This is a genomic window from Providencia sp. PROV189, assembly GCF_028480065.1.
Lineage (GTDB): Bacteria > Pseudomonadota > Gammaproteobacteria > Enterobacterales > Enterobacteriaceae > Providencia > Providencia stuartii.
Window position 1 is genome coordinate 1 of record NZ_JAMPOG010000022.1, and the last position, 57,671, is coordinate 57,671.

The following is a 57,671-nucleotide window of genomic DNA, read 5'->3' on the forward strand; positions in this document are numbered from 1 at the left end:
ATGGGCGCGGTCATAGTGGAATGACCGGTGCACATCGGTACAGACCGGAGGCAGATGCGGCGCTTCTTGCATGGCACGTAAGAAGTTCTCGGAGCCGCGTCCAGCGCGTTGGTGTGCTAATAAACCGGCTGCATTGTAGTGACTGGAGTTCACAAAGCCGGCGTCACTGCGGCGTAAATATTCTTGCCCCACGGCATTGTAGCTAAAGCGTAAGGGGGCATGCTGACCCACTTGTAGGGAAGTTAATTCCCCCAATTGACCGAAAGCGTAATGGAGTTCACGTTCACCAAAGCGCGTTTGGGTGAGGGTATGTGTAGCTTCATCCCATTGATGGTGTACCTCACGGCCATTAATGCGTTCGCAGGTTAACTGGCCGTGGGCATTGTATTCGAACTCGACCACCGAATCGGGGTTAGTGGCTTTAACGAGGCGTAAATGGGTATCGTATTCATAGGTGGTGGTGGAGAGGCATTGCGTGTTAATGCCATCGTCGACCCATTCACTTTGTTCAATGATGACTCCCGAGGAGGCATAGCGCCAGCGAAGCTCGTGGTTATCGGGGTAACGAGTGGCAATGCGTCGGCCTAAGCGGTCGTAACGATATTCAAGTACGCGTCCAGTAAAATCGGTTTCTCGAATGATTTGCCCAGCCGCATCACGCTCATAGGTATATGTTTCACCGAGTGAGCTTATCACTTTTTTCAGACGAGTTAATGCGTCATATTCAAAATGAATTTCGCTGCCATCGGGGCGTACCATTGCCATGAGCAAATCAAACGGGCCATACCGATAGCGGGTAGTGCGACCTTCACCGTCGGTGACCGCAACAACGCGGCGCTCGCTGTCATATTCAATGTGTTGATGGGTGCCATCAGGTAATAATACATCGCTGACACTGCCGTTAACGCCGTCATGCTCTTGACTATAACGGTAGCGGGTAGTGTGCTTGAGTGCATCGGTATAAGCTTGTAAGCGACCGAGTTCATCAAACTGATATTCAGTGCTATTTTGGTATGGGTTAGTGCTCTTAATCAGTTGATGTGCGGCGTTGTATTCATATTGCCACTGTGCACCATCGGGAGAAATGGCTTTGAGCAGTTCGCCGTGTTGGCTATATTCGTAAGTTTGTATTTGGCCTTGTGGGTCGATGATGGCTATTAGGTTTCCTTGCGTATCATAGCTTAGCTGCCATTCGTCGCCTGTTGGGGCAATGTAACGAGTGAGTTGTCCATTATCATTATATTCATAACCCACTTTACGTTTATCTGGTAGGTGAATCTGTGCCAGTAACCCATCGACATGGTAGATATAGTGTGTAGTCTCACCAGTATCATTGGTTTCACTGATCTTTTGAAAATCACGCCACTGTGTGCGAGTTTCTCGACCTAAAGGGTCAAGGGTACGCACGACCAATTGATCTTCATTGTAATAATAGCGGTAATGACCTCCTTCACCGTCTATATAAGTGTTAATCTGTAATGTGTCATCATATAAGAAACGATCGCACCAATACCCACTATCTGAATGAGTTTGAATGACCCGTCCTTGTTTATCATAACAAATAGTGAGTTCTGTTTGATCTGTATCTCGCCATGAGGTCATCCAACCTTCAGGTGTATAAGTGTGCCATAAGTGGTTTTGTTGGAAAGCATCACATTCACTTAAATAACCATGATTATCATATTGACACGTAACTAACCGTTGTATTTGCTGAGCATGCTCATAATTGATATGAGTTAGTTGGTTGTGTTGATAATGGAGTCGAACCAAAAAACCATCATCACGTAAAATGTGGCTGAGTTGCTGTTTATCATCGTAATGAAAGTGTAGTGCAATTCCTTGCAAATTAGTGATTTTAACTAATCGACGACAAGATAAAGATAATGTATCAAAGTGATAGATACGTTGACGGCGATTATCTTGTATTTGTAGCCCTGTTTGTTTATTACCCAATAGTAGATAATGTGGAGCTCGTAAGTTTTGGGAGCGCACTTCATCGTTAGGAGCGGTAAAAGTATATAAGCTCCCCTCAGGGTCTTGAAAGTCTATTGTGTTGTCATTGATTAGCAGATACATTGACCAGTTATCTGCCCATTTCTTTCCAAAAATACCATTGGGGGATTGAGTAGAGTAATAGGTTCGCGTTAGTTCGATAGGTAATAGACCCGGAATATTAATGACTGACCATGCTTGAATGAGATCGCCTCTCACTATATCGACGGGGTCACCACAGGTATTTACTTTATCAGTATCGTTTCCTTTTCCATCTTGATTTTTTTGGGTTTTTTTTGTGTCTTCGTTGACTTTAGTTGATGGAGTATCGGAGGTTTTATTTGATGGCGAGTTCGTATTTGGTTTAACTGTTCCGCCAGAAGATGGTGCTTTATTAGCAATATCTGCTACTTCATTAGATGTTTTTCGCGAAGTCTTGCCGATAATCTCAGCCGCTTCTTGAGTGAGCTCTTTCCCCAATTTTTTTCCAGCTTTTTTTACCAAACCAACTGGGGTGAACATCATCAGAAATGCACCGCCTTTTTCTGCATCTGACAATTCTGTAAATCGAATAGCATCAAATGGAGATTCACCAAATTGATCTCGAACTAACTGAGCATGATCTTCCAGTTGCTTTTGCCACTTAGCATTGAATAGTCCAGCAATTTTTGAGCCAAGAACACTCCCTGTAATTTCAATAATTTGAGCTCCAGTATAAGCTAGGTCGAGTACATCAGGTACCACATTCCATGTTTCTTTGAGAGCACCGCTTAATCCTTCAAAAGGAGAGTCAATAGCTGCTGATACTTCGTGACTAGTTTGAGTTGCCCATTTGGTTAAATCTTGTTTTCGTTCTTCAGCCCACTGACGGACATTTTCAGCCTCTTCAGCTGTCAATAAAGAGACTGGATGCCGTGTTGACATTTTTTTTTCTGCGGGTGTTTCTGTCTTAACAATGGGATTAGCATTTTCTACAGGGGCAGAGGAAGGTTTTGCTTGGTGTGTAATGACACCTTGAGTATTACCATTTGCAGAAATGTTGGAATGTTTCTTAATTTCGTCCTCTCGGCTGCTAATAAACCCAGATTCAGGGTAACCTTTCTCATCCGAATTTAATTCAGGTAAATTGAGTGAAGGGTTTTGCTGGCGAAAAATTTCATATTCTTCATGTGAATATTTTCCTGTTGAAATTATATTATATGAGCTATCGTCAAATTCGATATAAATAAGGCGTTCGCTAGTGTCATCAAATCTGGCATTACTGTATAACCTCCAATCAGCAACTTTATCTTTGACTTGCTCAAATGGTGGGTATGGCTTAGCTAGTGGGCTCGAACCAATTACGAGCATTGCATCTACATTATCTTGGTGATTAGACATTTATTATCCCTATTTCCCATTCATCCAAAATTTATCGTCATGACGCAATATAGGTTTTTTTCCTACTCGAACACTCTTTGAATGCTCGATGGGATAGCATTTGCCGCCGACAGTACCACTTTTCACACCATTAGCTACTCCTGGCGCATCACCTAAAGTGGTTGGAATATAGCTTTGATCGTAAACAACAACGGGATGACCATTGGCTTTGACGGATGGCACGACAGAGGCTGCAGTTTCTAATTTTGCAATAACAGGGTATGGAATTGGCGGTGTTGATGAACCCATAGGCGTTTTACAGACATCAGGGGTTAAGCTAATCACCAACCATTCACCTTGTTGGCGAGCTAAATAATTATCAGCCATGGTTCAACTCCTCTTGAGTTTCAGCAAGACGAACTAATGGGGCATTTGGATCCATTTCAAATCGTGCTTCACATACACGTATAGGTAAATCAGCTTCAAACATTAAGCGATAGGTTAAGGACAGTTGTAATTTCTCAGTATCAATTAACAGCGTATCTAAATTGAGATGTAGAGGGATAAAAAGGCCATTTAACATGCGCAATAAAACAAAAGGCCGATGTCCCGGTAATGTTGTGTTGAGTTCACCACTTGGTGTTAAATTTTTGAGTATTAGTGAAAAATCAGTTTTTGGGTAAGTAATTTGTTGGTCGATTGGTGCACAGTTCCAATAACCAAAATCAAAATCACTGGGGAGATAAGGATGACGTTGGTTTAACCAAGTTTCATCATAGGTTCCAGCAAGCAAGCGCCGAGGCAACCATGCTCGACTAATCGCCCCAAATCCAGCGACAGGATTTTGTTGCAACTCATTATTTAATTGTGACGTCAACCATTCAGTGGTGATTGGATATTCTAATGATTCGATTTGTGGAGCAGGAAGTACAGTGATTTCTTTAGATTGTTGATACCATGGTGTGATAAATCCTTGTCCTAGCGGATTGTATTCATAGGTACTGTGTGCTATCGGTGCGAAATCCTTTTCAGGATGCTCAGCACGTAGCGCCTCAGGAAATAACGCTTCATCGGGAATAGGCTTAGCCAGTTTTTCATTTTCATAGACCTTACATTCACCACCAAATGCATAACGATAATCAATCGGCAATTGCCGTATGGGAGAAGGAGAAGTTAACTTCCATTCACCTGACTTTTCATCGAGTACAAACTGACGAGCCCCAAAACAGCGTAGGGATTTTTCAATTAGTACCTTATTATCTCGGCTTGTCATGGTAAAAGAGACAGTAATGGATTCAGCGGGCGTGTTGTCTGGTGCATACGCTATGCCATTGATTAGTACATCACAATGAGGTTTGAAGGGGGCTAAGTCACTTTCTACGAGAACAGATGAACTGTTTGGTTTACTAATAAATTGATCTTCAAACTCAAAATTTAAATCAGTCAGTAAAGAAGGAACATATTCCCCTTTATTTTCTGTTGGGACCAGAGCGTACCCAACCTTCATAGCAATTACATGGTGCTCAATATCTTCCACATTGAGCATTTTATAATTAAGAACTGAAAAAGGCGTAAGATTACGAAATTCCATTTCTTATCCTCTAGTTTAAGTCCACATCTTTACCGGTAATTTGTACAGGTCCGGATGCTTCAAAATTAAACTTATGTCCATTAATTGTGACATGGCCTGCACTATCCATCCGCAACACGCTGGCTCCACAGCGGAGTTCAATGACATCACCGACATTAATGGATAACTGATTGGTAACATTGATAGTTTTACTTTGCCCAACAGTCTCTGTATTGTCTTTATTAATGCTTTCAGTGCGATTGCCTTTCACCAGCATCGCTTGGTCGTTATCAACCACTTCCATATGGTCATGTAATACATGGGTAGTACGGTCATTGAGCACCTTCGTATTCATGTCCTTTTGGGCATGAATAAACACTTCCTGCTTGCCATCCTCATCTTCAAAACGTAGCTCGTTAAAACCTTTTCCTTTATGGGTTTTCGTACGGAAGGTCGTACGCGTTTTATTTTCAGGAAATTTTATTGGTGGTGCATTACGCCCATCGTAGGTGCATCCCGTGATAATGGGGCGATCAATATCCCCATTTAAGTAGCTTATCTGCACAATAGTGCCAATACGAGGTACGGCAGAAAAACCGTAGCCATTGCCACTCCATCCCATAGCAACACGCACCCAACAGGAGGCGCCATGATCAGGCTTACCATAGCGATCCCAATGGAAATGGACTTTAACAGCACCATATTCGTTGACGTAAATTTCTTCTCCTGGAGGACCAACTACGGTGGCTAATTCATCCCCATCGGCAGTTGGCTTGTAATGATGAGGCGGACGCCATTCTTCACGGCCAGGTATAAATGTAACGCTATTACTTAGTTGAGTTCCGTCACCACCCCCGTTATCGGCGAGTGGTTGTACGCCATGGTGAGTGACAGTGATGACTTGCCAACTGTCATTCATCAGCGCATTTGGGTGATTTTGTAAGGTGAAAATTTTTCCCGGACGTAAGGCAAAACAGTTAGTCGTGGCATTCCCCATGCGACTACCGCTACGTAATTGCTCAAATCGGACCTTTGTTAAAGGTTCGCCTTCCGCATCTAATTGGAAACGACCATAACTTTCAAACACACTATGTTGCCCACCTTTTTCTAATTTCCCTTTATGCATCAGAGGGTAGGAAGGTCGAACATAATTATTATCTTTTTGGATCGTCTCATCTGAGCATAGATATTCACCGTATTGCCATCTTGAAACGGTGCTATCCGTTATATCGGTATCGGCTTGTGGGTTGTAGGTGAGGTGGATCCCCGCGGTCATTCCCATATGTTCATCGCTATAGAACATCTCTTCATCTTCAAACCAGAAGTTAATCCCTTCTTCAAAGGCTAAGCGACACCAAAAGTCATAAGCGGATTCCCGTTTTTGTGTGGTGTAGGTCCGTACCGGATGTAAAGCTTCACGGTAAAAAAGACAGTCTGATTTGACGTGCGCTTCGTCTAACAAGGTTTTTAAAATGGTGGGGGCGTTTTGGTCTTGGAAAATACGACTGTCTTGGTTGAGGGTCATGATCCACATTTCAGGACGAATATCAAAATGATACCACGTTTTCACTCCATCGGTATTACCTTGAGCAGCCCCTGCAAGAATACCTTTTACGGTACGCACAACTTTACCGTCACGTTTGACGGTAAGTGATGAAACTTGACCAAGATGTTCTTGGAAATCTATCACTGGGAGTAGGCTGACGGCATTAATGCTCAAGCTAAAGAGTGAAGAAAGCCCTTCCGTTAATGAAAAATCGGTAACTTGTAATGTTCCCGGAGGTAATAATCCGATTTCACAGGTAAATACTAATCCACTTGGATCAGGGTTGAGTCCTAGAGCACTGAGAAGTGTGGATTGTGCTTTATCAGCCATCTCACTATAAGCGCCTGTTTCTGAAGATATTGCTCCTTGTAGTCCACCAGTAAACCCACCGCCGGGTGTGAGTGCAGCAGAAACACCATCAAGGCGTGAGGTCATATTAGAGGCTACAGATAACACTGTTTGCGCCGCATTAATGGCTTGTTGAGTTTTGGCGGACGCTTGAGAAATTAAGGCATCTTTAGCTTGATTGATGACTTCGTCTTGAATCGAGGCTATCGGATCTATAGATGGTTTTTTGGGGTCTTTTGAGAACATAAATAGGCTCCGAATTAACGGGTAGGCGTCATGACATTAAATAGAGAAAGACGAGCCTATGTAGGCTCGTCGAGTGAAGCGATTACGCCTCCAGCGGTGCGCGCCAGTCATCAGCACCAGAAGTGCCTGCTACGGTGTGCTCCCAGTCCACCTTACGGTAAGAGAGTGATACTTCGAGCAGCTGCGTATAATCCGCTTTGGCCGGATCTTGGCAGTGTGGCATTTGGCAATCGATGTTGACGATAGTCGCATCGGTCAGTGTGGTGGTGAAGAAGTGCTCTTGCTTCCCTTCAACAGACGTGCGGTACCATTTCAGTTCCACTTTTGGCAGCATTTCACCGGACGCCAGTGCGTTATACAGCAGTGGTACCGCTTTGTTTAATGCCACAGTAAAACGGAATGGCTTGTGAGCACGTTGGCCTGAAGGTTGACCGGATTGGGGGTCAGTTGGTACGGTCACAATATGGGAAAACTCTTGTACCAGCATTTGGTCTTCATGACCTTCTACGTAGATGTTACCGACCGATTCAGGGGTAAATGCTCCCGCAGTGATGTTGCCCTGCGTTTTTCCTTCGATAGAGATATAACATGGAGTTGGCATAATATGTCCTTTTATTATCCTGAGTTATCATAATAAGTCAGGTGATTAATAACGATGGTTTATTGCAATAAGAGCAATATATTCCTTGCTCAATATCATTAATATCAGCCAATGCGCATGGTGATTTCGGTTAGGAAAAATAATATATGCCGAGGGTGGGGATGTAAATGTATCGGAATAATCCGAACGGCCTAGGATAAGTGACTCAGCGTAAAATAATTGTCATATCGATATTTATTGCTTTCGTTTTGCCATTTTTAGTATTTAAGCAGTATAAAATGTTTTCGCTTTTGTTCGTTATTTTGATGAAAAACGCTTAACTATCGAAAATATTAGAAAAAATCTATGTACATTGAGCGAAAAAACGTTCCAGAAAATTCCTAACGTTTAATTTATTTAACTCATTGTTTTACAATGATAAAAAATCTTACACTTAGAATGCTTGTTAAGTAGAGGATAAAGTCTGTTAGTTGTAAATTTTAATGCTAAAAAAGTATATCCTATAAAATAATTATTCTGATTGTTTTAATTTTTATCCATAATAACAAATGGTTACATTCATTATTTAATAAACAAATCTTCAAAGAACATTCCCAGCGTGGAATTTTGTACTCATAGGGCGATTGCTTTAATTAAAAGATATTGATGAATTTTATATTTTATTTTCACACCTTATTTATTACTTAATGAATTTTAAAGCATATGATATGGGAAAATGAATTAGAACAAGCTCTAAGCTCTTATCAAAATAGGAATATCTTGATGATGTCTAACTAACTCTGTTTTGCCATAAAACTAATAGCTGGCATTAACTGTCACGGTATCGCTGTAATTTCCGGGTTGGTAGTTAGCAGAAGGAACAGTGACATACACGGGGTAGAGCTTAGCGATACCAGAGCCTATATCAGAAAACAAATTAACGAGGTTGTTACCCCATATTATCCCATTGGGTCCTGGTGTTGAGCTAAGTTGATAAGGTATTTGATCGGTTGTTGTTGGACTTTGCAAGAAACCTGCACCTTGCAAATTATTATTTGAAGGTAGTAAACCGATACTAAAAGGGGTTGTATTTGTACAGGTAACAGAAATATTACCATTAGCTGTGGTGTTGGTTGTCTGGCTTTTGACATTACCGAGATGAATATCGCCGCTGGCGGAAACAATGCATTGCTTATTAACTGTGGTTGTCACAGTAAAAGGAAAAGTGGGGCCAATAATGGAACCGCAACTATTTGGCGTACTGAGCAGACCGATATTTAAAGTTGAGCTAGCAGTCAATGAGGTATAGGTATCAATATAAGTGGCAGGGATCACGGTTGATGGATTGAGCGATAATTGGGCATAAACGGTCACCGAACCTGTTGTTGGCGTTGACCCTTGACCGATATTCAGTTTGATCATGACAGGGCTAGTGTCAGAAATATATTGGCTCCCCCAAATAAGACTATAATTTGCATTTTGATATAACTGATAGCTTATGGGGGCATTTATTCCAATGGGGGACATTTGCCGAGAAACGATTTGGCTAGAGGTACTGGAATTACCTATATTTAAACATAGTGTGGCGCCAAGAAACGTATCGAGTAACTCCTTCGTACAACTATAATGAATAGTGAGTGAGGTAGTTGCAGTATTATTAGTTAAGGGCATGATGTTGCCGAAATTAAGTGTGTCGATATTTAAAATGGAGCAAGTTAAGCCATAAGCGGGGCGAGGTTGATTGAGAAATATTGCAAAGAAAGTGAATAATAAGCTCAGCGTTTTGTATTTGTTAGTAATGTGAGTAGACATCATTTGATCCTTGTTTGACGGATTTTAATCTAAATAAGGGGATGACTCAGGATGGCAGTGTAATGGGCCAATCTGAGGAATAAGCTCATCGGTTTTTGGATAGGTAAATGTGACAGTACATTCTCCTTTGGGGTAATGGATCAGCAGATGGTTGTCAGTTTTTAAGGTATCGAAATAGGCTATGCCATCGTATCCCACTGTCACTAAATTCTCTTTTTGGCCATTTAATGCAACTTGGCTTCCCTCAGGTAATAGCACACCATTTGGGTCAGCGAGGATCACTAATGCAGGGTGCGTTTTAATTAAATCAAATTTAGCGAGAACACCTGAATGATATTTGGGGATAACGTCTATTTGGGTCTGTTTAACTTGAATATTGGCAGGTAAATGAGTTGGATCTAACGTTAGCACATTTCGCTGGTAACTATTAAGTGAAGGAATTAAAAGTAACCCATCATGATTTGTTGTACCGATAACGCTATTTTCTAACCGAATAGGAAGGTTGCCGATACCATTTGTTGATACAATGGCGAAGCTATTCATAATTGGCTTTGAAATAAAAAAGTGATTATTAGCCGCGGCGATAGCACCACTTGCACCAATATACTGTGAGTGAGTTTGGTTTAGGTTATTAAACCCTGAGCTAAGATGTATTTTATCGGTAAAATAATTAATATCGATTTGGTGATTATTTTCACTATCCTGCTTGCTTGCCGTAATATTCCAGCCTAACCCTCCCTCTGAAGGGGCCGATTGGTTTACATTTATCTGGTACATTTGAGCATTCTGGTTTTTTTGGCTCGTGATGCGAATGCTTTGCTTATTCCCGAGTAGCATGGTGGCTGCTAGGTATATAATGCTTTCTTTATCATCGGTAAGTTTTTTATTAATACTGGCGCTAATAGATAGCGTATCGTTAATAGGTTTGTACCAATGAGCACCCAAATAACCTATTGTCGGGTCATTATGGGGGCGAAAGCCAAAATAGGACAGACTAAAACTACCAAGATATTCCGAATTATAGCCAAAAACAGCATTACCATTAAACGCCAATGGTGGCGCAGAATAATTTGTTGCAATATCATGATACTGAGGTGTGGTTATGGTGGTTGAGGCGCTGAAATTAATGAGATTATTAGCCCAATGATAACCCGCATAATAGAGCCAACCTGGAGTGCGAGAGTCAGTGCTTATCGCGATAGCGGTTGAAAGTGTTCCTCCTCCTATTTGTGGTATCCAATGACTTTCAATCCCCAAATTGAACAAATCGGTTGCCAATTCGGCATGAGTGCCGGTTGTTAAATAATTATTTTCCCCATAACGAACCGTTGTGCTTATAACGGGCTTGCTAGCATAATCAAATGAGCGAATAGCATAATTTTCACGTATAAAGCCAATTTCAGCTGACCAATCAACAAGCCCCTCACGTAATAATGTTTGGTCATTATAAAATGAAATATTCTGAGTCGTGGCTCTACCTAATGAATCAGTTAACACAATTTGCGCTTTTCCTTCACCACTGACCGTTGGTAAGCTATTTAATGCAAAATGACCGATTGGCACTTCACCGCTATAGCGTTTAATACCATCAATATATAATTCCACGTTTGATGGCACCGTTGCCGAACCATAAAAAGTCGTCAATGGTGCAGTTGGCATATATGGCTGTAAGGAAAAATCAGTAGCTATTTGTAACCCTGCAATCCGTGTGGCGCGTGACCATGTTAAAGCACGAGTGACGGTATCCCCTAAATTCAAAAATAGGTGTTTGTCTTCAAATGAGGAGCGCCAAGCAGTATCTATGCGCGTCAATGAGGAGGATAATTCAGGGTGTCCCAGTGTATTGTGGCTTTGCTGTGTCGTACTCAATAGGCCAAATGGATTAAATAATCGTAATTCAGAAAAACTGCTTAATGAATTGGTGATATTTTTCGCTAGATGCAAATCATAATTTAATAAAGCGCCTTTTGAGGCGTGAGCTTGCACTTGTTCTGACGCTATTAAGTCAATAGTGGTAGCGTTAAGAGTTAATAATGAAAGTGGGGCGTCAATAATCAATCTCTGCTGATCGGCATGATAGCGATAACTAATCTCGGTTAGTTCATGCAAGCCGATAAGGCTTTTATGTTGTGTGGGGAGATTGAAATGTAATTGTTTTAATGTTTCAGCACTTACCCACAGTGTGTCATCTTGATAACCAAAGCGAGCAATACCAAAATGCGTTTGATTAATGATGACCTCAAGATAAAGCTCAGTGCCGGGTAGCGATGAAGTATCATCAATCAAATGTTCAAAGGAAGTAGGGTAAGCATTTAGCTGAGCGGTAACCAAAATAGGATAAAAAGCAGCAAATAGCAGGGAAATTTCTGCTAATAAATGCAGGTAACAAATATTAAATAGGGTAGGTTTGCTGTTCACCATTGATCAAAACTTTTATTGTATTGTTTGGTTTGGAGCAAACTTCGGGCAGTGTTACTTCCCATTGCATCGTTGAGCGCGGCAATACGTATCCTAACAAGCCGGAATTGATGATCGTATGTTTTCCTTTGCAGTCAATGAAGTGAATATTGGATAGTTGGGCATGGCTATTGCCATTGTTATGTACAATCAGGGTGTTTTTAGATGGATATTTTATGAGCTGCCATTCTAAGAAAACGGTAGTACTTGGCATATTTAAGGGTTGTACAAAAATAGGCAGTGAATAATGCAAAACAAATTGTAATTTATTGCTGCTATTCTGCCCGGTAGGCAACTCATTTATTGAAAGGCGATAGGCTAGTTCTTCACTCCCCATTATATTGTTGTTCCGGATCACTCTGACTAATTGTTGTTCATTGGGGTTCAGTTTGATCATAGGAGGACTGATAATAATGTCTCTGGTAGCCACTAGCTCATTGCTTGAATTTTTTTGATACCAGAGAAATGTCCTCACTTGCGCTTGTATCGGCTCTTTTCCATTATTACTTAGCCAAATTCCTGCGGAATTCTGTTGGGGATTAAATGTCAGTGTGACAGGTGTGACTTGTAACCCACCTCCATAAAGCTGGCTTGAGTAGAATAACCAGATGAATGAACAGATAAATAATGGTGAAAGTCTGCATGCCATTCGTTTGATCTTCCTTATAGTGATTTTGAAATGACGAAGCCTTAATAATTGACGTTAACAGTGACAACGTCAGAATAGGTATCTGGCGTGAAATTAGTGTTTGTCACTACCGCATAAACTGTAAAATTTTGCACCTCTCCATTGCCCGTTCCGGAAATTCCATTTCCTTGCGTTAACGATGTTGCGGTATTTCCCCAATGACTTCCTGTTGCAGATGATTGTTTGAGCTGATAAGGAATTTTATCGGTGTTGCTTATTGAATTAGTCACTGAAGATAAAGTGCCTGTGCCATCATCCGTACCACTATTCAGCGCCGAAGGTGACAACCCAATGCTAAAAGGAATGTTTTTCGAGCAGGTCACACTCAATGTGGTTTTCGACGATGGATTGCTAGTGTTTAAACTGACGGAGCCTAAGTTGATATCAGAATTAACACTCACTTGGCAGGAGCTGGTTACCGTCATTAAAACTTGAAAAGTGGTTGTTGCTAAGTTTGCTGCATTAAGACTGGATGACATTGAATAGGAGCCAATAGTTAGAAGAAATACGTTCTTCACTGTCGGTATCATAGGAACCTCGTGTAGGGATTATCGTTATATTAATCTTGAGTTTTTACTTTCTGACAGCGCAAACGTATAAATTAATTCATCATAAAAAGAATAAAAGCAATATTATTATCTGTTATTTTTTGTTATTGAGATGGTTAATATATGAGGAATTATTTAATTTATTGATAATATTGGTATTTTTTTGGGATGGAAAATAGCTCACTATCTTCGAATAGTCGCGATTGTTATTTTTGTTATCATAAAGTTAATCAATTGTTTAATGTTGTAAACAAAGTCAAAGCAAGGACTTTTTTATCGTTTTAAGGCGGTTTTTTCGGCGCTTTATCGCCTTTTTATCAAGGTGGGTAGGCAATGAAAAAAAATTTTTAAGCTAGTGAGATAGAAAAGAGCTAAGTGATTACTTTTAAAACAGTTTATATAACTTGATGAAGCTCTATTCAGCGGCATTATTTGAAACTATCCCATTAATTGGAAAACTTTCAGAAAGTATGAAACTAATTGTGATGTTTATCTCATTTTTGAGATTCTATTTTTGCTCATAAATTCAACAAATTGGCTATTAGATCCTATTTTATTTTTGAAATGAAATTTTGAAATGAAAAGAGGAGATAGCTGGATCCATTTTGCAGTTGCTAAGAAATTTTACTTATGTCGATTATTGAAAATAGTCAATTTGTTAAAATAAAAATAGATAGTATCAGTTATGAACTATAACTTAATGTTACTAATTGTTACCTAAAAGGGAGTAAAATTCTACCTTTCTGAAAGAAAATTAGTAATCAGATAATGCTTGAATTTTTATGTTTTTATGCAACTAAATCTCTAAATATTGAAACAATAAATTAATAGAAAAATAATGTTTATAACCCGAATAATTTATTTTCTTGATCTCACTATTTGCGACGTTGGAAATGTAGGTTGATCATTTTATTAAAAAAAATAGACGCCAATGACAAATTGCCAAAAGTAAAATTATTGCCCAACCAATAAAGAATAAATGAGGTAAATAATGAATTTCTCTTTAAACATTAATTGATATTGCTATTTCTCAGATAAAAAAATAGCGGTTTTTGAAAAAATAAATTGTATTTTGTTAAGAAAAAATTACCAGTAAAGCGAAAGAGTAAATAATAATCAATATCATTTAATTGATTAATGAAGCTTATTAAATATTAAGTGGGATTTATAATGCATCATTTGAATTACAGTATAAAAAACAAACAATTGAGGTTGAGGAATTTTGAATGAATAATATTTACTTTATTGAATTAATTGAAATTTAATGGATAAAATTAAATCTGTTTCTCATTCAATTTGAACGTTTACCTAAAATAGATAAGAGTTTCCCAATAACTTTCTTTGATATAGATCAATATCCTGTTTTGTCTATTATGCTTGGTCTTTTTAGTTGACTTTTAAACAAATATGAGTAGAAAGGTTATCTAAGGCGTTGCAATTTAGGTTATGTCAAACTTATATGTCGTGGTTATTTGAGATATGGAAGTAGAAGATATAGTTATAATGAAGAATTGTTTATGAATCGACGGATTATCGTTCTAATAGGGTAAAAAGAAACATCAGCATCTTGAATAGTTAATTTTGTGGTGCATAATAAATAACGACTAAAATTGATATCGGCAAATTCCTACATTTGATAAAGATTTTAGTTGGTTCATTATTTTTTGTAAGTATTTAGGAAATAGATTTAATTTAAGTTTTAACTTTCACGTACTTTATACTCCTTAATAGGTATTCGCTTAATGAGTGGCATGAATCGGTAATGGAGACTGTCGCCTAGTATATTTTTCTTATTATTAAAAATTAGGTTATAGCGGTACGTTTAAACTTCATGTTTGTCCTATTTGCACACAGATGTAGATAATATTTAAAAGGAAAAAAAATGACCTCAACGACTGATTTTCTGAAGCATATATACGATATTAATCTTTCCTATCTGCTGCTTGCTCAAAAACTTATCTCTCAAGAAAAGGCCTCCGCGATGTTTCGTCTTGGTATTTCTGAATCAATGGCGACTACATTAGCAGATCTTTCCTTGCCTCAATTAGTTAAATTAGCAGAAACAAACCAGCTTATCTGCCAATTTAGATTTGAAAATAGTGACACGATAGAGAAGTTAACACGTGACTCAAGGGTGGATGAATTACAACAAATTCATACAGGTATATTACTTTCAACTCACTTGTTGCAAACGCACAAGGCACATGACAATGAAACAGCGAGAAAATGATGAGTAGCACTACTGAAAAAAGTATTGTTAAAGAAGCTAGCGATATTCGCCTTGCGATGGAACTGATTTCTTTAGGCGCTCGTCTCCAAATGTTAGAAAGTGAGACCCAAATTAGCCGAGGTAGATTAATCCGTTTATATAAAGAGTTAAGAGGATGCCCACCACCAAAGGGTATGCTTCCGTTTTCAACTGATTGGTTTATGACTTGGGAACAAAATATTCACTCTTCCATGTTTTATAACGCTTATCAGTTTTTAATTAACACAGGGCACTGCAAGGGTGTTGATGCCATTGTGAAAGCTTATCGTCTATATTTGGAACAATGCGCACCGCAATCAGAAGAACCATTATTAGCTTTAACACGCGCATGGACACTAGTTCGTTTCGTTGAGAGTGGCATGTTGCAAAGCTCGGTGTGTAGCTGCTGTCATGGCTCATTTATTACTTATGCTCATATACCAGAAAATAGTTTTACTTGCAGTTTATGCCAGCCGCCATCACGGGCAATAAAAAAACGTAAACTTTCCGAACATCTCGCCGATATTACGGTATATCGACAGGATGGCATTACTAAAGCGGTAATGTAATTGGATTGATGTGGTAAACAGATAATAAATTATCTGTCCTTCCTAATATTCCCTTTAACTGCCATCTGTTACATAACTGAGTTGAAGGGAATATTGTGTTAATACTCATCGGATATATCATTGTTACAGGTACAGTCATCGGCGGCTATCTGATGCTTGGTGGCCACTTAGGGGCACTTTACCAACCTGCTGAATTTGTCATTATTCTAGGTGCCGGTTTCGGTGCATTCGTTGTTGGTAACAGTGGTAAGTCGATTATCGCCTTATGCAAAGTGTTACCCCGCGTGTTCCGCCGTTCTTCATACAACAAAGCGATGTCCATGGATTTGATGGCATTGCTATTTCAGTTATTAAATAAATCACGTCAAGAAGGTTTACTGGCGCTTGAAAAAGACATTGAAAACCCTCAAGAGAGTGAAATTTTCTCGCAATATCCCCGTGTATTAAAAGATAAAACAACGCTGATGTTTGTTGTGGATTATTTACGCCTAATGGTAACAAGCAATCTACAAAGTCATGAAATTGAAGCCTTGATGGATGAAGAGCTTGAGACTTTTCGCCAAGAAAGTGAGGTGCCTGCCTCTGGTTTAAATATGGTTGGGGATTCAATGCCGGCTTTTGGTATCGTTGCCGCCGTACTGGGTGTGGTTAACGCATTGGGATCAGCCGATCGCCCTGCGGGTGAACTAGGCGCATTAATTGCGCATGCGATGGTCGGTACTTTCCTTGGTATTTTAGTGGCTTATGGGTTTATTTTACCGCTGGCTGCATTGATTCGTTTACGCACCAATGAACAATTAAAAATGTTGGAATGTATAAAAGTGACATTCCTTTCCGCGTTACAAGGGTATGCCCCTCAAATTGCTGTCGAATTTGGTCGTAAAGTCTTGTACAGCGCTGATCGCCCTTCATTCATGGAACTAGAAGATAAGGTTCGCGAAGTCAAAATTAGTCATCGTTCACAAGCACAGAGCGAGGAGTAATGAGCCAATGAGAGGAAATAACGCCCATATTATTCGAGTCAAAAAGCGCGTTGCAAGCCATCAAAATGGACATGGTGGCTCTTGGAAAATTGCCTATGCAGACTTTATGACGGCGATGATGGCGTTCTTTTTAGTGATGTGGCTAATTTCCATATCTAGCCCACAAGAATTGACACAGATTGCCGAATATTTTCGTACCCCATTAAAAACAGCCATTAATTCAGGCACTAAAAGTGGTGATGCCACCAATCCAATTCCGGGCGGGGGGAAAGATATCGTGTTTCGTGATGGGGATATCTTACCTGAGCCGAATAACAAAATAGAAGATCAATCCAATTATCGGTTTGAAAAACTAAAGCAATCGCTTGAGCAAGCGATTCTAAAAGACCCACGGTTAAATGAACTGAAGCCTCATCTACTGATCGACATGATTGATGATGGCTTACGCATCCAAATTGTTGATAGTGAAAATCGCCCAATGTTTATGGTGGGCTCTGCCTATGTTGAGCCACATATGCGCGACATTTTGCGTGCCATAGCACCTTTACTCAATGATGTTCCAAACAAAATTAGCATATCAGGTCATACCGATGATCTGCCGTATGCGAATGGAGCCAACTATAACAACTGGGAATTATCAGCTGATAGGGCAAATGCTTCGCGTCGTGAACTTATCGCTGGGGGATTAAACCAAGACAAAATTTTACGTGTTGTAGGGATGGCTTCCAGTATTCATCTGGATAAAAACAATGGATTAGCGCCAGTCAATCGCCGTATTAGCATTATTGTATTAAATGAAACTGAGACTGAACAGATCTTGCATGAATACGATGGTGCAACGCCACTGAATGAACTATTGAACAAACCGCAGCAAGACGCTGAGGCATCATCAATAGAGAATGCAGAAAAAAAGGCGGATGGGGCAACTCATTCAGCAGCAGTATTAACGCCTTCAAATTAATTTTCGTTGTGACACTTAAAAACAGACTTACAACGTTAAGTGAAACCTAAGCTAAATTGGATAAGAACCATGGATATTACCGAGTTTTATCAAACGTTTTTCGATGAAGCTGATGAGCTACTTAGGGATATGGAACAACATTTACTTGAGCTCGATCCTTTCGACCCAGATAGCGAACAGTTAAATGCCATTTTCCGTAGTGCCCATTCAATAAAAGGGGGCGCTGCGACCTTTGGTTTCACACAGTTGCAAAACACCACGCATACATTGGAAAACCTGCTCGATAAAGCACGTCACGATGAACTGACTTTAACGCCAGATATTATTGATGTTTTTTTAGACGCTAAAGATGTGATGGCATCACAACTTGAAGCTTATAAAAATGACTCGTTACCTGATGAAGAGGCATTTAAACATATTTGTGAGGTGCTTGGCCGTGTTGAACAAAAAGCAGAAGAAGTGGTCACTGAGGCACTTCCAATCCAAGCACCGACTCCGATTGAACAGCCGACGGTAACTGAAATAGCGGCAAGTGATGAATATACCCATTACTTTGTTATCACGCTAAGTCAGCTAAAAGCCAATGAAGTCGATTTATTAGCAGAAGAATTGGCTTTATTTGGCACACTTTATGACACCGAAAAAACGGCAGATAGCTTAAAAGCTTGGCTTGGAACAAATACCGTGATTGACGATATTTGTGGGGTGCTCTGTTTTGTGGTCGATGAATCACAAATTACACATCAAGTGGTTGATGCTCAAACTTGTTTAGCCCATTTACCGCCAGCTGCCAAGTCACCTGCCGAAGATGTTGCTACCACGGCAGTAGCTGAAGCGGCGATGAAACCTAAGGCTCCACAAACAGACGCTGAAGAGACGACGAAATCGAAACCTACGGCAACAGCTCGTAAGGCGCCTCCGGCAAAAGCGAAAGCGGATTCCAGTAGTATTCGTGTTGCCGTGGAAAAAGTGGACCAACTGATTAATTTAGTCGGCGAGCTGGTGATCATTCAATCCATGCTGACACAACATAGCCAGCAGCTTGACCATAACGAATACGGTGACTTATTGAGTTCGATTGTGCAGCTAGAGCGCAACTCGCGAGCGTTGCAAGAGTCTGTTATGTCGATCCGCATGATGCCAATGGATTATGTATTTAGTCGTTTCCCTCGAATGGTGCGAGATATCGCCACTAAGCTTAACAAAAAAATAGAGCTGAAGGTGGAAGGAAGTGCGACAGAGCTTGATAAGAGCTTGATTGAACGGATTGTAGATCCACTTAACCATCTTGTACGTAATAGCCTCGATCATGGTATCGAGAAACCAGAAGTTCGTGTGGCAAATGGTAAACCGGAAACAGGGACTTTGACCTTATCTGCATCACATCAAAGTGGCAACATCTGTATTGAAGTTCGTGACGATGGGGCGGGGCTTAACCGTGAACGCATTTTGGCGAAAGCACGCTCCCAAGGCATGAATGTTCATGATGGCATGAGTAATGAAGAGATAGCCATGTTAATTATGGCGCCTGGTTTTTCTACAGCCGAAGTGGTCACCGATGTTTCTGGACGCGGCGTTGGCATGGATGTGGTGAAACGCAATATTCAAGATATGGGGGGCCGTATTCAGATTGGTTTTACCGAAGGAAAAGGAACCATTATTCGCATTTTGCTGCCTCTCACATTGGCTATCCTCGATGGTATGTCGGTTAAAGTTGCAGAGGATGTTTTTATTGTTCCTTTAAGTGCCATTATCAGTACGTTGCAACCACGCCAAGAAGATATTTATCGCCTTGCTGGTGAGGAAAAAATGTTATTGGTTCGTGGTGAATATTTGCCATTAGTTGAGTTGCATCAAGTGTTTAGCATCACAGGCGCAGAGCGCGATTTAACCAACAGTATTGTGCTGATTATTCAACATGCCGGACACCGTTTTGCACTGTTGGTTGATAAGTTAATTGGGCAACAGCAGGTCGTTGTTAAAAATATTGAAAGTAATTACCGAAAAATCCCCGGTATTTCCGCCGCCACCATTATGGGGGATGGCTCGGTCGCTCTGATTTTAGATGTTGCCGAGCTACAACAAATGAATAACAGCATTCTGCTCAAAAAGAAGCAGCAAATTGCACAACCCGTTATGCACTAAATAGAGGCTAAACACCATGTCAATGTTGGATGATGATTTAAATAAACTTGATGAAGAAAAAAATGGGGAAGGTTATCTCATTTTTACTTTAGGTGAAGAAGAATATGGCATTGAAATATTAAAAGTACAGGAAATCCGAGGTTACGAACAAGTGACTCGTATTGCCAATACGCCAGACTTTATTAAAGGGGTGACCAATTTAAGAGGTGTGATTATCCCTATTATTGACCTGCGCGTGAAATTCTCTCATCAAAATGTCACTTATAACGATAATACCGTCGTTATTGTGGTGAATTTAAAAGATCGTGTTGTTGGAATTGTTGTTGATGGTGTTTCCGATGTATTGGTTTTAAACGAAGAACAAATTGCAGCTCCGCCTGATTTTGCGGTGACATTATCTACTAAGTACCTGACAGGGCTAGGTACAGTCGGTGAAAGAATGCTGATTTTAGTGGATATAGAAAAGCTTTTAACCAGTGATGAGATGGCACTGATTGACAACATGGCCGAGTAATAACTTGGCCTTAAATATTCTATCTACTATGGCTAAAGTTTTTAGCCTTATGACCGATATCCAAATTACAATAACATTATGTTAGTAAAACATCATGCATAGCCGAATTAAAATCGTATCAGGACTTTTGTCCGTCATTGTTATCTTTATTCTGTTGCAATTAATATCCAGCGGTTTGATGTTCAATAAACTTGGGGATAATAGTGACAGTATTAAATATTTGAATTCGCTCCAACGCCAAAGACAAGTATTAACCGAAAGTTGGGTTAATTTATTACAAGCTCGCTCTAATTTAAATCGCTCGGTCAATGCTTTTTTATTGGAAGGGCGTACCTACCAAGATGATGCTTCTGCCGAAGATTTAATTAAAGCGGCAGAGCGTAATTTCAAAGCCGCAGATGCTGCTTATCAGCGATATATCAACCTGATGGCAGAAACGAGCCATGATAAAACGAAATTTGAACAGCTTTTTTCCACCTATGAAACTTATCGGGACGCTCTGATCCAGCTAGGAAAATATGCTCAAAAAGGGCAGTTAGATGAATTCTATGCTCACCGTACATCTGGGTATCAAATTAAATTTGAAGAACAGTTTAATGCTTACTTTGCGGATATTTCGGAAGATTTCCAAAGTGAAGTGAAACGTGCAGAAGCAAATTATCGCGAATCACTTTATATGATTATTGTTTTATCAATCGTATTAGCACTGATTGGCTTCTTTAGTTATCGCTATGTACGCAAAGGCATCATTGAACCATTAAGAGCTTTAATTCAACGAATTACCACTTTTGCTGCGGGTGATTTAACCCCAAGTGTTGATACTAAAGCAACAAATGAAATTGGTGAATTAGCGCGTGGCGTAGAGCATATGCAAAAAGAGCTGATCAACACCGTACGCGGCGTTCGAGATGGTAGTGAGACTATTTATCAAGGCACCAGCGAAATTGCTGCGGGTAATAATGATCTCTCTGCACGCACTCAACAACAGGTGGCTTGTTTAGAAGAAACCGCGGCAAGTATGAGTGAGTTGACGGCGACGGTTAAGCAAAATACAGAATACGCTCACCAAGCAAGCGAATATGCAAGCCAAGCTTCAGCGATTGCGAAAGAGGGCGGGAAAGTGGTATCCAACGTGGTAAATACCATGCTGAATATTGCAGAAAGCTCGCAAAAAATCTCAGATATCACGGCTGTCATTGATAGTATTGCTTTCCAAACCAACATATTAGCCCTAAATGCGGCGGTTGAAGCTGCTCGCGCTGGGGAGCATGGTCGTGGGTTTGCAGTTGTTGCCGATGAAGTGCGTAATCTGGCACAACGTAGTGCAAATGCCGCCAAAGAGATCAAAGCACTCATCGAAGATTCTGTATCAAGAACGGATACAGGCGCGCGCCAAGCAGAAGATGCAGGTGAGACAATGACTAAAATTGTCGAGTCAGTGACCCGTGTTACCGACATCATGTCGCATATTGCGTTGGCCTCAGATGAACAAAGCAAAGGCATTTCACAAGTCAGCATTGCTGTTGAAGAGATGGATAAAGTCACACAGCAAAACGCGTCATTGGTTGAACAGTCAGCGGTTGCGGCAAATGTCTTGGAAGAACAAGTCGCAAAACTTGCTCAGTTAATCTCTATTTTCCGTTTGCCTGCAATGAAACAAAAAGAGTTACAAACAACTGAGCCTGCGGCAAGAACCATTTCAAATGTCGTGAAGACACCGGATCTAAATAAAATATCATCGAAAAATCATCAAGATGATGACAATTGGGAAACTTTCTAAAGACTCAGCTCAGCTTAGCGCTGCCAAGTTTTACACTTGGCAGCGTTTCTGTGCATCACTGCGATAGTGACTGTAACGCATGGAAATCTTGGCTGGCGTATGTGGGGATAAAATATGTTTGGTAAGAGTATACGGATTTCAGTCAGTTTATATCTGCTTCTCGTGATGTTTTGTGGGATGCAAATTGTGTCGAGCGCACTCTCATTAGGGATAGTGTCAAGTGAGCTCTCCTCTTTAGAGCGTATCGATCTTGGTTCGAAAAAACGTGATTTACTCGAAACAACTTATGAAGATTTGATGCAGGCTCGTAGCACATTGACTCAAATTGTCGTGCATATGAAAGTGGACTCGGATACCGCGAGTATTAATAACGCAAAAGCGGTTTTTGAGCAATTTTTACAACAAGCTGCTGACGACTACGAAAAATTTAAAGCTCAGCCATTATTGAGTGAACACGAAAACCTCGCGGTTATTGACGAAAAATATCAAGCGTTTCTAGCTATTTTAAAAGAGTTAAGAGCGTTAATTGATAAAAATGATATTCCTGGTTATGTCGCATTACCTGCACAACAACATCAAGAACAGATGGCCGCAGTTATCGATCAATACCTGAATTTATTGAATACCGATAGCCAAAACTCATTAGATTCCGCCAATTTTTATAACAAAGTGGCATGGTTCATGTTCTTTGCGGTGACTTTTATTATTTTAGCGGTTTCTGGCTTAGCCCATTTTTGGATGAAACGAAAACTCATTTATCCATTGATGAGCATGAGCGATCACTTTATGAAATTGGCGAAAGGTAAGTTGAACCAAGATATTCGAGTGACGACACGTGACGAAATTGGTGAGGTCTTTGAGCAACTAAAATTAATGCAAGAATCACTGGCGACCTCCGTCATTAATTTACGTACCAATACCGACCAAATGTATACCGGTATTCGTGAAATTGCGTTGGGTAATAATAATTTATCATCTCGCACCGAACAGCAAGCAGCGTCGCTAGAAGAAACAGCGGCTAGCATGGAGCAACTCACGGCGACGGTGAAACAAAACGCAGATAACGCACGTCAAGCCAGTGAGCTAGCAATATCAGCATCAAAAACAGCAACAAAAGGTGGTGATATTACTGTTGATGTTATTGATACCATGACGGAAATTTCACATAGCTCGCAAAAAATTAGCGCCATTATTAGCGTAATCGATGGCATTGCTTTCCAAACAAATATTTTGGCTTTAAACGCGGCAGTAGAAGCGGCAAGAGCCGGATAGCAAGGTCGAGGCTTCTCCGTGGTGGCAGGGGAAGTACGTGCTTTAGCTCAGCGTAGCGCAGAAGCGGCAAAAGAGATCAAAACACTAATTGATGAATCTGTGGGTCGTGTTAATCAAGGATCTCAATTAGTTAATGAGGCCGGACAAACCATGAATGAATTAGTGGCAGCAGTTAATCAGGTCACCGAATTGATGGGCAATATCGCCTCTGCCTCTAATGAGCAAAGTCGTGGTATCGAACAGGTCGCAACCGCAGTGAGCCAAATGGATTTAGTGACGCAACAAAACGCTGCATTAGTGGAGCAATCTACAAGTGCAACGGCTGCCTTGGAAGATCAGGCAAATAACTTAGTCGATACAGTTGCCTTTTTTGAAGTGTCAGAAACAAAAGCCGCACAGGTTAGCTAGTTATTATTGTTAAGACTAAGCAGCCGATAACCGGCTGCTTCTGGGTTTTTATCAAATAGGACAAAGTACGATGCTTTTTGCACCACAAATAGAACCATTGACCGATGAAGAGTTTGGTCGGGTTTGCCGGTTTATTCATAAAAAATCAGGCATCGTTCTTACCATGAATAAAAAAAGCATGGTGTATAACAGGCTGCTAAAACGACTACGTGATTGTAACGTCAATAATTTTTCTGAATACCTACGTATGCTGGAGCGCGAGCCTTTACACCCAGAGTGGCAAGCATTTGTCAATGCGTTGACGACAAATTTAACCGCCTTCTTCCGAGAGCCTCACCATTTCGTGACATTGGCTGACTTTGTACGCTCTCGTAAAAGTAGCAATATCAATATTTGGTGTGCGGCCTCTTCTACCGGTGAAGAGCCTTACTCCATTGCGATGACATTAAGTGATGTGCTCGGTTCACAAGCGGTGAATGCCAAAGTTATTGCGAGTGATATTGATACGGAAGTGTTAAGTAAAGCAAAACAAGGTGTTTATCGTATCGAGGAGTTAAAAGCCCTCAGCGCGTTGCAACGTCAACGCTATTTTATGAAAGGCGTTGGCGACTTTGAAGGCTATGCGCGAGTGAAACAAACGCTTAGGCAGATGATTGAATTTCGTTATTTAAATCTCAGCGATAGCGATTGGCAGCTTCAACACCGTTTCGATGCAATCTTTTGTCGTAATGTCATGATCTATTTCGATAAAGACACGCAGATCAAATTATTAGAACGATTTGCACCGTTACTCAAACCGGATGGACTGTTATTTATCGGCCATTCAGAAAATTTATCTCAATTATCACAACGATTTGTAATTAAAGGACAAACCGTCTACAGCCTACAACCGGCGAGGAGGGGGTGATGAAAAAAATTAAAGTGCTTTGTGTCGATGACTCAGCACTAATGCGTCAAATCATGCGTGAAATCATTAACAGTCACTCCGATATGATGGTAGTTGACACAGCGCCTGATCCTTATGTAGCTCGTGACTTAATTAAACAACATGAACCCGATGTGTTAACGCTCGATGTTGAAATGCCACGTATGGATGGAATTGATTTTTTAGAGAAATTGATGCGTTTACACCCATTACCTGTCGTGATGGTATCAACATTAACTTCTAAAGGCTCAGAGGTCACATTAAAAGCGTTAGAGCTGGGCGCGGTTGATTTTGTTACCAAACCACAGATTGGTATTCGTGAAACAATGATGAGCTATCGAGATGTGATTGGTGAAAAAATTCGTGCTGCCGCCATGTCGAAAATAACACATCGAAACCGTTTTGCGCGCACAGAAAAAGCAACTCCAGAGCCAGCCAATATCGCTAAGCCATTATCTGCCTATGTTTGCCATAGCAGAGTGATTGCCGTGGGCGCTTCGACGGGAGGAACAGAAGCCATCCGTCAATTTTTAGAAATGTTGCCTCGCGAATGTCCGCCAGTCGTGATCACTCAGCACATGCCTGCGGGTTTTACGCGTTCGTTTGCAGAAAGGCTAAACAAGTTATGCTCATTGACGGTAAAAGAAGCGGAGCACAATGAGCCTTTGCAAAAGGGCTATGCCTATATTGCGCCGGGTGACTCTCACATGCTGGTGGTTGATAACGGGCGAGGGTATCAGATTCGTTTGCAACAAACCGAGCCGGTTAATCGCCATCGTCCTTCTGTCGATGTGTTATTTGATTCTGTTGCGAAATGTGTGGGGCGTAAATGTGTTGGCATTCTATTGACCGGAATGGGGATGGATGGGGCCAAAGGTATGCTCAACTTGCGCCAACAAGGTGCGGTGACTTACGCACAAAATGAAAGTAGTTGCGTGGTATTTGGCATGCCACGTGCCGCTATTGAGCTGGATGCCGTGGACGAAATTCAGGATATCGCCAAAATTGCCCCAAGCGTTTTGGCTCGACTTTCATCTGTTTCCGCTTAGCGGTTACAGAATTTACTATTGTATTTTTGAAGGAGTGGTTATGGCCGCTAAAGATCTCAGTTTTTTGGTTGTTGATGATTTTTCCACAATGAGACGTATTGTCCGTAACTTATTAAAAGAACTTGGTTTTAATAAAATAGAAGAAGCAGAAGATGGCGTTGATGCATTAGAAAAAATTCGTGCGGGCCATATCGATTTCGTCGTAGCAGATTGGAACATGCCAAACATGGATGGTTTAGAACTACTGAAAACGATCCGTGGCGACGAAGCGTTGAAGCACATTCCTGTTTTGATGGTAACGGCAGAAGCGAAAAAAGAAAATATCATTGCGGCGGCACAAGCGGGCGCGAGTGGTTATGTCGTGAAGCCATTTACCGCGGCTATATTGGAAGAGAAACTGAATAAAGTCTTTGAAAAAATGGGATTGCAATAAACGAACCTGTAAAAGGAGAGTGTGATGACAGAGCAAATAGTAACGACGAGCAATCCTACAGGTAATGAAGATTTAAAACAGGTCATTACGCGGATTGGCACCTTGATGAGAACGCTACGCGAAAGCATGCGTGAACTCGGTTTAGAAAAAAGTGTTCAGCAGGCGGTGGCTAGCATTCCTGATGGTAAAGATCGTTTACGTTATATCGCCCAAATGACGGCTCAAGCGGCAGAAAAAACCCTAAACGGTATTGATATAATCAAGCCACTTCAAGTAGAAATGCATGATGAGGCAATCAAACTACAACAGCAATGGGAAGGGGTGAATACGAATCAAATCACACCTGAACTCCATCAATCAACCCATGCTTTTTTGGGGCGTGTGATTAATGACAGCTGTACGACGAAAGCCGAGTTGCTTGAAATTATGATGGCTCAGGATTTTCAAGATTTAACTGGGCAAGTGATTAAAAAAATGATGGAAGTGGTTGAAGAGGCAGAAAAACAGCTGTTGGCACTGCTTATGGAAAATACGCCACCAGAGATGCGAGTGAAGCAACAAAATGACAGTTTGCTAAATGGCCCGCAAATTAACAAGGAAGGTGTCAATGTGATGGCATCACAATCACAAGTTGATGATTTATTAGACGAGCTAGGTTTTTAAATCTTTGTTGAAGTTCCCCCCTTGCCAAAAAGCAGGGGGTCAAGAGCGAATTGCAAATTAATCGGTGTAATCAGGCGATGATGCTCAGTCATGCTGATAGACATCAATGATTCTCCCCCCAAATGCTTTGGTAAATTGTTGAATAAACGCATCACTCATATCCCAGCTATGAAAGCTAAAACCAAGCTCGCCAAATGCCCAGGTTGGGTCATAATGCCAGTCGCCAATTGGCGCACGATAATCACAATTAACACATGACAAATCATGCGGATTACCTTCATACCATGCAGTTACAGCATCGCTCCAATCTTCACTTTGTTTGCTTTGTTCATTTTTACAAACAGGGCAGTAGATACCAAGACCATTTCCACCTGCATGAAATACGGTACGTTGAGTGGTAATGGTGAGATAGTTTTTTAATATATGTTCCGGTAACTGAGTGGGCACAATTTTGTCATCAATAATATAGAGGATAGGCTGCTTATACTCAGGGGTGGGGCGATATATCACCTCATCATCTTCTATGAGTTGGTAATCAGGGTCGATAATCCCTTGTTGCTTGAGCCAGTTAAGCATGCGTTCCGCTTCTTTTTCTGCATTCTCTGCTGAAACATCTGGGGCGACGAGATGACAACTATCCATATATTTATGACCTTTAAGCTAAAGAGTGGGTAGGTAGCTTACCCTTTGAAATTACCTAACAAAATAGGATTTAGTGTATTTATTTCTGACTCATTCTCAGGGAAAAATAACCTATCTTTTCCCCTACCGCCACCTCGGCGTGGTGTTATTACTAGGCGTTACGTAACGGTTCGCAAAACGGATGTCATCTTACTCAATTGGCAAATAACCCTTGTGAACTTCGTCTATTTTCTTGCATTGATTTTTTTACACTCTGTCATGCTATAGCACAAACTTCTAATCTGCTGACGAGCAAGGAAACGGCGTGTCCGACGAAAGTGATGTAGAAAAAACAGAAGAACCCACGCCCCATAAAAAACAGAAGGCGAAAGATGATGGGCAGATAGTTCGCTCAAAAGAACTCAGTTCACTCATGATGATGTTAGCAGGGGTCAGTCTCCTGTGGCTCAGTGGTGGGCATCTTGCTGATGAACTACGGCAAATTTTTCGTCAAGGTTTTATTTTCGATGGGCATTACATACAAAACACCTTGTTAATGGTGAGCTACTTTGGGCGCATGGTGGGCGAAGCATTATTTGCTTTATTACCTGTTATTGGTGGATTGGCGTTAGTTGGGATCTCTGCATCGTCGCTGGTTGGAGGGTTATTATTTAATAGCAAATTAATTAAATTTGATTTGAAAAAACTTAATCCTATCAGTGGATTAAAACGAATTTTTTCGATGAATGCGCTTTCTGAATTATTTAAAGCCATTTTGAAATCGCTCTTTGTTGGGCTAGGGGCAGCTATTTTTCTCTGGCAAAACTGGTCATCACTTTTGCATCTTGTGACTGAATCTCCCGTAACCGCTTTAGGGAATGCAATGCATAAAGTGATTTTTGCTGGATACCTAATCGTATTTTTGCTGATCCCAATGGTGGCATTTGATGTTTTTTATCAATTTCGTTCACATTTGAAGAAATTACGCATGAGTCGCCAAGAAATTAAAGATGAGTTTAAACAACAAGAAGGTGACCCTCAGATAAAAGCCAAAATCCGCCAACAGCAGCGTGCAATTGCGCGGAATCGTATGATGGCTGATGTACCTCAAGCGGATGTGATAGTGACGAACCCAACTCATTATGCGGTTGCACTGAAATATGATGATAAACGCATGGGAGCACCGAAAGTACTCGCTAAAGGCGCAGGCGTGATAGCTCAACGCATTAAAGAAATTGGCCAAGAACATCGAATTTTACAATTAGAAGCTCCCCCATTAGCGCGTGCACTGTATCGCCATGCCGAAATCGGGCAAAGCATTCCTGTAGCGCTATATGCTGCGGTGGCAGAAGTTTTAGCATGGGTTTACCAGCTACGTCGCTGGCGGCGTGAGGGTGGATTAAAACCAAGAAAACCGAAAAATTTACCAGTGCCACCGGCGCTGGATTTTGCTGGAGAAAACAATCGCGATGGCTAATTTGGCTGCATTATTAAAATTGCCTAAAAACTTACAGGGAACGCAATGGCAAATTCTTGCTGGGCCTGTTCTCATCTTGCTGATCTTGTCGATGATGGTACTGCCATTACCGGCTTTTATCTTAGATTTACTGTTTACCTTTAATATCGCTTTATCGATCATGGTGCTATTAGTGGCAATGTTCACTAAGCGTACCCTTGATTTTGCAGCCTTCCCAACCATTTTGCTGTTTGCCACACTATTACGTCTATCACTAAATATTGCGTCAACGCGCATTATTCTGCTGGAGGGGCATACTGGGCCTGATGCGGCTGGGCGTGTTGTTGAAGCCTTTGGTCACTTTTTGGTGGGGGGAAACTTTGCCATAGGGATAGTGGTTTTCATCATTTTAGTATTAATTAACTTTATGGTGATCACCAAAGGTGCGGGGCGTATTGCCGAAGTAGGCGCACGCTTTGTCCTTGATGGTATGCCAGGTAAACAGATGGCAATTGATGCGGACTTAAATGCTGGCATTATCAATGATGATGAAGCCAAAAAGCGCCGTGCTGAAGTGACCCAAGAAGCTGATTTTTATGGCTCAATGGATGGTGCAAGTAAATTTGTGCGTGGGGATGCCATCGCGGGGATCATGATTATGGTGATCAACGTTGTCGGTGGGCTAATTATTGGTGTTGGTCAACATAATATGACATTGGGCGATGCCACGAGTGCATATACTTTGCTAACGATTGGTGATGGCTTAGTCGCTCAGATCCCAGCTTTGATTATCTCAACGGCGGCAGGGGTGATTGTGACCAGAGTCGCAACCGATGAAGATGTCGGTGAGCAGATGGTCACTCAGCTATTTAATAACCCACGGGTGATGTGGCTAAGTGCCGGTGTGTTGGGGTTAATCGGTTTAATCCCAGGTATGCCAAACTTTGTATTTTTACTGTTTACTGCCGCATTAGCAGGGCTAGGCTGGTATTTGGTTCGCAAAGCTAAACAGCCAGAAAGTCAGGCAGATGATGGGCAAATGAAACAGTTCCAAGAGGCAAATAAGGTCGTTGAAGCCACTTGGGATGATGTTCAGCTTGAAGATTTACTTGCCATGGAGGTGGGCTATCGCTTAATTCCACTGGTAGATAATGACCAACAAGGTGAATTACTTGGACGAATTCGTGGCTTACGCAAGAAATTTGCGCAAGAGGTAGGTTACTTGCCACCTGTAGTGCATATTTGTGACAACTTAGAGTTAGCGCCTTGTGAATATCGTATCCTTATTAAAGGTGCGGTTGTCGGACATGGTGAGGCGCAACCAGGAAGAAGCTTGGCGATTGACCCAGGTAATGCCGCAGGTACGCTACCCGGAGATGCAACCAAAGAGCCTGCCTTTGGCCTACCTGCCGTTTGGATTGATGATGATTTGCGTGAACAAGCGCAAATCCAAGGGTATACCGTGGTTTCAGCAAGCACTGCCGTTGCTACGCACTTTAATCAGATCTTGCTACAAAACTCGAGCACATTGTTTGGTCGCCAAGAAGCACAAATGCTTTATGACCGAGTGAAGAAAGAGATGCCGAAGCTGGCTGATGATTTAATACCGGATACCATTTCTTTGACCACATTGCATCGGGTATTACAGAATCTATTAATGGAAGATGTTGTGATCCGTGATATGCGCACAATCATCGAAACACTTGCAGAAATGGCGGGTGAAAATGGTGAGCAAAAAGATACGGATTATCTAACATCACAGGCACGTATCGCATTAGGGCGGGCAATCACTCAGCAATGGTTCGGCAATGCGGATGAAATACAAGTCATTGGTCTAGATGCGGGGCTTGAGCAGATTTTATTACAAGCGGCCAAAAATGGTGGTGGCTTAGAGCCAAACCTTGCGCAATTTATTCAGACGCAAGCCGAAGAGGCCGTGAAGCACCAAGAGGCGATGGGCGCACCGACGGTATTATTGGTCAATCATGGACTACGTTTGATCTTATCTCGCTTTTTACGCAGAAGCTTACCTGAACTGGTGGTAATGTCGAATCTTGAGCTAAACGATCGCCGGAAAATTCGCATGACATCGATGATCAGTGGTAACTAAGTTGCTGAGTATAGGAATGAGGTTTTATCGCTTTTGCCGTAAGAAGCGCTTTTTATCATGCACAAGCAAAGCGTCAACGCATTCCTGATACGGATATCAAAGCAGTTGTTATACAACTGCTTTGATGCATAAGAGAGCGGGTTATCTTTTTTAACTTAACGTTTTGGGCGATTTAATAGCGTAGTGGAAGCATGAAACGCTTAATTCACACTTTTCTGTGGTTATTACGTTATTTTGCTTAAAATTGCAGAAGTAACAGTTAAAGTCTCGCCTTATGGGCGATGCCGTAAGAAGCGCTTTTTATCATGCACAAGCAAAGCGTCAACGCATTCCTGATACGGATATCAAAGCAGTCGTTATACAACTGCTTTGATGGCATAAGAGAGCGGGTTATCTTTTTTGACTTACTGTTTTGAGCGCTTTAATAGCATAGTGGAAACATGAAGCGTTTAATTCACACTTTTCTGTGGTTATTGCGCTTTTGGGCTTAAAATGACAGGAATAAAAATCAGAGCCTCATCTTGTTTGAGTGCTAAATTGCCTTGGGTGATAAAACTACGCTAGCACTTCATTAAGGTTACAAAAGGCAGGCTGATATTGGATAGCGCTAGCTAATCATTTCGTATAACGGTCACCTATGTTCACTTAATGCGATAGTGGATATAGGTGACCGCTTTTCTTTTATAGACATAAAAATGGCGTGATTTATTTAGTCGAAAAACATGAGAAGGTAAAGAGTATATTCAATATGGCTTACAGCGCATGACTGTACGTTATCGAACAGAACGGTGATCTTGTTTATCACCGTCGCCTAAATAGAAATTTTCTTACCTAATACTGGACGCTTTTCTTCTAAACCGTCTGCACCATAAGTGGATTGGTTATTATGTTTTTTGACAAAAGCAAGGCGCTGGTTATTTAGTTCAATATGTAACTGCAACATTTGGTGGTTACGGTAATTTAACTCTTTTAATGTTGTTGTCAGCGCTTTGATTTCACCCCACAGGCTATGAAGCGCAGGGTTTTCATCGTAGGGCGCCACAATTCCCATTTCTTGCTCAAGGCGTAGACGATGTGTTTCACCATGTCCAATAGCGGCAACCAAATAACGCTTTTGCTCGGTGGCTTCTTGAAACGGTGATGGGGGAACACGATGGTAGCCTAACAGTAACTCCTCATTCTTCATCACTATTTGCAGTGATTGTAAATGAGTGAGCTGTTGTTCTAGCAACGTCAACAAATCATCATTCATATTCATTGTCTTACTTCATTGATAGCATGAATTCATGGGCATCACGTAAAATGCCGTCGGCAACTTTCTCGGTATTCATTTGCAATGTACCATCTTTAATGGCCTGTTTAATTCGTTCAACTTTTTCACTGTTGATATCACTGGCTTGAGGTTGCAATAACTTCTTTTTTAGTTCACTTGGTGAAAAAGTACTTTCTTTAACGGATTCAGCCGCTGATACTTTTTTCTCACGAAGGGGTGCCGTGGGATCCTGTGGGTCACGGTTTGTCACTTGCGTTAGCGCTGAAATTGCAGATGTTTGCTCGATAGCCATAGTGTTTTTCCTGTTCCAGTATTTTTATAAATGGAATATCGGCGTTAATTACCAATTCTTTAATCTAATGCTTATCTTTAAGACTATTCTAATGCTTGAGAATGATAATGATACCCTTTGATATGAGTAGGCGCATAATATCGATTATCTTATTGAGTCTCAATCAAAATTCGCTACTTTAGCGCTACCCGCACACTGCCATTTTCTAAGGCTTCTCCATTAACAACCTGACCGTTGATTAATCGAACACGCGTGTTTTCCCCGGTGGCGGCATTGTTGATGGCTCGTCCTTCATATTTAACCGAAAAATTATGGCCATTTGCAAAGACATAAACGTTTTGTCCGGCTTTAACGGCCCAAGGTCGACGCATCATAGATTGTGTCAATGTTTGACCTGCATTGATATCACGCAATGCGATGCTGCCGCGTATTGCCACTTTATCGGTGGCAGCCCCTGTAGGTAGCTTATGGAGTAACCCCTTTTGGGTGCCAATATCGACAAATTCAATTTTTTCCCCACGAGCGATATTACGTGTTGCCACATAATACTGTCCGGTGACATTAACAGTTAACTGAATAAACTGTTTTTTCTTACCGCATTGCACCGGTAATGAAACATTTCCCATATTACGATTACCGACAGGAGGAAGAATTTGGGGCTTTTCACAACTAGGCCAACGTTCTATAGGTGTTTTTATCTCAATAGAGACTTGATTCGGCTTGGTGTGTATTTTACGAAAATAGTTATTAATGTCTTGCGGTAAAGAGGCTTGCGCTGTTGTCGTTAGTAAAATTAACGAGCCAAATAGCGTTGTATGAAAACCATTCATTGAGTTGCCTCCTCATCAAAACATACTTTTCTAATTGCTCGCAGTTTACGCATCTCATCAATAATGAATGGGCCAAATAGGTCAATAATTTTGCCTTTATCTTGCCATTAGATTTTTTGTTATACGGCTAATATAAGCGCGTCGAATTTTAAATTTCAGCGTTTTCTGCATTGCTATTCTTTGAAAATTACAGTTAGCGAATGGCGTGACGCATTGGTGCTTATTTTATCGTGATAACGATAAGAGAGAGATAAGCAAAATTTATTGGGGTTGAACATGATTGATAAATTAAATGCCACATTTGCTTTTCAGCAACAGGCGTTATCAATACGCGAGGCAAGGCAAACTATTTTAGCTGCAAATATTGCTAATGCGGATACACCGGGGTATCAGGCGCGTGATATTGATTTTAGCCGCCAGTTACAGCAAGCCATGAAAAATGGCGTTGTAAAAGGTAAAGGCGTTGCTTTGGCGGTGACATCAAAAGGCCATATCGAAGGTCGAAACATGAAACAGCCCGAATTGGATCTTAAATATCGTGTTCCATATCAAACCTCAATGGACGGTAATACCGTCGATATGGATATAGAGCGCAGTCAATTCGCAGATAACACATTGAAGTACCAAGCAGATCTCACTTTTATTAATAGCCGCGTCAAAAGTATGTTGGCCGTGTTACAGCAGGGGTAATAAAAATGGCGTTACTCAGTATTTTTGATATTTCAGCATCTGCACTGACCGCGCAATCACAGCGTCTTAACGTGAGCGCTAGCAATATGGCGAACGCGGAAAGTGTTGTAGGCCCTGATGGCGAACCGTTTCGTGCTAAACAGGTAGTTTTCCAAATGACGCCTCAAGGCCGTAATGGCGTTGGCGGTGTTCGTGTGAGCCAGTTGATTGAAGATCCCACGCCACCACGTATGGAATACAAACCCGGTCACCCATTGGCGGATGAGAAGGGGTATGTGCGTATGCCTAACGTCGATATGGTCGGTGAAATGATCAATACCATTTCGGCATCGCGTAGCTACCAAGCAAACTTAGAAGTGATGAATACAGCTAAAACGCTGCTTCAGAAAACCTTAACCATAGGCCAGTAACGAGGAAGCTAAATGGGCATAGCAGCCACCATGTATGACTCTTTGGATAACACCACAGCAGGCCCAGAGCCGCTGAAAAGTAATATTCCAAATAAAAATAAGAGTCAAACGGATGATATGCGTGACACGTTTTTAAAAATGATTGTAACGCAGATGCAAAATCAAGACCCCACTAAGCCGATGGAAAACGCAGAGTTGACCAGCCAACTTGCACAAATCGCGACCCTTGAAAGTATGAATAAGCTGAGTGACAAAGTCAGCGGAATTTCAAGCCAAATTGGCTCTGGTCAATCATTGCAAGCGACTCAATTGGTCGGAAAAGGGGTTTTGATACCGCGTAATGAAATCGTTCTTGCGCCATTAAAAACGCAAAATGACAGTGATAATACGGCTATTTCTAAACCAACAAATCCATTACCTGATGATGAAACTAGCCGTGCGTTGTCCGCAGCCAATGACAATGGCGGAGATGATGATGCGTCCCAAGGGGATTATATCTCATCGCCGTTTGGTTTCTTCCTTCCCAAAATGGCTGACAGCGTTGAGATCACGATACGCGATAAAAATAGAGCCATTATTCGTACCATCTCTTACGACACAGAAGTGAAACCTGACATTTATGACATGTCGTGGGATGGGCGCGATGACAATGGAAAACTCGTTGCTGATACGAACAGCAAATACTTCTTTGATGTAAGGGCTGTCAGTAACGGCGCAGAAATTGAAGTCACCAAATTGGGATATACCCGAGTTAATGGTGTCACGCCGGGTACAGATGCTCCTTTATTGGATGTTGGTATAGGACAAAGTGTGCCGCTTAGCAGCATTTTTAAAGTCTATCCATCATCTTAATTTTATTTCCCCAACCGTCATGGAGAAAACATGTCTTTTTCACAAGCAGTTAGTGGCTTAAATGCTGCCTCAGCGGGGCTTGATTCGATTGGTAATAATATTGCCAACTCCGCAACTAATGGTTTTAAAGGTGCAACCACCTCTTTTGCCGATATGTTTGCCGGTTCAGGTGTAGGTCTGGGGGTTAACGTTGCCGCGGTAACCCAAAACTTTAAAGATGGCCCAATCACTCGTACTGACAGACCGACGGATGTGGCCATTTCAGGAAATGGTTTTTTCCGTGTGCAAGACCAAAACGGTGATATTTTTTATAGCCGTGATGGGCAATTTATTCGCGATAAAAGCGGCAACCTCGTCAACAACCAAGGAATGACAGTGACAGGTTATCCGGCTGGTTTGGATGAGAATGGTAATGTGGTCGTTCAAAGTGGTGGTGTTCCTCAAGGGCTAAATATCCCAACAGATATGATGGATGCTCAAGCCTCTGATTTGGCAAAACTGACTATCAACCTGAATTCTGAAGACAAAGTTAAATCCAAACCTTTTGATATCAATAACCCAGATGATACTGGCAGCTATAACTTCAGTACCACCATGACCGCATTTGATAGCCAAGGTAATACCCATGAAATCTCCGTTTACTTTGTCAAAACAGACGATAACAAATGGACGGCTTATGCAAAAGATGCTGGCGATAAAGTGGCTAAGAAATTAGGAGATATGGAGTTTGATGGAAATGGCCGCCTAAATAGCCCAACTAATGCCGTTTTTGCGTTTGATTATCAAGGTCTAAATGGTGCCAATAACGGTACGTTGCAGATTGACCTAAATAAAACACGCCAGCAAAAAGTCAGCGAATCATCGGTGAGTGCGATTGATGTTAACGGTTATCCGGCAGGTGAGTACACCAATTTCAAAGTCGAAGATAACGGCTTGATCGTGGCGAATTACTCAAACCAACAAAAACGTGTTGTTGGGCAAGTGGCACTTTCAGCATTCGCTAACCCGAATGGCTTAGTATCACAAGGTGGTAACGTTTGGGCACCGTCTAATGCCTCTGGTAACCCGATGGATGGCGTACCGGGAGTCGGTCAATTCGGTAAGCTAACGAGCGGTGCGCTGGAATCTTCCAACGTAGATATGAGCCAAGAGCTGATCAACATGATTGTGATGCAACGTAACTACCAATCGAACGCACAGACGATCAAAACCCAAGATCAGATGCTGCAAACGATGGTTAACTTACGCTAAGTGTAGAGGGTGGCTATGGATCATGTCATTTATACCGCAATGGGAGGCGCACGACATGCGCTTGAAAACCAAGCGATTGTTTCTAATAACATTGCGAATGTTTCCACATCGGGTTTTAAAGCACAATTAGCGGCGATGCGGGCTGTTCCTATTCATGGAGATAGCGAGCAAACACGAACGTTGGTGGTTGCTTCAACGCCCGGAGCGGATATGAGCCAAGGGCCGCTCAACTATACGGGCAGGCCAATGGATGTGGCATTAAACGACAAACACTTTCTAGCCGTTGAACTTGCAGATGGTAGTGAAGCTTATACCCGTAACGGTAACATTCAAATTTCACCTGACGGTGAATTGGTGATTGGTGAGCGCCGTCTACAAGGAGATGGTGGCCCGATCAATGTGCCGCCGAATGCGGAACTGACCATCGGTGAAGATGGCACAGTGACGGCCTTATTGGCGACCGACCCGCCAACAATGTTAGGGCAGATAGGGCGCTTAAAAGTGGTTGAAGCTCAGCCGCAAGATTTAATTCGCGGTGAAGATGGCTTATTTCATCTATCACCACAAGCCGCGGCGGCGAATGGTAATGGGCTTGCACAAAGTGAGCGAGCTTCCGTGACATCTGGGGTGATTGAAGGCAGTAATGTCAATGCAGCAGAAGCAATGGTGTCGATGATTGCCAACGCTAGGTATTTTGAAATGCAGATGAAAGTGGTTCGTAGTGCCGATGAAAATGCACAAAAAGCCAACCAACTGCTTGCCGTTAGCTAATTTTCAGTAAGGAATAACGATGATCCGTTCATTATGGATTGCTAAAACTGGGCTTGATACCCAACAAACCAACCTTGATGTTATTTCCAACAACTTGGCAAACGTCAGTACAAATGGTTTCAAACGTCAACGTGCAGTATTTGAAGATTTACTGTATCAAAATATTCGTCAACCGGGGGCAATGAGCTCTGAGCAGACCTCTTTACCATCAGGTTTACAACTGGGTACAGGGTCACGCCCTGTGGCGACAATGCGTATTCATAGCCAAGGTGCGTTGAATAAAACCGGAAACACCACCGACATTGCTATCAAAGGACAAGGTTTCCTACATGTGCAGTTGCCCGATGGTACGGATGCATATACACGCGACGGTGCTTTGCAGCCAAACCAAGATGGTCAGCTAGTCACTTCGAGTGGTTACCAAATCGTACCTGCCATCACCATCCCTGATAATGCCAATAGCCTCACCATCGCACGTGATGGTACGGTCTCAATCACGGTCTATGGGGATAACCAACCACAGCAAATTGGGCAAATTACGCTAACAACATTTATTAATGATGCGGGCTTGGAAAGTATGGGTGAGAACCTGTACATGGAAACCGCTAGCTCAGGAGCGCCAAATGAAAGCGCGCCGGGCACGAATGGTGCTGGTTTGCTGTATCAGCATATGCTTGAAACCTCGAACGTCAATGTGGCTGAGGAATTGGTGAATATGATCCAAACCCAACGCGCCTATGAAATTAACAGTAAAGCGGTTTCAGCTTCCGACCAGATGCTACAACGCTTAACGCAACTGTAATTTGATGGCATAACGCGCGGCCTGATCCCAAATGACAATTTGCCCGAGAAGGTAAGTTGTCATTTGGTGATAACTAGGCATTTGATGTGATGATAAAACAGACACAGCAGCAAAAGAGTACCATGATGACGAAAAACGGTTTTACCCCTGAAATTAAGGGCGATTCATTCTTTTCACCGAGTAAGGTTTTGGTGATTGCTTTGGTATTAGCCACAAGTGGTTGTGCTTATGTCAAACCTCGTCCTCTGGTGGATACTCAAACAAGTGCGTTACCGACAGCACCCACAGCCCCCGCACCCAATGGCGCTATTTTTCAAAGTGCTCAGCCCGCCTATTACGGCTACCAACCACTGTTTGAAGATAGGCGACCTCGCAATGTAGGCGATATTTTAACCATTAATTTGCAAGAGAATGTGAGCGCCAGTAAGAACTCATCCGCGAATGCAAATCGCAGCGGTAAAACGGGGTTCTTAGCCGCAATCTTGCCTGGTTTTATGCAAGGTTGGCTGGGCGGCAGTAATACAGAGCTGGATGTGAAAGGCAGTAGTGATTTTTCAGGGAAAGGCGGGGCCAATGCCAACAATACCTTTAGAGGCACCATAACCGTCACGGTCGATCAACTCTTAGCTAACGGTAACTTGCATGTAGTGGGCGAAAAACGGATAGCGATTAATCAAGGAACGGAGTCGATTCGTTTTTCGGGCGTGGTAAACCCTCGCACAATAGGCGCAGATAACAATGTCAGCTCCACACAAGTGGCGGATGCGCGTATTGAATATGTTGGTGATGGTTATATTAATGAATCGCAAACCATGGGCTGGTTGCAACGCTTTTTCTTAAACGTTTCGCCTTATTAATTTAGGTAGAAATTGAGCTGTAAACCCATAGAGATAATCGAATGAATAAATTAGTGACTCTTCTGCTAACGCTGCTTTGTCTATTTGCTACATCGGCATATAGCGAACGTATCAAGGATTTGACAACAGTGCAGGGTGTACGTGACAACGCGTTAATTGGTTATGGATTGGTAGTAGGGCTGGATGGCACCGGTGACCAAACCATGCAAACACCCTTTACCACTCAAAGCTTGAGCAATATGTTATCTCAAATGGGGATCACCGTGCCACCTGGCACTAACATGCAGTTGAAAAACGTGGCAGCCGTGATGGTTACCGCGAAATTGCCACCTTTTGCTCGCGCAGGACAAGCCGTGGATGTGGTGGTCTCCTCGATGGGGAATGCGAAAAGCTTACGAGGTGGTACCTTGCTAATGACCCCACTTAAAGGCGTTGATGGGCAGGTTTATGCCATGGCACAAGGCAACATTTTAGTTGGTGGAGCTGGCGCGAGTGCGGGGGGAAGCAGTATTAAAGTCAATCAATTAGCTGGTGGGCGGATCACTGGAGGGGCGACCATTGAGCGTGAGCTACCTACTAGCTTTGGTCAAAATGGCATTATTAACTTACAACTGAACGATGATAGCTTCACATTAGCGCAAGATATTAGTGATGCAATTAACCGATTACGTGGTGCAGGCACCGCAACACCATTAGATTCACGCACAGTTCAGCTACGTGTGCCAATGAACAATAGTGATCAGGTGCGTTTTCTTGCACAAATTCAAGAATTGAATGTACGTACGCCAATTGCCGAAGCCAAAGTGATCTTAAATTCGCGAACAGGCTCAGTTGTGATCAATCGCAGTGTAACATTAGAAAGCTGTGCGGTAGCACACGGCAGTTTATCGGTGATGGTAGAGAGGCAAACTCAGGTCAGTCAGCCGAACACGCCTTTTGCAGGCGGGCAAACCGTTGTTACCCGTAATACGAATATTGGGGTGAGGGAGCAAGGCGGCGCATTACAAAAAGTCAATGCCAGCGTACAACTTAACCAAGTGATACAAGCACTTAATACTTTAGGGGCGACGCCAACCGACTTAATGTCGATTTTACAGGCCATGGAAAGCGCTGGATGCTTGCGCGCTAAGCTGGAGATCATCTGATGAATGATATGCAATTAATGCAAGGTGCCGCATTTGATTTGCAGTCGCTCAGCCATTTAAAGCGTGAATTAACTGATTCGCCAGATAAAGGGTTGCGTCAAGTCACCCAGCAATTAGAAGCGACGTTTGTACAAATGATGTTAAAAAGCATGCGTGATGCACTACCGCAAGATGGTCTTTTTTCTTCCGATCAGACGCGTATGCTAACCAGTATGTATGATCAGCAAATTGCGCAAGACCTGTCACAAAAAGGGTTAGGCTTTGGTGAAATGATGTATCAGCAGCTAACTCAAATGCAAGGTGATACATCTTCAGAAGACGTACCAGTGAAGCCCTTTAACATGGATGATCGATTGATAGACTCTCTACCTAATCAAGCAATGGCGCAGATTGTCCGTCGTTTTGCTCCGTTAGGAGATGCTCTATCGTCATCCATGCAGAAGGTCAAATCCCTCTCTTTAAATAGTCAAAACTTTATTAGTCGACTAATAGAGCCTGCAAAAGTTGCCAGCCAGAAAAGTGGTATATCGCACCTTTTGGTCCTTGCTCAGGCGGCATTAGAAAGTGGTTGGGGACGTCGAGAAATTTTAACGGCGGAAGGCAAAACCAGCCATAACCTGTTTGGTATTAAAGCGGGTAAAAGTTGGCAAGGGCCAGTAACCAATATTATGACAACGGAAGTGATTAATGGCAAAAGCATCAAAATGCGAGACGATTTCCGTGTGTATGGCTCATATGAAGAAGCGATAGCCGATTACATTAATTTATTGACTGAGAACCCACGCTATCGTGATGTTAAACACGCGCAATCCCCTGAGGTAGCGGCGCGTCGCTTACACCAAGCAGGTTATGCGACAGACCCTAATTATGCCGATAAATTAATTACGCTGATCAATCAAATTCGTGGCTATCAGACGGCAGACAAAGCGGCGTCACGAGCGGTTCAAGCCTATACCGTCGATCTGAGTGATATTTTTTAAATTTTCATCTTGAAAGGTGCCGTAAACACTAAACATTTGCGGCATCTTTCCGATAACTAACTATATTCGTCATATTTCAAGTGACAGCACGATTGATGATGCTTATTGGTGCTGCAAGGATACAGTGATTTGTTACCTAACTGCACCTCGAATTATTTGAAATATAAATAAAAAGTTCAGGTTGATATTGCGACGGTTATTATCGATGAACCATGGCGATAAGCAGCAGATAAAGGAAAAGCTTATGCTGAACAATGTAATGAATAATGCACTTAGTGGTGTGAATGCCGCACAGGGTGGGTTAAGTGTGATTTCAAATAACTTAGCTAACGCAGGTGTGGGTTACTATCATCGCCAAAGTGCTGTTTTCGGGGAGAATCCCGGCACAATGACACCTAACGGTTATTTTGGTAACGGCACCTATTTTAGCCATGTTCGCCGTGAGTTTGATGAGTTTATTAACCAGCAATATGGTCAATCACGCGCTCGTAGTGGTGAGTATGAAGCTTATGCGAAAAACAGCAGCCAAGTCGATGACTTACTCACTAATGATATTGAAGATATTTCGAGCAATATTGGGAGTTTTTTTACAGCGCTCGATGCCGCAAGCAGTGATGCGAGTGATAAAACATTAATCGATGTTTTTTTAGGTAAATCAAATGCACTGGTAGGGCAGTTCAAGGAAGCAGATAGACGATTACAAGAAATGGAGCGTGATGTTAATCGCCAAATTGAAACTAAGGTGAAAGACATCAATACCTACGCAGAGAAAATCGCTGGTTTGAACCAACAGATAGCGCGGGTGCGCTCTGTGAGCGGCTCAGAGCCTAATGATTTGCTGGACGTACGTGATCGCCTAGTCAGTGAGATCAACTCATTGATTGGCGTAAAAGTGATTGAGCAAAATGGAAACTACAACGTCACTTTTGCAAATGGTTTACCGTTGGTGACTGGAGAAAATGCGAACCGCCTTGAGGCCGTTCCTTCCTCACAGGATGACAGCCGCTTTAGTATTGGTTTTGTTGGTGCTAATGGTCAAGTGCGCGAAATTGCAGACGATGCGTTTCGTGGTGGTGAGCTCAGCGGTGTATTACGCTCTCGCAAAGAGGTCATTGATCCTGCATACCAAAAACTCAATAAATTGGCCTTGGTCTTCGCAAGTAAATTCAACGAAGTACATAAGAAAGGCTTTGATGCTAATGGTAATCCGGGTAAGGACTTTTTCGAAATCGGCAAAGGTAATGTAGTCAGTAATACCTTTAACCGCGGTAAAGCAGAATTTGATTTTAACTATAGCGATGTCTCTCAAGTCACTGGCAATAATTATGAGATGCGTTTTGATGGTAAAGAGTGGAATGTCACTCGACTACCTGAAGGCTTTGCCGTTACCGTTGATCGCTCAACCCCAGATACATTGAAGTTTGATGGTATCGAGCTGAAAATTACCCAAAACAATGCCCAAAGTGGTGATTCGTTTTTAGTCAAACCAGTTAATGGCGTCATCAATGGCATGCAATCTTTGATAAGCGATGCGGCAAATTTTGCGGCGGCGGGTGAGAAAGGGAGCGGGCCTGGTGATAATGATAACCTAAAAGAGCTGGTTAAGCTTCAAGACCAAAAATTAATTGGGGGCACATCAACGTTTTCCGATTATTACGCCACTATCGTCAATGATGTGGGTAACCAAACCAAGCAAGCACAGATTGACTCTGAAACACAAAACAAAATGACAGAAAGTTTCTATCAGCAAGAGCAAGCGGTTTCGGGCGTCAATATGAACGAAGAAAGCATTCAAATGCAAAAAATCCAACAGTTTTTTAATGCGAATGCGCAAGTGCTAAAAACTGTAGATGACCTCTTTAATGCCCTAATGAGAGCGTTCTAAATTCTAGTCATTTAAAAGGATTCTATTATGCGTTTAAGTACGAATATGATTTATCACCAGCGCTTGCAAGATATGAATAATGCTCAAGCGCGTTGGATGGATGCGGGTAGCCAACTGGCATCCGGTAAGCGTGTCAGCAAGCCGTCGGATGACCCCCAAGCTTCATCGCAGGCGGTGCGTGTTAATCAATCTGAAAACCGCAACCAGCAATATGTGGCAAGTCGAGGTTTTGCCAAAACAGGCATGCTGCTACAGATGAGCGTGTTGACCCAGATGACAGAGGTTACCACTCAGATTGATACAACAATTATTCAAGCTTCAAACCAAGGTAGTTTGAGTGATAGTGACAGAATGTCACTTGCGGAGCAATTAAGCGGTTTGAAAGATCAGCTGGTAGCGTTAGGCAACACGACAGATGGTAATGGTCGCTATATTTTTGCAGGTTATAAATCTGACAAGCCACCATTTGAGGTGAATGCTGCGGGCGATGTGATTTACAAAGGCGGCGATAAAGCGATTATGCAGAATGTATCCAGCGATCGCGAAATGACCACTTACTTTACTGGCGCACAAGTGTTTGCAACGGATAGCAATAATGTCGTGAATGTTTTCAAAGCGTTAAATGAAGGCATTGCTGCGCTGAAAACGCCTCAAGACCAAGCAACACAAAGCGAAAAAGAGGCAGCTCAAAAAGCATTAGATAGCGCCAATACAGCGGTTAAATCAGCGCTAGATAAAATCTCAAATATTGAGTCGAAGCAGGGGTTGCAACTACAAGAAATTGATCAGTTAAACTTTCTAGCAGATACAAGAAGTATTCAAAATAGTCAGCGCATAAGTGAGTTGTTGGATACAAATTGGACTGGAGTCACAACAGACTATTATAAAGAAATGGCTATGTTCCAAGCATCGCAAGATATTTTTAAAGATTTAAATAGCATGTCATTATTTGGTGGTCGTTAAGACGTGTGCCAGTCTCAACTCATTTGAGGCTGGCGCAATTACCGTATCGTTATTTTTCCCTACAATTATTTTCTTTTCTCTTATCCTATATTGCATTTCTCTTAAGATGATTTACTCTTTATTTTACCCTTTGTTTTTGCTCTTTAAAAAATTAGCCAATAAAACAATAAGTTACTAAGCGTCATAAAAAAGAAGGTATTTTTCTAAAAAATAGGCTAACGAATTGTTATTTAGGGATTTTGTTTGGTAAGCTAATTGTTCACTGCCGTATAGGCAGCTTAGAAATATTACTCATGACGATAACAGGAAGTTAATGCGTTCACTGCCGTATAGGCAGCTTAGAAAAGTGGCTAATTTTCGCAGACCAGCAAGGCAATGTTCACTGCCGTATAGGCAGCTTAGAAATTACAGAAAAATTATGTTCGAGAAAAAAAACCGTTCACTGCCGTATAGGCAGTTTAGAAAGCATGCTCGGTGTTGCACCGAATGATCCCGTGTTCACTGCCGTATAGGCAGCTTAGAAAATAAAAGAAAACCAGTAAAACAATTCTCCCATGTTCACTGCCGTATAGGCAGCTTAGAAAATCACTATTAAGCAAATTACGTTTCGGTAAGTGTTCACTGCCATATAGGCAGCTTAGAAATATGAAGTATGACGAAACCCTGATCCCGTTTAGTTCACTGCCGTATAGGCAGCTTAGAAATAAGACGCGGGTTCAACTCCCGCCAGCGCAGTAATAAAGGGAAAATAAAACTCACATTGGTATAGGAAGATTAGACATAAGGCCAACGCCTTAGAAGGCCGTAGGTCACATACATAAACGTATAGGCAGTTATCCATTTATTAATATAGATTAAATAAACAAGTATTAACATGTACGTTTAAATACAATCAATAAGTTATTTTTGATAAAACGCTTTGCGATCAGCTTCCCAAAATCACCATGTACTCTTTACAAACAATGAATAGCTATAGACAACACTTAAGTTAAACTGTATTTAAATAGTCATATGATTTAACCAAGTCAATGGAAGGCTAATTCAACATGGATGACTTTTCTCCCGCTGATTTAAAAACTATCCTTCATTCCAAGCGCGCTAATATGTACTATTTAGAGCATTGCCGCGTTATGCAAAAAGATGGTCGAGTTCTCTACTTCACCGAAGCGAAAAATGAAAACCTCTATTTCAATATTCCCATTGCGAATACAACAGTTTTGCTATTAGGCACTGGCACCTCTATTACTCAAGCTGCGATGAGAATGCTTTCACAGGCTGGGGTACTGGTTGGTTTTTGTGGTGGCGGTGGCACACCTTTATATATGTCAACGGAAGTAGAATGGTTAACACCACAAAGTGAATATCGGCCAACCGAATATTTGCAAGGTTGGATGCGTTTTTGGTTCGATGATAAAAAGCGTTTAGCTGCCGCTAAAACGTTACAACGATCTCGCATCAGCTATTTACAGAAGACTTGGCAAAGCTCCCGAGAATTGCAGAATGAAGGGTTTATTTATAATGATACGTTGATCCAAAATGCCTTAGAAACCTTTCATACACGAACTGAGGCGGCGGATGACCCTCAGACGCTATTACTCACAGAAGCCCAATTAACGAAGGCACTTTATAAATATGCAGCAAATAACACGGGGCAAAAAAATTTCACACGTCAACATCAAGCCATGGATAAAGCGAATGCCTTTTTAAACCACGGTAATTATTTGGCATATGGTTTGGCAGCGAGTTGCTTATGGGTACTCGGGATCCCTCACGGTTTTGCGGTTATGCATGGCAAAACCCGACGCGGCGCGCTGGTATTTGATGTCGCAGATTTAATTAAAGATGCCATCGTTCTCCCTTGGTCCTTTATTTGCGCTAAAGAGGGAGCCTCAGAGCAAGAGTTCCGCCAGCAAATCTTACAATCTTTCATCGATAATCACGCCTTAGACTTTCTTTTTGATACCGTTAAAACGATTGCGTTACAAACCGGCTCAGAGCAACAAATTCAGGAGCCTAAATTATGATGGTCACTTTTGTTTCGCAATGTGAAAAACATGCACTAAAAAGAACACGACGTGTATTGGATGCATTTGCTAACCGTATTGGTGATAACACATGGCAAACCCTCATCACTGAAGACGGCTTACAAACAGTCAAAAAAATGCTGAGGCAAAGCGCCAGTCGCAATACTGCTGTAAGCTGTCATTGGATACGCTCTCGATCACGCTCTCAACTCTTATGGGTCGTTGGGAATCGCAATAAATTTAATTCACAGGGGCATGTTCCGGTGAACCGTACTGAAAAATCATTTTTAGGCAGCGAGTTTGAAAATGATTGGAAATATCTCTCTTTAATTGCCGCTGTTGCTAGGTTAGCAGCCTTATTCCATGACTGGGGGAAAGCATCCCGCTTATTTCAAGATAAGCTGAATCCAGCCGTTAAAATGCCTTTTAAAGGTGACCCTGTTCGGCATGAGTGGGTGTCCTCAATATTGTTTAGTTCATTGGTTAAAATCCATTCATCGGAAGGGAGTGAGGAAAAATGGCTTGATGCGCTCATTCACCAAGAATGGGATGAATCACAGCTACAGCAATGCGTAAACGATAATTGTTTAGCATCAAATCCACTCGCTGAATTACCCGATGCGGCAGCGTTGTTGACTTGGCTAATTTTAACTCACCATAAGTTACCTTTCTTAGATGAGCAAGAGCTTTGTAATTGGCAGGACAAAGCCATTAATTTGCATACTCAATTATTGGCTAAGATAAAACAAAGTTGGGGCTATAGAAACGGGAATGACGATGCTCAATTTCAACAACGCATCAAGATGTGTTTTGAATTCCCTAATGGCTTATTGAGTAACTCCAAAGCGTGGGTCCAAGCCGTTCAACAAGCGGCAACTGATTTAAAAAATCAACTCCCTTTGTTCCAACAAGCAATGGCAGATGGGAGTTGGCGAGTTATCGCTCACTATGCTCGCCTTTGCTTAATGCTAGGAGATCATAATTACTCATCTCAAGGGAATGACCCACAATGGCACAGTGATATTGCACTTTATGCCAACACACACAAAATCCGCAATATTAACAATATTCCGCAAGTTACATTTAAACAGAAACTTGATGAACATCTCGTCAAGGTCGCTGAAACTGCTCGAGATATTGCAGAAACATTACCTTATTTTGAAAGTGAACCGCCGTTTGCTAGTGATGTTCCAAAGCTTGCATATGATAAAAACAGCACAGGGAAATTTAGTTGGCAAGAAGATGCGGTTAATTCAATTTATCAATACCGCAAAGAGCGTAATGATGACATTAAAGGTTATTTTATTGTCAATATGGCGAGTACTGGCTGCGGTAAAACGCGGGCTAATGCCAAAATCATGCAAGCATTATCTGAAGATAAGCAGAGTCTACGTTATATTTTAGCGTTAGGGTTACGCACATTAACGTTACAAACAGGGGATGAGTATAAAGATCAAAACAAGATTGGGCTAGGCGAAAGGGATCTTGCGGTTTTAATTGGCTCTAAAGCGGTGGCTCAACTGCATCAGAATGCAAAAGAGAATGAAAATGCATCAGAAGCCTCGAATGATACCTCTTCACACCAGACTAATAGCGAATCAAATGATTTGAAGCCTCACCAAACTGGCTCTGAATCACAAGAAATGTTATTTGATGAAAATGAAGAAATGCTCAGATGGGATGAGAATAAATGGTCAGGTATTCTGCCAGAAGAAGTATTATCCACCGTACTGACAAGGGAGAAAGATAGGGCTTTACTCTATGCTCCTGTATTAGCTTGTACTATCGACCATATTATAGGGGCTACTGAAACCATTCGTGGCGGCCGTTATATTCTGCCTTGTTTACGTTTAATGTCTTCAGATCTTGTGATTGATGAGGTCGATGACTTTATTGAGGCTGACTCGGCAGCCATCGCGCGTCTGATCCATATGGTTGGGTTACTTGGGCGTAAAGTGATGATCTCTTCCGCTACAATAACCCCAGATACTGCTTTAGCTTACTTTCATGCTTATCAATCTGGGTGGCATGCTCATGCAAAAAGCCGTCAACAGTCTTTAGAGATTGGTTGTATGTGGATTGATGAGGGGGAATATGACCCCGTAAAAGAGAAATGTAAATCTTCAACGCTAGCTGCTACGCTTGTGGCTAATGATGAAAATACCCCTTACTTTTATCAGCAGTACCATGACAAGTTTATTGATAAAAGAGCCAAAGTGTTAGGGCAGCAACCTGCACGCCGTAAGGCATTAATAGTTCCTACACCAAAGGATAATACGCAAGAGAGTCAGCAATGTTATTTTAATCACATCCTCAATGCTGTATTAACCCAACATCATTACCATGCTTTTCTTGATAAACGCACGGGTATCCAAGTTTCATTTGGCGTAATCCGTGTTGCCAATATTTTACCTTGTATTGATCTAACGCGTTTCTTACTTGAGTGTGAGTGCCCTGATGAGGTTGAGATCCGCACTATGGCTTACCATAGCCAGCAAGTTCTATTGCTACGGCATGAACAGGAACAACATTTAGATAGTGTTTTAAAACGTAAGGAAAAATCAGGAGAAGAACCTGATGCGCTAAATGATGCGATCATTCGCCAACATCTCGCACAAGTCAGTGCAGAGGGGAAAGCTAAGCATCTGATATTTATTCTAGTTGCTACACCAGTAGAAGAAGTAGGACGCGATCATGATTTTGATTGGGCGGTGGTAGAGCCTTCATCCTGGCGTTCTATTATTCAAATCGCTGGGCGTGTTCGTCGTCATCGAGAAGGGGAAGTGGCACAACCTAATATGGCGTTATTGCAATACAACTTAAAAGGGTTTGAAGAAGGCAATGATAATCCATTTTCTCGACCCGGCTATGAAAATAGATATATTAATTTAGGGTTATCGACTCATGATCTTTACGAACTGGTTGATGAACAACAATTAAACAAATCAGTTGATGCGATCCCTCGAATACAAAAGCAAGCAAATTATGAAAGTAAAAAACACACTAATTTGGCCTGTTTAGAGCATGCAGCGATAAAGTATACATTTAAAATTGAGCATATTTTCCCGCCTAAACGGGCAGAAAATTCAGCAACATCATCAAGAAGAACCACTCGACGTTCAAATCATCAAACAATACCCAGTAATGCAGCATCTCATATTTGGGGTTATACCCATGGTAATTGGTGGATGACAGCAATATCTCAACAGATAGCATCTTTTCGTAGCGGCGCCCCTTCTTTTCGATTGGTGTTGGAAATCTTACCAAGAGGGGAAATGCAATTTAGTGAATATCATCGCGAAAATGGTTGGGTTAATGTGGGGGCTCAGAATGGAATTCATTTCATAGAGTTCCCTGAGTCAATGAAAAAGAGGCTTTGGTTAGTTCGGGATTATGCGAAATCTCTCGAATCCCAGACAGAGGAAGCAGAGCAAATCACTTCACTTTCACGGTTTTATGGCGAGATAACGTTTTTAAAATGTTTAAATGTACATGATGGATATCGTTATGATGACCAGATGGGGGTATACCCAATAAAAAGGTAGTTTGCATCACTTAGCAAAAAAGGAGTATTTCTACTTATTTTTGAACGTGATGTTTATCAGATGGGGAAATAGGATATAGCTTGAGATAAGTGGGGAGCTATCTGTGTATAAGCTAGATTAATAGATAAGTTAAGTCACAAGGGCCAAAATATGTTAGATCCAGCAATAGAAGCCTTTTTTGCTGAGCGCAAAGAAGGCTGGCTTAAAAAGAATCTAAAAGCTTCTATGAGTGAAGCAGAAGTGCATCAAATAGAGCAACAGTGTGAAGATACTTTTGCTTTATCGCAATGGTTACCGAATGCGGCAAAACGAGCAGGGCAAATATCGCTTTCGACTCACCCGTGTACCTTTAGCCATCCTAGCGCACGTAAAAATAAAAATGGCTATGTTAGTGCAATTATCGCTAATGCAAAGCAAGCGAATGATGGCTTTTTACGCTCAAGCAATGTTGCTGTAGAGCCTGATGCATTAGGTAATGCAGCGGCATTAGATGTCTATAAATTTCTTACATTACAGATGCAAGATGGGGCAACGTTATTAGCGCATATTGAAGCGGAAACGCAACTTGCAAAAACGTTATTAACTCTGAATAACGAGTCTTATCAAGAGATAAGAAATGGTTTTTTGGCAATGAGCGCAACGGATGATTCGGTGGTGACGAGTTCAAAAATCAAACAAGTCTATTTTCCGGTGTGGTTTGATGACGAAGACTATCACTTATTGTCTATTTTAACCCCTTCAGGATTGTTGTTTGAAATGCGCCGCCGCATTGATGATATTCGTTTTTCTGAACAGACTAAGACATTACGTGATCTAAAACGTAAAGGGGAATATAGCGAGGTAGGTTTTAAAGAGATTTATGGGCTCACAACCATTGGTTTTGGTGGCACTAAACCACAAAATATTTCAGTTTTAAATAATCAAAATGCAGGGAAAGCCCATTTATTGCTTTCTTTGCCCCCAGTGTTGAATATTCGAGAAACACGTTTACCAAAAACGAATTTTTTTACTGATGCGATAAATCCATGGCACACCAAGGAAACATTTCAAGCTTTCCATGGATTAATTAACTTACCGAAAGATAAACGAGGTAACCGCTTTATTGAATACCGAGATAACCGAATTCAAGAATATGTGGATTATATTATCGTCATGATGTGGAAAGTTCGCCGTGCTTTGGAACAGGAAAATATCACATTACCAAATAAGATTTCCAACTATCAAAAAACATGGTTATTTCCAGATAATCAAGAACAACGAGATAATACGGATGACTGGCTCGAAATATTAATTCCAGAAATTGCTCGTCAATTTATTGCAGGCTACAAGGTAGTTAATGGCAAAAAAGCATTATTTTTAGGTAACGATGAGTTTAATGCCATTGTTGATGTTGTTGCGAGATATAAGGAATTATTGAGATGAACAATTCAATGAATCTAATAAAGCTCTCACATCTGAAAGTACATAATGCTAATGCACTATCAAGTCCATTCACTATCGGTTTTCCTGCCATGACAGCATGGCTAGGGTTTATGCATGCGCTAGAGCTTAAATTAAGAAAGATAGGCTTTTTAGAATTACAACTCGAGTCAATCGCGGTTATCAGCCACGAATGTAATTTACAAACGTATAAAGGTCCTAGTGATTTTGTAAGTTCAATCGTCGGTACGGGTAACCCACTCGATAAAGAGGGTAACCGTTCAGCGTTTATTGAAGAAGCCCGGTGTCATTTAGACGTTTCATTACTGATTGAATTTTCAGATAGAAATGATGAGTACGGTAATGTGTTAACGGATAAATCAATCGTTGACCGGATTTATGAGCTAATCCCAATGATGAAACTGGCTGGTGGCGATATTTTGTCTGTGGATCTGCCTCAGATGCATTATTTGCCTGCCAATGATGATATGGGGAAATATAGACGTAGCTTATTCAATAGTTTAGTGCCCGGCTACGCTTTGATTGAGCGTAGAGACTTAATGGTATCTGCAATGGAAGATGGTCAAGATGCTATGGATGCGCTTTTAGACTATGTGACTGTCCATAATCAATGCGTTGAAGTAGACATTCAAAATGAATCAAAAAACAAACACTATGAGTGGAAAGTTCAGCGTAAAACAGCGGGCTGGATTGTACCAATAGCGACAGGTTACCAAGGTATTTCCCCATTAGGTCAGGCTAAAAATCAACGAGACCCAAACGTTCCCCATCGGTTTGCGGAAAGTCTTGTGACGCTTGGTCAATTTGTTATGGTCAATAAGATAGGCCATCCCAATGAAATATTATGGAAATACAGTAATAACTTAGAAAATAGTCTCTATTTATGCCAACAAGTTGAATCAAAATATTTTACGAGCGGAGAGTAACAATGGCGAAGAATAATGATGTAGCATCAGTACTGGCATTTGAAAAAAAATTAGTTCCTTCAGATGGTTATTTTTATGGTACGAGTTGGGATCATAAATCACAATGTACACCGCTCGTGCTACAAGAAAAGTCAGTCCGAGGTACCATTTCAAATCGTTTAAAAGGTCCGGTTAAAAACGACCCATTAAAATTGAACGCTGAAGTAGAAAAAGCCAACTTACAAACAGTTGATGCTTGTGCATTAGGCACTCAACAAGATACGTTAAAGCATCAATTTACACTCAAAATTTTGGGGGGTGTAGAGACGCCATCTGCTTGTAATAATGCCTCTTTTAAAGAAAGTTATACTAAAGCGGCAAAAGAATATATTGCTAGGGAAGGTTTCCGTGAGCTTGGTCGCCGTTATGCGCATAATATTGCTAATGCACGCTTCTTATGGCGCAACCGCGTGGGCGCTGAAAAAATTGAAGTTGAAGTGAAAGTATTAAATAAAGGGCAAGAGCAGCAATGGACATTTGATGCGACACAATACAGCATTCGTAGTTTTGAAAAGCAAGATGATAAAGTGAATGAGTTAGGCGCTAAAATTGCTGCTGCACTGGCAAACAGTGAAGGGGCACTACTTCTTGAAATTACCACCTATGCCCAACTCGGGCAGTCTCAGGAAGTTTATCCTAGTGAAGAGTTGGTATTGGATAAAGGTAAAGGTGATAAAAGTAAGATCCTTTATCATGTGAACGGTCATGCGGCGATGCATTCACAAAAAATAGGCAATGCTCTACGCTCTATTGATACTTGGTATCCTGATTATAACGATGAAGTTAATAGTGCGGGGGCAATTGCTATTGAACCTTATGGAGCCGTGACTAACCTTGGTCGTGCATATCGAACTCCTAGCGATAAACAGGACTTTTATACGCATTTTGATAAATGGGCTCGTGGTGAAAAATTGGCACGACTCGAAGATGAACACTATGTTATGGCGGTCTTGGTGCGTGGTGGTGTCTTTGGGGAAAGTGACAAATAAGGTGAACTATGGACTATTATCAGGAGATCACATTACTGCCTGATTCGACGATACCGTTGGACTTTTTATGGCAAAAGGTCTATCAGCAAATACATATTGCGTTGGTAGAAAATAAGTCTGAGGCCGGTGATAGCGAAGTTGCGGTTGCATTTCCTGAATATGGAAGTGTTGGCTTCCGGTTAGGAAAAAAATTGCGTTTGCTCGCAAAGACTGAAAAAACGCTGACTCAGTTAAATATCAGTCACTGGCTAATGAGGCTAGCGGATTATGTGCATATTAAGTCGATTCAAGCGGTGCCAGAGCATGCCACGCCAATTAGTTATGTGCGTCAACATGTAAAAGGTGCAAAGCGTCTTGAACTGGATAGGTATAAGAAAGCTCAATTGTATTCAGTAAAATCAGGGCAGCCTATTGAGGTCTGTTTAAGCGCAATAAAAGAGCCTCAAACGCGTAGTCGTTTACCTTTTATTTGGATGGAAAGTCAGCAAACAAAGTCTAAAACAGAAGGCGATGGGCATCGTCCATTTCCACTCTTTATTCGGTGTGTTGCTGCGAAGGAAGCAAAGGCAGGCACGTTTAATTGTTATGGGTTAAGTCAGTCTATGGGGAAAGGCGAAGAGGTTGCCACCGTTCCACATTTTTGACCTTTTTTACCCTTGTTTTTTTGCTCTTTAAAAATTAAACATAAAAACAATAAGTTGCAGCAGACTGTAAAAAAGAAGGTATTTTGATAAAAATAGCTTTAACTGTTTGTTGTGACTTATTTTTTATTTGATACGCTATAGTTCACTGCCGCATAGGCAGCTTAGAAATGGTTTCATTCTATCTAGATTATAACCCTCGTGTTCACTGCCGCATAGGCAGCTTAGAAAATTCAATACAGGCTGTACTTTCATCGGCCTACGTTCACTGCCGCATAGGCAGCTTAGAAAAAGATAAGGGGCGAGATACAGCTAAAAACGCCGTTCACTGCCGCATAGGCAGCTTAGAAAGTATCTAACTTTGATGTTTTCCGTAGCGTCCTGTTCACTGCCGCATAGGCAGCTTAGAAATTTCAGTGCATAGTTACCTTTGTCTTGTTTTTGTTCACTGCCGCATAGGCAGCTTAGAAACGCTAACCTTTATCCCCTGTTCGGAAAGAGCGGTTCACTGCCGCATAGGCAGCTTAGAAAACGCGCCAGTTGAAGCGTATAGCTCTTTACTTGTTCACTGCCGTATAGGCAGCTTAGAAATCAAGCACTTCAAAATCTCCCCAAATCAGTGGCGTTCACTGCCGTATAGGCAGCTTAGAAATCAATAGGTGTAATTTCATTGAAGTAAGCCTTGTTCACTGCCGTATAGGCAGCTTAGAAAATATGTCATCACATCAGCAAGCGTTGAAAAGTGTTCACTGCCGTATAGGCAGCTTAGAAAAGAATATTTTGAAGTTAAAATCTTTCATATTGGTTCACTGCCGTATAGGCAGCTTAGAAATTTCATCAATACGAGCCCCCGAGTCAATGTGTTGTTCACTGCCGTATAGGCAGCTTAGAAACCATCGCTAAAGTAACAATCGAAAAGAATAGAGTTCACTGCCGTATAGGCAGCTTAGAAAAATGAAACATCTGACTGATTTTATAATATTTTTCAAGGTGACCATTTTGGCTTGTTCTATAAAATACAAAGGTCGCTTCTAATTCTTTATTTTCGTCCAAAGTCACCGAGAATAAAGGCGAGGATTTATCAATCTGCTTTGTAAATACAACTGGTTTATATGAGGCACTTTGCTCACGAAAAGAACCATATTAGTTAGCCCCAATCACTTAGACTTCATCTTTATGACCAATTTGATAACGATTATCAATTGAGCTCTGAGATAAGCATCCTACTGAAATAAAACAAATATTTCCTCAGTGCGAGTTTGAAGTTGAGTTAAGGCTTCAAGTATATCATCATGATTGAGTATGCGTTTAGGCTTCTTTTCCGTCCGTTAGATGGCCCATTATCCGGAGGAACGCCTTGAGAACGCGTATTACCATTTATCCTGAACCAATTTTATCAATTCTAATGTGCGGCCTAAGCGTTTATTATCAACGATAGCCCTTGGTCAACCTCGGACAGCTGATCATAAATAGAATAGGGCAAAATTCCGCCTTTTAAGCGGAGCTCTTTTTTCGAATTAACTCGAAACACCTCAATATCGCCATTAGCGTTTTTCGACTCAGCCTCTGAATCACACTGTAGTATCGAAAGATTACAACGTGTACCTGATAAGAGCACCAATCAATGGACTAGGGATATTTTGGATTGCACCGTCAAAAGAAGCCCAACCTAACCAGGCTTAGCTAAGTTAATGGGCTAAAAAGCCATCATCGATAACTGACCTCGGAGAAAAGTAGACGCTGTCGCTTCACTTTTTTTGATTACAAGTCAGTAGGCTACCTATATTGTTGTATAGGTGGTTTGAAAATTAAATATATCCTAAATATAGATTAACAAATTATGATAATTCTCTGATGAGTTTTTTTTAAATAAAGATTTTACTTTTTTGTTTTTAATACTAAATTAGAGAATAGACTGAGATAGCCATAAATATACATTTTGATGCTTAGGTTGAATTATTGGGGAATAACATAGTTACTGACGTAGGTCAGCTTAGAAATCGGTGATTTTACTGTTATTTATATATGTTCACTGCTATATGAGCAGCTTTTAGAATAACCATTATTAGATTTTTATTGTCTTAATAGTATTTAAGACTAGTTAAAATTCAATTATGATTTTTATCTCTGTGTGTTATTTTTTTGTGAATAATACCTCGGTAATTTTACTGTTACTATTTTCCCTTGTCTGGTGCAGTGTATAAAACGAGGGATAATTATGATGATTGAAATTTTTATAATATTTTATTTAAAAGAGATGTTATTGCGGATAATGTTATCATTCTTTTGAAAATGTATTTTTTGATAACTCAATAAAAGAACATAAGTAGGATGTTTCTATCCTACTTAATTATTTATGACCATGAATATTTCAATAATTCGCATCTTCTGAATCACCCCCCAAGTAACCCAAACATCAAGGATAGCTGCTCAAAAGCTTGATGAATCAGTCGTTCACTGTAACGAGGAAGAATCGAAATAATTAACCCAAGCATACTGATACCGATAGTTAGAGTCAGTGGAAAACCGACCACAAATACCGATAACTGCGGAGTCATTCGGTTAAGAATACCGAGAGCAAGGTTAAGTATCAGAAACAGCGTGATAAATGGTAATGCCAACATTAATCCATTAATAAAAATGCTACTCGCAAATTGAGCCAATGACCAAAAGCCATCTCGACTAAGAGGGGAAACTTGAATTGGGATCAATTCAAATGAGTGAATAAGAATATAAATTAACCATAAATGCCCATCAAATGAGAGAAAAAGCAGCAACATAATTAAATTTAGAATACGCCCCAAAATAGGCATATTTGGCCCACCGGTTGGGTCGAAGAACGTTGCAAAAGATAACCCCATCTGTAAACCAATCACTTCACCGGCATGGCGCACAGCCGCAAATGCCATCTGCATGGTCAGTCCAATAGCCACGCCAATCACGATCTGTTGTACGATGACCCATAGCCCCATCGCTGAAAATAAGGGAATGTTAACGACAGGAAGTTGCGGAGAAACTATTAAGATTATAAAAAACGCTAAGATAACTCGTACCTTAGTAATAGATTGCTTTTCATTAAAAAAGGGCGCTGTACCAAACAGCGCTAAAAGGCGTATAAAAGGATAGAAACCTTGGCTTAACCAGAGTGTGAGTGTCTCACTGGTAATCGTTAACATGATTAGCCAATAATAAAGGGCAGATTACTGAATAGCGTACGCATATAATCCAGTAATAGGTTGAGCATCCAAGGCCCTGCAATAATAATTACCGCGATGACCGACAAAATTTTAGGGATAAATGACAGCGTCATCTCATTCACTTGGGTTGCAGCCTGCAACAAACTGATCGTCAACCCTGCAACGAGTGCCGCCAATAATAGTGGGGCCGCTAACATTAAGGCAATTTTCATTGCTTCAGTGCCCAGTGCCATAACCGATTCGGGTGTCATTGTGATCCCTTAATTAAAAAAGCTTTGTGATAAAGAGCCAAGTAATAATTGCCATCCATCAACCAGAACAAAAAGCATTAATTTGAACGGTAAAGAGACAGTGGCGGGTGGCACCATCATCATCCCAAGCGCCATCAAGACACTGGCAACCACTAAGTCAATGATCAGAAATGGAATGAAAATAGTGAAACCAATTTGGAATGCGGTTTTTAGTTCGCTAGTGATAAATGCAGGTACTAAAATCCGCATTGGAACATCTTTTGCTTCTTGGATCTCACCGACTTTGGCAATGCGTGCAAAAAGAGCCAAATCACTTTCTCGAGTTTGCCCTAACA

46 protein-coding genes, 2 pseudogenes and 2 CRISPR repeat arrays (1 of these 50 running past the window's edge) are annotated in these 57,671 nt (G+C 41.4%); of the genes and pseudogenes, 31 read left to right on the plus strand and 17 right to left on the minus strand.

Translation table 11 applies throughout. The features are described 5' to 3' along the window. The 9 genes from PR833_RS13625 to PR833_RS13665 all read right to left on the minus strand — a co-directional run. Positions 1-3,372, minus strand: a 3,372-nt coding sequence (locus PR833_RS13625; RefSeq protein WP_272526216.1) for a DUF6531 domain-containing protein, incomplete at its 3' end; no start/stop codon positions are given. Between the two features lie 9 nt (positions 3,373-3,381). Continuing rightward, complete coding sequence (locus PR833_RS13630; RefSeq protein WP_102781069.1) at positions 3,382-3,738, minus strand: DUF4150 domain-containing protein; 357 nt, start codon at positions 3,736-3,738, stop codon at positions 3,382-3,384. Beyond that, on the minus strand, positions 3,731-4,942 hold the full coding sequence (locus tag PR833_RS13635; protein WP_272526217.1) for a DUF2169 family type VI secretion system accessory protein: 1,212 nt from the start codon (positions 4,940-4,942) through the stop codon (positions 3,731-3,733). The genes PR833_RS13630 and PR833_RS13635 overlap by 8 nt, the downstream gene beginning before the upstream one ends. Before the next feature lie 10 nt (positions 4,943-4,952). Continuing rightward, entirely contained in the window at positions 4,953-7,061 is a 2,109-nt protein-coding gene (locus PR833_RS13640) for a type VI secretion system Vgr family protein (RefSeq protein WP_272526218.1), read from the minus strand. Positions 7,062-7,143: 82 nt separating this feature from the next. Further along, positions 7,144-7,662, minus strand: coding sequence for an Hcp family type VI secretion system effector (locus tag PR833_RS13645; protein WP_004918557.1), 519 nt, complete (start codon positions 7,660-7,662; stop codon positions 7,144-7,146). 795 nt (positions 7,663-8,457) lie between these two features. Continuing rightward, entirely contained in the window at positions 8,458-9,453 is a 996-nt protein-coding gene (locus tag PR833_RS13650) for a Csu type fimbrial protein (RefSeq protein ID WP_272526219.1), read from the minus strand. Between the two features lie 24 nt (positions 9,454-9,477). Continuing rightward, positions 9,478-11,874: a fimbria/pilus outer membrane usher protein gene (locus tag PR833_RS13655; RefSeq protein ID WP_014658048.1), complete on the minus strand. Its 2,397-nt coding sequence runs from the start codon at positions 11,872-11,874 to the stop codon at positions 9,478-9,480. Further along, positions 11,846-12,559 carry a fimbrial biogenesis chaperone gene (locus PR833_RS13660; protein ID WP_272526220.1) on the minus strand — a complete coding sequence of 238 codons (714 nt, stop codon included), beginning with the start codon at positions 12,557-12,559 and terminating at the stop codon, positions 11,846-11,848. The genes PR833_RS13655 and PR833_RS13660 overlap by 29 nt, the downstream gene beginning before the upstream one ends. A gap of 41 nt (positions 12,560-12,600) precedes the next feature. Beyond that, positions 12,601-13,128 (minus strand): Csu type fimbrial protein, encoded by a 528-nt coding sequence (locus PR833_RS13665; RefSeq protein WP_223854747.1) that lies wholly within the window; start codon positions 13,126-13,128, stop codon positions 12,601-12,603. 1,900 nt (positions 13,129-15,028) lie between these two features. Here PR833_RS13665 and flhD point away from each other — a divergent pair. The 12 genes and pseudogenes from flhD (at position 15,029) to PR833_RS13725 (ending at position 27,096) form a co-directional block, all read left to right on the plus strand. Further along, positions 15,029-15,376, plus strand: coding sequence for a flagellar transcriptional regulator FlhD (gene flhD / locus PR833_RS13670; RefSeq protein ID WP_004918564.1), 348 nt, complete (start codon positions 15,029-15,031; stop codon positions 15,374-15,376). Then, on the plus strand, positions 15,376-15,963 hold the full coding sequence (flhC, locus tag PR833_RS13675) for a flagellar transcriptional regulator FlhC (RefSeq protein ID WP_040133449.1): 588 nt from the start codon (positions 15,376-15,378) through the stop codon (positions 15,961-15,963). Before flhD ends, flhC begins: the two co-directional genes overlap by 1 nt. A gap of 95 nt (positions 15,964-16,058) precedes the next feature. Next, positions 16,059-16,946: a flagellar motor stator protein MotA gene (gene motA / locus PR833_RS13680; RefSeq protein WP_004918567.1), complete on the plus strand. Its 888-nt coding sequence runs from the start codon at positions 16,059-16,061 to the stop codon at positions 16,944-16,946. Positions 16,947-16,953: 7 nt separating this feature from the next. After that, positions 16,954-17,907, plus strand: a complete 954-nt coding sequence (motB, locus tag PR833_RS13685; protein ID WP_004918569.1) for a flagellar motor protein MotB — start codon at positions 16,954-16,956, stop codon at positions 17,905-17,907. Between the two features lie 69 nt (positions 17,908-17,976). After that, positions 17,977-20,052, plus strand: coding sequence for a chemotaxis protein CheA (cheA, locus tag PR833_RS13690; protein WP_004918571.1), 2,076 nt, complete (start codon positions 17,977-17,979; stop codon positions 20,050-20,052). A gap of 16 nt (positions 20,053-20,068) precedes the next feature. Further along, positions 20,069-20,566 (plus strand): chemotaxis protein CheW, encoded by a 498-nt coding sequence (cheW, locus tag PR833_RS13695; protein ID WP_014658051.1) that lies wholly within the window; start codon positions 20,069-20,071, stop codon positions 20,564-20,566. Positions 20,567-20,660: 94 nt separating this feature from the next. Beyond that, positions 20,661-22,346, plus strand: coding sequence for a methyl-accepting chemotaxis protein (locus PR833_RS13700; protein ID WP_014658052.1), 1,686 nt, complete (start codon positions 20,661-20,663; stop codon positions 22,344-22,346). A gap of 114 nt (positions 22,347-22,460) precedes the next feature. Beyond that, positions 22,461-24,026, plus strand: a pseudogene (locus PR833_RS13705) (methyl-accepting chemotaxis protein). 70 nt (positions 24,027-24,096) lie between these two features. Continuing rightward, positions 24,097-24,933 (plus strand): chemotaxis protein-glutamate O-methyltransferase, encoded by an 837-nt coding sequence (locus PR833_RS13710; protein ID WP_004918579.1) that lies wholly within the window; start codon positions 24,097-24,099, stop codon positions 24,931-24,933. Further along, positions 24,933-26,000: a protein-glutamate methylesterase/protein-glutamine glutaminase gene (locus tag PR833_RS13715; RefSeq protein ID WP_014658053.1), complete on the plus strand. Its 1,068-nt coding sequence runs from the start codon at positions 24,933-24,935 to the stop codon at positions 25,998-26,000. The genes PR833_RS13710 and PR833_RS13715 overlap by 1 nt, the downstream gene beginning before the upstream one ends. Positions 26,001-26,040: 40 nt before the next feature. After that, positions 26,041-26,433, plus strand: coding sequence for a chemotaxis response regulator CheY (gene cheY, locus PR833_RS13720; protein WP_004918582.1), 393 nt, complete (start codon positions 26,041-26,043; stop codon positions 26,431-26,433). Positions 26,434-26,457: 24 nt separating this feature from the next. After that, positions 26,458-27,096: a protein phosphatase CheZ gene (locus tag PR833_RS13725; protein WP_004918584.1), complete on the plus strand. Its 639-nt coding sequence runs from the start codon at positions 26,458-26,460 to the stop codon at positions 27,094-27,096. 84 nt (positions 27,097-27,180) lie between these two features. Here PR833_RS13725 and PR833_RS13730 read toward each other — a convergent pair whose 3' ends face one another. After that, positions 27,181-27,738: a hypothetical protein gene (locus PR833_RS13730; protein ID WP_102781066.1), complete on the minus strand. Its 558-nt coding sequence runs from the start codon at positions 27,736-27,738 to the stop codon at positions 27,181-27,183. A 304-nt stretch (positions 27,739-28,042) separates the two neighbouring features. Between PR833_RS13730 and flhB the strand changes: the two genes are divergently transcribed. Together flhB and flhA are read left to right on the plus strand one after the other, a co-directional pair. Further along, positions 28,043-29,194: a flagellar biosynthesis protein FlhB gene (flhB, locus tag PR833_RS13735; RefSeq protein WP_004918591.1), complete on the plus strand. Its 1,152-nt coding sequence runs from the start codon at positions 28,043-28,045 to the stop codon at positions 29,192-29,194. Then, complete coding sequence (gene flhA / locus PR833_RS13740; RefSeq protein ID WP_272526253.1) at positions 29,187-31,283, plus strand: flagellar biosynthesis protein FlhA; 2,097 nt, start codon at positions 29,187-29,189, stop codon at positions 31,281-31,283. Before flhB ends, flhA begins: the two co-directional genes overlap by 8 nt. Before the next feature lie 811 nt (positions 31,284-32,094). On the opposite strand, the gene PR833_RS13745 is transcribed toward flhA, so the two are convergent. The 3 genes from PR833_RS13745 to flgA all read right to left on the minus strand — a co-directional run bounded on the left by PR833_RS13745 (position 32,095) and on the right by flgA (position 33,678). Then, positions 32,095-32,535: a flagella synthesis protein FlgN gene (locus tag PR833_RS13745; protein ID WP_169342339.1), complete on the minus strand. Its 441-nt coding sequence runs from the start codon at positions 32,533-32,535 to the stop codon at positions 32,095-32,097. A gap of 10 nt (positions 32,536-32,545) precedes the next feature. After that, positions 32,546-32,848: a flagellar biosynthesis anti-sigma factor FlgM gene (gene flgM, locus PR833_RS13750; RefSeq protein WP_036943741.1), complete on the minus strand. Its 303-nt coding sequence runs from the start codon at positions 32,846-32,848 to the stop codon at positions 32,546-32,548. Between the two features lie 173 nt (positions 32,849-33,021). Beyond that, on the minus strand, positions 33,022-33,678 hold the full coding sequence (gene flgA, locus PR833_RS13755; RefSeq protein WP_053110748.1) for a flagellar basal body P-ring formation chaperone FlgA: 657 nt from the start codon (positions 33,676-33,678) through the stop codon (positions 33,022-33,024). A gap of 276 nt (positions 33,679-33,954) precedes the next feature. On the opposite strand from flgA, the gene flgB reads away from it, so the two are divergent. The 17 genes from flgB to cas6f all read left to right on the plus strand — a co-directional run bounded on the left by flgB (position 33,955) and on the right by cas6f (position 53,891). Beyond that, entirely contained in the window at positions 33,955-34,368 is a 414-nt protein-coding gene (gene flgB, locus PR833_RS13760) for a flagellar basal body rod protein FlgB (RefSeq protein WP_004918603.1), read from the plus strand. Between the two features lie 5 nt (positions 34,369-34,373). Further along, positions 34,374-34,778: a flagellar basal body rod protein FlgC gene (flgC, locus tag PR833_RS13765; RefSeq protein WP_004918605.1), complete on the plus strand. Its 405-nt coding sequence runs from the start codon at positions 34,374-34,376 to the stop codon at positions 34,776-34,778. Between the two features lie 12 nt (positions 34,779-34,790). Then, a complete protein-coding gene (locus PR833_RS13770; RefSeq protein ID WP_061064158.1) occupies positions 34,791-35,630 on the plus strand; it encodes a flagellar hook assembly protein FlgD in 840 nt (279 codons plus the stop codon). Between the two features lie 30 nt (positions 35,631-35,660). Further along, positions 35,661-36,881 carry a flagellar hook protein FlgE gene (flgE, locus tag PR833_RS13775; RefSeq protein WP_004918608.1) on the plus strand — a complete coding sequence of 407 codons (1,221 nt, stop codon included), beginning with the start codon at positions 35,661-35,663 and terminating at the stop codon, positions 36,879-36,881. 15 nt (positions 36,882-36,896) lie between these two features. After that, positions 36,897-37,652, plus strand: coding sequence for a flagellar basal body rod protein FlgF (locus PR833_RS13780; protein ID WP_004918610.1), 756 nt, complete (start codon positions 36,897-36,899; stop codon positions 37,650-37,652). Positions 37,653-37,671: 19 nt separating this feature from the next. After that, positions 37,672-38,454, plus strand: a complete 783-nt coding sequence (gene flgG, locus PR833_RS13785) for a flagellar basal-body rod protein FlgG (RefSeq protein ID WP_004918612.1) — start codon at positions 37,672-37,674, stop codon at positions 38,452-38,454. Between the two features lie 89 nt (positions 38,455-38,543). Beyond that, complete coding sequence (locus tag PR833_RS13790) at positions 38,544-39,311, plus strand: flagellar basal body L-ring protein FlgH (RefSeq protein ID WP_004918615.1); 768 nt, start codon at positions 38,544-38,546, stop codon at positions 39,309-39,311. A gap of 41 nt (positions 39,312-39,352) precedes the next feature. Then, on the plus strand, positions 39,353-40,456 hold the full coding sequence (locus PR833_RS13795; protein ID WP_004918617.1) for a flagellar basal body P-ring protein FlgI: 1,104 nt from the start codon (positions 39,353-39,355) through the stop codon (positions 40,454-40,456). Further along, positions 40,456-41,436: a flagellar assembly peptidoglycan hydrolase FlgJ gene (gene flgJ / locus PR833_RS13800; RefSeq protein WP_004918619.1), complete on the plus strand. Its 981-nt coding sequence runs from the start codon at positions 40,456-40,458 to the stop codon at positions 41,434-41,436. The genes PR833_RS13795 and flgJ overlap by 1 nt, the downstream gene beginning before the upstream one ends. A gap of 244 nt (positions 41,437-41,680) precedes the next feature. Next, complete coding sequence (gene flgK, locus PR833_RS13805) at positions 41,681-43,321, plus strand: flagellar hook-associated protein FlgK (RefSeq protein ID WP_014658062.1); 1,641 nt, start codon at positions 41,681-41,683, stop codon at positions 43,319-43,321. Between the two features lie 27 nt (positions 43,322-43,348). Continuing rightward, positions 43,349-44,284: a flagellar hook-associated protein FlgL gene (gene flgL / locus PR833_RS13810; RefSeq protein ID WP_014658063.1), complete on the plus strand. Its 936-nt coding sequence runs from the start codon at positions 43,349-43,351 to the stop codon at positions 44,282-44,284. A gap of 257 nt (positions 44,285-44,541) precedes the next feature. After that, a CRISPR array of direct repeats spans positions 44,542-44,988; the repeat unit is 28 nt; unit sequence GTTCACTGCCGTATAGGCAGCTTAGAAA. Positions 44,989-45,330: 342 nt separating this feature from the next. Continuing rightward, entirely contained in the window at positions 45,331-46,308 is a 978-nt protein-coding gene (gene cas1f, locus PR833_RS13815) for a type I-F CRISPR-associated endonuclease Cas1f (protein ID WP_004918636.1), read from the plus strand. After that, positions 46,305-49,853 carry a type I-F CRISPR-associated helicase Cas3f gene (gene cas3f, locus PR833_RS13820; protein ID WP_171830859.1) on the plus strand — a complete coding sequence of 1,183 codons (3,549 nt, stop codon included), beginning with the start codon at positions 46,305-46,307 and terminating at the stop codon, positions 49,851-49,853. The genes cas1f and cas3f overlap by 4 nt, the downstream gene beginning before the upstream one ends. A gap of 150 nt (positions 49,854-50,003) precedes the next feature. Further along, positions 50,004-51,275: a type I-F CRISPR-associated protein Csy1 gene (locus PR833_RS13825; protein ID WP_121874877.1), complete on the plus strand. Its 1,272-nt coding sequence runs from the start codon at positions 50,004-50,006 to the stop codon at positions 51,273-51,275. Beyond that, positions 51,272-52,219: a type I-F CRISPR-associated protein Csy2 gene (csy2, locus tag PR833_RS13830; protein WP_272526223.1), complete on the plus strand. Its 948-nt coding sequence runs from the start codon at positions 51,272-51,274 to the stop codon at positions 52,217-52,219. Before PR833_RS13825 ends, csy2 begins: the two co-directional genes overlap by 4 nt. 2 nt (positions 52,220-52,221) lie before the next feature. Continuing rightward, complete coding sequence (gene csy3, locus PR833_RS13835) at positions 52,222-53,247, plus strand: type I-F CRISPR-associated protein Csy3 (protein ID WP_004918643.1); 1,026 nt, start codon at positions 52,222-52,224, stop codon at positions 53,245-53,247. An 8-nt stretch (positions 53,248-53,255) separates the two neighbouring features. Continuing rightward, positions 53,256-53,891, plus strand: coding sequence for a type I-F CRISPR-associated endoribonuclease Cas6/Csy4 (gene cas6f / locus PR833_RS13840; protein ID WP_004918644.1), 636 nt, complete (start codon positions 53,256-53,258; stop codon positions 53,889-53,891). Between the two features lie 140 nt (positions 53,892-54,031). Further along, positions 54,032-54,841: a CRISPR direct-repeat array (repeat unit 28 nt; unit sequence GTTCACTGCCGTATAGGCAGCTTAGAAA). Positions 54,842-54,869: 28 nt separating this feature from the next. Here the strand turns inward: cas6f and PR833_RS13845 are convergent. From PR833_RS13845 to fliP, 4 genes and pseudogenes are all read right to left on the minus strand, one after another. Next, positions 54,870-55,007: pseudogene (locus tag PR833_RS13845) on the minus strand (type VI secretion system tube protein Hcp); the annotation flags it as partial. 1,274 nt (positions 55,008-56,281) lie between these two features. Continuing rightward, positions 56,282-57,064: a flagellar biosynthetic protein FliR gene (gene fliR, locus PR833_RS13855; RefSeq protein ID WP_004918654.1), complete on the minus strand. Its 783-nt coding sequence runs from the start codon at positions 57,062-57,064 to the stop codon at positions 56,282-56,284. 2 nt (positions 57,065-57,066) lie between these two features. After that, positions 57,067-57,336: a flagellar biosynthesis protein FliQ gene (gene fliQ, locus PR833_RS13860; protein WP_004918656.1), complete on the minus strand. Its 270-nt coding sequence runs from the start codon at positions 57,334-57,336 to the stop codon at positions 57,067-57,069. 9 nt (positions 57,337-57,345) lie between these two features. Next, a protein-coding gene (gene fliP, locus PR833_RS13865; protein WP_014658072.1) for a flagellar type III secretion system pore protein FliP crosses the window boundary here: on the minus strand, positions 57,346-57,671 show its end. 418 nt of this gene lie beyond the right edge of the window; only the last 326 of its 744 coding nucleotides appear in the window; its start codon lies off the right edge, out of view; its stop codon occupies positions 57,346-57,348.

Coding starts and splice junctions, on each gene's coding strand:
- PR833_RS13630 (WP_102781069.1), bottom strand. CDS start 3,738: ATGGCTGATAATTATTTAGCTCGCCAACAAGGTGAATGGTTGGTGATT.
- PR833_RS13635 (WP_272526217.1), bottom strand. CDS start 4,942: ATGGAATTTCGTAATCTTACGCCTTTTTCAGTTCTTAATTATAAAATG.
- PR833_RS13640 (WP_272526218.1), bottom strand. CDS start 7,061: ATGTTCTCAAAAGACCCCAAAAAACCATCTATAGATCCGATAGCCTCG.
- PR833_RS13645 (WP_004918557.1), bottom strand. CDS start 7,662: ATGCCAACTCCATGTTATATCTCTATCGAAGGAAAAACGCAGGGCAAC.
- PR833_RS13650 (WP_272526219.1), bottom strand. CDS start 9,453: ATGTCTACTCACATTACTAACAAATACAAAACGCTGAGCTTATTATTC.
- PR833_RS13655 (WP_014658048.1), bottom strand. CDS start 11,874: ATGGTGAACAGCAAACCTACCCTATTTAATATTTGTTACCTGCATTTA.
- PR833_RS13660 (WP_272526220.1), bottom strand. CDS start 12,559: ATGGCATGCAGACTTTCACCATTATTTATCTGTTCATTCATCTGGTTA.
- PR833_RS13665 (WP_223854747.1), bottom strand. CDS start 13,128: ATGATACCGACAGTGAAGAACGTATTTCTTCTAACTATTGGCTCCTAT.
- flhD (WP_004918564.1), top strand. CDS start 15,029: ATGACCTCAACGACTGATTTTCTGAAGCATATATACGATATTAATCTT.
- flhC (WP_040133449.1), top strand. CDS start 15,376: ATGAGTAGCACTACTGAAAAAAGTATTGTTAAAGAAGCTAGCGATATT.
- motB (WP_004918569.1), top strand. CDS start 16,954: ATGAGAGGAAATAACGCCCATATTATTCGAGTCAAAAAGCGCGTTGCA.
- cheA (WP_004918571.1), top strand. CDS start 17,977: ATGGATATTACCGAGTTTTATCAAACGTTTTTCGATGAAGCTGATGAG.
- cheW (WP_014658051.1), top strand. CDS start 20,069: ATGTCAATGTTGGATGATGATTTAAATAAACTTGATGAAGAAAAAAAT.
- PR833_RS13700 (WP_014658052.1), top strand. CDS start 20,661: ATGCATAGCCGAATTAAAATCGTATCAGGACTTTTGTCCGTCATTGTT.
- PR833_RS13710 (WP_004918579.1), top strand. CDS start 24,097: ATGCTTTTTGCACCACAAATAGAACCATTGACCGATGAAGAGTTTGGT.
- PR833_RS13715 (WP_014658053.1), top strand. CDS start 24,933: ATGAAAAAAATTAAAGTGCTTTGTGTCGATGACTCAGCACTAATGCGT.
- cheY (WP_004918582.1), top strand. CDS start 26,041: ATGGCCGCTAAAGATCTCAGTTTTTTGGTTGTTGATGATTTTTCCACA.
- PR833_RS13725 (WP_004918584.1), top strand. CDS start 26,458: ATGACAGAGCAAATAGTAACGACGAGCAATCCTACAGGTAATGAAGAT.
- PR833_RS13730 (WP_102781066.1), bottom strand. CDS start 27,738: ATGGATAGTTGTCATCTCGTCGCCCCAGATGTTTCAGCAGAGAATGCA.
- flhA (WP_272526253.1), top strand. CDS start 29,187: ATGGCTAATTTGGCTGCATTATTAAAATTGCCTAAAAACTTACAGGGA.
- PR833_RS13745 (WP_169342339.1), bottom strand. CDS start 32,535: ATGAATGATGATTTGTTGACGTTGCTAGAACAACAGCTCACTCATTTA.
- flgM (WP_036943741.1), bottom strand. CDS start 32,848: ATGGCTATCGAGCAAACATCTGCAATTTCAGCGCTAACGCAAGTGACA.
- flgA (WP_053110748.1), bottom strand. CDS start 33,678: ATGAATGGTTTTCATACAACGCTATTTGGCTCGTTAATTTTACTAACG.
- flgB (WP_004918603.1), top strand. CDS start 33,955: ATGATTGATAAATTAAATGCCACATTTGCTTTTCAGCAACAGGCGTTA.
- flgC (WP_004918605.1), top strand. CDS start 34,374: ATGGCGTTACTCAGTATTTTTGATATTTCAGCATCTGCACTGACCGCG.
- PR833_RS13770 (WP_061064158.1), top strand. CDS start 34,791: ATGGGCATAGCAGCCACCATGTATGACTCTTTGGATAACACCACAGCA.
- flgE (WP_004918608.1), top strand. CDS start 35,661: ATGTCTTTTTCACAAGCAGTTAGTGGCTTAAATGCTGCCTCAGCGGGG.
- PR833_RS13780 (WP_004918610.1), top strand. CDS start 36,897: ATGGATCATGTCATTTATACCGCAATGGGAGGCGCACGACATGCGCTT.
- flgG (WP_004918612.1), top strand. CDS start 37,672: ATGATCCGTTCATTATGGATTGCTAAAACTGGGCTTGATACCCAACAA.
- PR833_RS13790 (WP_004918615.1), top strand. CDS start 38,544: ATGATAAAACAGACACAGCAGCAAAAGAGTACCATGATGACGAAAAAC.
- PR833_RS13795 (WP_004918617.1), top strand. CDS start 39,353: ATGAATAAATTAGTGACTCTTCTGCTAACGCTGCTTTGTCTATTTGCT.
- flgJ (WP_004918619.1), top strand. CDS start 40,456: ATGAATGATATGCAATTAATGCAAGGTGCCGCATTTGATTTGCAGTCG.
- flgK (WP_014658062.1), top strand. CDS start 41,681: ATGCTGAACAATGTAATGAATAATGCACTTAGTGGTGTGAATGCCGCA.
- flgL (WP_014658063.1), top strand. CDS start 43,349: ATGCGTTTAAGTACGAATATGATTTATCACCAGCGCTTGCAAGATATG.
- cas1f (WP_004918636.1), top strand. CDS start 45,331: ATGGATGACTTTTCTCCCGCTGATTTAAAAACTATCCTTCATTCCAAG.
- cas3f (WP_171830859.1), top strand. CDS start 46,305: ATGATGGTCACTTTTGTTTCGCAATGTGAAAAACATGCACTAAAAAGA.
- PR833_RS13825 (WP_121874877.1), top strand. CDS start 50,004: ATGTTAGATCCAGCAATAGAAGCCTTTTTTGCTGAGCGCAAAGAAGGC.
- csy2 (WP_272526223.1), top strand. CDS start 51,272: ATGAACAATTCAATGAATCTAATAAAGCTCTCACATCTGAAAGTACAT.
- csy3 (WP_004918643.1), top strand. CDS start 52,222: ATGGCGAAGAATAATGATGTAGCATCAGTACTGGCATTTGAAAAAAAA.
- cas6f (WP_004918644.1), top strand. CDS start 53,256: ATGGACTATTATCAGGAGATCACATTACTGCCTGATTCGACGATACCG.
- fliR (WP_004918654.1), bottom strand. CDS start 57,064: ATGTTAACGATTACCAGTGAGACACTCACACTCTGGTTAAGCCAAGGT.
- fliQ (WP_004918656.1), bottom strand. CDS start 57,336: ATGACACCCGAATCGGTTATGGCACTGGGCACTGAAGCAATGAAAATT.